Below are 56,901 nucleotides of genomic sequence, written 5' to 3' on the forward strand. Positions count from 1 at the left end.
TTAACGTGGCTAATGACGTGCCTTCCTTGGCACCACGCAAAGCCTGATCTCCTGATGTGTTGTGTTGCTGTTCGCAAACTACAACGTAACCTCTTGAGATCAGGCTGTTTAGATCAACTTAATTACCGGATGGCCTCTACACGCAAACCGTGGCACCCGATTCGGTAAACACAAGCTATTGTCCCTGCTGTTGAATTTGCTGAATGTTAGCAGGCTGATCCAATTGTGCCATGAATTGTTGAGCCTGGGTATTGGTGGGATTCTGCTGCAGGGCGAAACCGGCGTACTGCCTGGAGCGTTCTGAATCGCCAACGTGTTTGGCCATTTGTGCCATCTGCAATGCAGCCTCGCTGGGGTTCATGATCTTGCTGAAATACTGATACCCTTCTTCGTACCGACCTGCTCGAGCGAGCGTGAAGCCATAGTTCATGGCATAGGTTCGATTATTGGGATCGAGTTCCGCTGCACGTTTCATGGCATTCAGACTCAAATCAAATTGTTTGACGCGAGCAAAGAACAAACCAGCTTCATGGCAGGCGGCGGCATCAGTGCTGTCTTTGCCGGTAACATTCTGCATAGCCTGGCTGAAGTGCTGAGACGCACTTTGAGCATTACCTTCGAATTCTTCAACGCGGGCCAGTCCTGCAATCGCTGCTGGCCAGCCTGGCTTCAATCGCAGTGCCTGGGTATAGGCCTGCTTGGCACGCCAGCTCTTATCTCGCTGTTCGGTGACATCGGTGGCTGATTTCGCCAGTGTTTCATACATTTTGCCGGCTTCGAGGCAGGTTTCCGGTTTCGGTTGCTTGACCGTCACCGGTTCATCTTTCTTGAATTGTTCAGCATTGGGGCCGGAATACTTCAGCATCTCTTCGGATGTCATGGGTTCGGTAACCATGCAGCCGGACAGTGTACTGGCCAGAACGGCCAAGCAAATGAAGTGCGTGCGCATCCCTGCTTCCCCCAGAGCCACGTGAAACGGTTCATCATGAACCTGTCAGGAGGATCCCCATCCTGCCTGATTTCTGCCACGGTTGATTAGAACTCAGCAATGAATGTCGTTGCTGCTTCCGAAATCAACTGAGTGGTCAGTTTCACGGGTTGTCGTTTAAATCGGCAAATGGACTGCACAATCTCCAACAAATCTCGACAATCGCTCGCACGAGGATTACGGCCTCGATTGTAATAGCGTTCATATAGGTAATCGATCGCTTCAGGGCAGGTGTTCATACCCAGACGCTTGCAGTTGGCTACAAAGATTTTTTCGTAGGTTTCCCGCGTTGGTGCATTGATGCCTACCTTGTGACGAATACGTCGCAGGAACGCATCATCGACCAGGTCTTTCGGATCGAGATTGGTCGAGAAAATGATCAACTGTTCAAATGGAATTTCAATCTTCTTGCCTGATGCCAGGGTCAGATAATCATGGCGGTTTTCCAGGGGAACAATCCAGCGATTGAGTAGTTCACGGGGGCTAACGAGTTGTCGCCCGAAATCGTCAATCAGGAATACGCCACCGTTTGACTTCAGATGCAACGGTGCCTGGTAGAAATTGGCCTCGGCAGAATAACGCAAATCCAGCATGCTCAAGTTCAATTCACCACCGGTTACAATAACTGGACGGCGGACACGCACCCATCGGGAATCAACAGCATTGGTATTCAGCAGGCGGCGAATAGTGGCTTCGTTGTCGTCCAAACGTTCATCACCACGGTCTTCCACCACCTGATGTACGGTTGGATCAAATACGGTAACGACATGCCCTTCGCTCTGGAAAGCATAAGGCACATAGATTTCACCACCGCAGCGATTCATGAAGTCGCCAATGCTGTTGGCAACCGCTGTTTTTCCATTGCCTGGAGGGCCATAGATAAAAATGGATCGACCGCTGACTACAGCAGGGCCAATAGCCAGGAATAACTCATCAGGAATGACCAGGTGTGAAAAACACGACTTCAGTGTATCGGGAATACAGTGAATGCCCGTAACCGCCTGTCGATAAGTCTGCTCAACATAATCTTCAAGAGGCACCGGGCAGGGACCAACGTAGGCACAAGTTCGGAATGCAGCCTTGGCACGATCACGCCCCTGATCGGTGAGGTTAAAGCGGTAAGAAACCTGCCCGATCAGATCACCGCCAGCCACTTCGATGCAATGCTGTTGCTTCAGGAAATTGATTGATTCTTCCAGCACTTTGAAGGGGAGGCACAATGAACGAGCCAAGTCCAGTCCCAGCATGGTGCCTCGAGTGAGCAGCATTCGGAGAATCATGTCATTAAGCAAGGCAGCATTCAGTCCAGCTTCCTTCAAGTTTTCAGGCGAAGAAGGAGCTTCCGGCATGTTGGAAATATCCCAGTCCAGCATGCCACTGGTGCGGGATGCCAGAGCAGAAAGTGAACTGCGACTGAGACTGGGTGAAGAAGGTGTTGATTTCATTACGCGCGTCCTGGGGAAGATCGTGTTTCGATGTTTACGCGGTTATCCGCGGGGTTTAATGCGGACAATGATGTATAAGCCAACCAGCATGAAGAAAAGCCAGAGTTGAACCAGTCGTCCGCGATCCCAGCCTATGCTGCGAATCCACGAAACGGTTTCTTCCCACCATCGTGGGGCGGCAAATAGTGGAAAAGGTGGTTCTTGACAGAAAACACATTCATCTGCTGGAGATAATGTCGAAGAGGATGAATCAGCGAAGACTGGGAATATGCAGCCTAATGTCAGCAGCAGTGAGAAACAACATCTATAAGCAATTAGATTCATCATTAATAATCCCTCACAGCCAAACCGAGCGGCTGTGAGGGAGGTTGAATTCACGCAACGATTAGTTGCCACCACCACCACCACCACCGGTATCCTGGAAGCCAGGAATCATGAAGTAGCCGCGGGAAGTGCCTCGGATATTGCGGATAGAAGCATTACCTTCGGCTCCGCTGATACCAAGCTTGGCCGGATTGCTGACCACAACATTGAATGCAACGTCAGGTCGTTCCATCTTGAGGAACTTTTCAATCTCCAGCTTACGTTTGGTATTGAGATCGTCGCGCTTGCTCGCATACTCCTCAGGCTTCTTGTAATCCAGATCGTACGAGTTCTGTGCGGTCTGGAGATAGATCACCGTCTCCGGTGCCGGGCGACGGTTGGCTAATCGTTGCAGGTGAGCAATGCCACCTGGGTTCAGTGTTTCTGATGCTGGATTGAAGTGATGAACATACAGAGTTTGTTCATAGATCAATCCGTTTTGTATCTGCGCCTGGCGAATGTCGTTTATCGCTTCACGCGCCTTGCAATTATATCGTTCCGGATAGCATGGATCCACGATTTCGTGGAAGGTTCCATAACATCCTGTCAGGGAGAGCACGCCCACAAGAGCACCTGCCCAACCCGCCCTGGTTAATACGCTTCGTCGCATGGTGGTCATTCCCTCCTTGACCTGTTCCAAGCCTCAAGCGGATGTCCTTTTCCGCTCCATGGAGGTTGGTATGGTGTTCCCCGATCTCTCCACCACCACCGCTAGTATCGTCCCCCGTGAAGGTCTCGCTAGAGATTCTTCTGGACTTGTATAGCTGCAGGCCCTGCCAATACCACGAAGATACCCGGGAAGATGAACAGGACCAGCGGGAAGATCAACTTCACCGCAGTCTTGGCCGCTTTCTCTTCTGCGATCTGGCGCCTTCGTACCCGCATGGAATCTGATTGTACTCGCAAAGCCTGCCCCACGCTGGAGCCAAACCGGTCGGCTTGCACCAGAATCGCAGCCAGGCTTTTCATATCATCCACGCCGGTACGGACCCCCAGGTCGTGCAACACGTCCCGGCGGGTACGGCCCATCTGCAGTTGGAAGTTCGCGATGTTGAACTCCTCTACAATAATCGGCGCATGCTCCCTCATTTCTTCGCAAACTTTCCGCATTGCCGCATCTAATCCTAGTCCCGATTCGACGCAAACTACCATCAGATCAAGTACATCCGGCAAAGTAAGAAAAATACTCTCTTGCCTTTTACTTCGAAGATACATCAGTACGAAAGAGGGACCAAACAACCCAATCAGCAAAGTCAGCAGGATGGAAACCGGTGCATTCTGGATTGCTGCATAAAAATTTAATATATCTCCGTCCGGCGCATTCATGGGAAGTATGATGAACAACAAGACGATGGCAGCAATCGAGATTGAAAGCGTTCGGATTCCCATAAACACTTTCGGAGCATTTTCTGATCGGAAACCAGCCATCGCTAGTTCCTGTCTCAGTTTCGATTGTTCCATCTCGGTACGAGGCATCATGGGTTTGGCAAAGGCCATCGCCTTGTCAATGATGCTCTGCATCTTTCGGTCGACGGAACCAGTACTGCCTTTGGCTGCCAGGTCGAGGTCCATCATGGACTGAGTCCTGCCCAGCTTGGCCAGACGGTCTTCCGCCTTGGTATTTCGGGAGGATAGCACTGTCAGCAACAGCCAGATTCCGGCGAACATGGCACCGAAGGCCAGGAATGGCAGGATATCCTTGATTTCAATAATGGCGAACACTTCAAAGCTCCACGTTAGACCCTGGGGACAGTCAAACGGCCATTAGACCTTAATGTTGACAATTTTGCGAATGACAATCGCTCCCAATACCTGCATGATTAATGCATACAGGCTCCATTTTCTGCCTGTCTCATCAGTCCAGAGCACGGCAGCATAATCGTAATTCAGATGGATGATCATCAGCAACATGACGAAGGGTAATGCCATCAGCACAGTACCCGAAAGTCGGCCTTCACCTGTCAGGGCCTGTACCTGGCCCCAGATTCGGAACCGTTCGCGTATGACATAGCTGATCTTGTCGAGGATTTCAGCCAGGTCGCCACCGGTCTGCCTTTGAATGATGACGCTGGTGACAAAGAAATTAAGGTCTAGACTGGGAACTCGTTCGGCCATGGCTTTGAGGGCGTCATCGACAGTCACACCCAGGTTTTGTTCTTCATAAACTCGGCCAAACTCCGTCGAAATTGGGGGAGGCATTTCTTCGGCAATGATCTGCAGGCCTGAAATTAAACTCTGTCCTGCCCGTAAAGCTCTGGCCAGCAGTTCCAGAGCATCTGGCATCTGAGCAGTAAATTTCTTCAGGCGTTTTTTCCGCTTCTGCATCACCACGTACCAGGGAATTGCTCCCATGATTAAGCCGGGAATCACAAACAGAGGGAAAGGTACCTGCATGGCAAAACTGGCACCAGAACCCAGCAGAATGAGCAATAGCGACAGCGACATAAATGCGCTGGGGCGTATATTCATTTCCGCCTGCTGGAAGTACTTTTCAATCGAGGGTATCTTCGGGAGCAACTGCTCCATCAACGATTCTTTATCACTGGCAAGGGCCGCATCCTTCCAGATTTCAACGGAAGCTTGCATGCTCCGGCTCATGCCAGGCTGGCTTCCACCATCGCGGGTGAACAGTTCCAATCGCTGTTCCTGCATGGAACGACGGCTGGACATCAGGCTGCCAATGCCGAGAAACAGCCCTCCCACACCAAGAAATGCCAGGACAGGCACAATGATCAACCAGAGATTTTCCATTTTTCGGGCTTCCAAACACCTTCAGCAGCATGATTGGTGAGAAACACCACGGGCAATTCAACTGCTGACGGTTAACCATAGCTTGCCAAATGCCTGCGAGCAAACTCAGGCACTAATCCCTCAGCAATACACGTTCTTGGAACAGGTTCGATGGCAGCTTGATGCCTGCTGCTTCCAGTTTGGGTACGAATGTCGGCCTCACGCCGGAACATTCAAATTGACCAAAGGCTCGACCATTCTGATCGATGCCAAGTTGTCTGAATCGGAAAACTTCCTGCATCACAATAATGTCTTGTTCCATACCCACTATTTCCGTGATACTGGTAACTTTACGGGGGCCACCCTGAAGACGGTTAGCCTGGATAATAATATCCACTGAGGAAGCAATCTGCTGCCGCATGGCTTTGATTGGAAGTTCAAATCCTGACATCATTACCATGGTTTCCAGACGTGCCAGGCCGTCACGAGGTGTATTGGCATGCAACGTAGTCATGGATCCATTGTGACCGGTGTTCATGGCCTGAAGCATATCGAGAGCCTCGCCACCACGACATTCACCGATGATAATACGCTCCGGTCGCATACGCAATGCATTACGCACCAAATCCCGGGCATTGATCTGCCCTTTTCCTTCAATGTTTGGCGGCCTGGTTTCCAGTCGCACCACGTGATCCTGCTGTAATTGTAATTCAGCTGCATCTTCAATGGTAATGACACGTTCGTGGCCGGGAATGAAACTCGATAACGTATTGAGCAGCGTAGTTTTACCGCAACCAGTACCTCCGGAAATCACGACATTCAACCGTGCCTTGATGGCAGCTTCCATTAAGATCGCCATTTCCTTGGTAAACGCATTGAAATTCAGAAGATCATCCAGTTTCAGAGGATTGGAACCGAATCGGCGAATGGAAACCGTTGGACCATCGAGTGCCAGCGGTGGAATAATCACATTCACACGGGACCCATCAGGCAGACGTGCATCGCAAAGCGGTGAAGTCTCATCAACACGACGGCCTACTTTGGAAACAATACGATCGATAATCTGCATCAGGTGAGGATTATCGCGGAAACGCACATCGGTTTTTTCCATTTTGCCGCGGCGCTCAACATAAATCTTCTGTGGACCGTTGATCATAATATCCGAGATCGTCGGGTCTTTGAGCAGAATTTCAAGCGGACCGAAGCCAAAGGTTTCATCGAGAACCTCATCCACCAGCCGCTCACGTTCCATGCGGTTGAGTAATGGGTTTTCCGTATCGCACAGACGCTCAACCACCAGACGGATTTCACGGCGCAGGACATCATCCTTCAGTTCGCTGACACGAGACAGATCAAGCTTTTCCACCAGCTTGGAATGGATGACGCGTTTGAGTTCATCGAAGCTTTTGCCCGACCTGCCATCCGCGCCAACTTGCGAAGCAGGCATGGCGGAATTAGGTGGAGGGAGGGAAGGAATTCCGGAGAAGGTGGGACGTTGCAGCGAAGGAAGTCCTGCTCCGGAATTACCCATTCCCGGTATGGACGGACGAACCAGTCCGGGAAGCGAGGGAGCGCCACCAGCGGGATTCAGGCCAGGTAGTCCACGAGGGGGTGGTACGCGAGACATAGTTGGGCGATCTCCTGCATGCGTTCCGATAACGCGAACTTACTTTTTGGCACCAAAGAAGCTGAACGCTGATTTCTTCTTGGGTTCCGGCACCGGTTCAGAACCTACGCCGGTAGTCAGCACGCGCGCTAATTCCATTAAATCCATGCATGGTTTTGATTTGGGGGCAAACTGGATCAATGGTTTGCCTTCATTTCGTGCACCCATCAATGCTTTGCTGTCATTGGCCACTTGCCAGAAAATGCTAGAGCCCATGAATTCTTCAGCTTTATGCTTGCTGATCATCTGGTCTTCAGCACCAACACGATTGATGATAATACGGATTTTCTCATACAACCCTTCCACTGCCTTAAAAGTAGGCAGCAGGCGAGTGATATTGTGAATGCTCGAAAGCTCCAATTGCCCGGTCATCAGGATGATGTCAGCGATACGCATTGCTGCAACATCGGTCGGCCTGAAACTCTTCGACAAATCAACAATGACGTGTGAGAAAGTAGAACGCATCAGGCTGAGCAGTCGCAATACATGCTCTTCATGAATCAGTCCCAGGTCATCCAGGTTTTCCGGGTGAGGCAGCACCATCAGTCCGCTGGAATGCTGGAACAGCACACCTTTCAGAAACTTCTGATCAACTTCGTTAATATTGGTGGCAAGATCGGACAAAGTGTAAGTTGGTCTGAAATCAAGCAGGATACTTGTATCACCCAGGGCCAGATCAAGATCTACCAGAACCACTTTGTTTTCGGGAAGTGAAGCGAGGCAACAGCCGAGATTGACTGCTAACGAAGTAGTGCCGATGCCGCCACGCGAGCCTGCGACAGCAATGATCACACCACCAGCACCGGTTGCGCCAGCCGATTGATTCTCACCACCAGGACCAGTTGCAGGCCCCTTGATGCGGTCAAGAACAGTCAGAAGGTCTTCTAGTTGCAGGGGCAGCGCAAGAAATTCCTTCGCACCTGAACGCAAAGTCTGCAGAATGAAAGGGCCATCTGTACGGCTACTAACCGCCAGGATGTTGGTTTGCGGAAATTCCATCGAGAGTTGCTGGATCAGATGCAGCGCACGACTCGGGTCACTGTCCAGCGTAATGATCGCCAAGTCAGGACGATACTGGTCGATCACATCGCGAAAGAATTCATATCGATTCGATTCTGCCTCCAGGTAAATGGATTCAACACCCAGCAGCAAATTGCGCAGTGGTTCGCGCGTTGCATTATTAGGGTCGCAGATCGCAAGTCGCCGAGTTTCCATCATATCGAGCTAATCCGCCGAGTCTTCTTCGTCTTGGGCAGGGACGCTTCCGTACGGCATCCAACAAACCTGATTTTACAGGCTTGCAAACCACTCTAGCATGTAAATTCTGCACTTTGCCAGACTTTTCAAGAATCCTGCACAAACATTTCCAGATTCATTGACAAAATAATCGGGCTTCGAAATTGAGAATTGGATGCGATTTTTATGCTTCAACATGAAGTTTTGAAAGGAATTTATCCAACTAAAAGCACTTACGATGGCAGATTCAGTTCGATCAGTTGCCAAAGGCTTGGATCTTCTGCGTACGGAAATTCAGGACCTAAACTCAACGTCTGTTCCCCCAGTTCGCTATCCCGCACAGCATAGAAGAAACCAAATTCCCTGTTAAGCTCAGGATCAAATCCATTCAATGCTTCACGTGGGACATAACACTCAAGCCGGTAACCATCCTTAAAGTGATGTTTGCGAACCTGCAGCACTTCAGGAGAACTAAGTGGTGCATCAGCCAGGGCACGATGAATTTTCGTCTGGCCAGCGCTCGGCAATTCACCCTCTCCGCCAGGCAGAAAATAAAAATGATGACAATGCCTGCTCGCACGATGGCTCTCGCGGGTACTGCGTGTATCAATCCACAGTGAAATACCATCACTGGTTCGATATTTACCTGGATCGACTCGGACAGGACGGTCTTTGCCTTTGACACGTAGTTCAAAACCCATTCCATTTTCATTCCAGCCTATACGGATTTCGGCGAACCCTGGCTTTTCCGTCAATCGCAATGAATCCGGAATGGTGCAGGTCTTGCTTAATCCTAGGAGGTCTTCACCTTTTTTGATTGGCATCTCTTTGACATACAGACAAGGGTAGCAGAAGCGAAAGAGAAAACTTGGCGGAATATGTGACATGGAGAATACTCGAATTTCTTCCTTGTCTAAAGCAGAGTTCTACTGTTTTATGAACTGCTGTGAAACTAATCAGGTGAACACATGCAAACCTGGCAACTGCCCGAACGACAGATTGAGTTTGGCCCTGTGCCGCTGATCATGGGAATCGTTAACGCTACTCCCGACAGTTTCTCCGATGGTGGAAAGTACAACCCGGTTGAACATGCGTTGCAACTGGTTGCCGATGGCGCTGACATTCTTGACATTGGTGGTGAATCAACCAGGCCTGGTGCCTCTCCAGTCAGCGAGGCGGATGAACTCCAACGAGTCATTCACGTCATAGAAAAACTGGCTACACAGGTAAAGGTGCCACTTTCAATTGATACTACCAAGGCTGTGGTAGCACGCGAAGCCCTGGCAGCCGGAGCCAGCATCATCAATGATATCTCTGCTCTGGAAGCTGATCCGGCAATGGTGCAAATCGCTGTTGATTCTCGTGCTGCGATTATTGCGATGCATCGAAAGGGCACACCACAAACGATGCAGGTTGATCCTCACTATAACGATGTTGTCGCAGAGGTCAGGCAGTACCTGAAATTGAGGTTGTTAGACTTGGCATCTAGTGGTATAGCCCAAAACAGGATAGTTCTCGATCCAGGCATTGGCTTTGGCAAACGCACGCAGCATAACCTGCAGTTGCTTGGTCATCTGGATGAGTTGCTGTCGCTGGGCAGCCCCATTTGCCTGGGAGTTTCCCGCAAAGGGTTCATCAATCGAATCCTCGAACGGGAAGGCCATGCTGAGGTGGGAGACTTTGGTACCGTTGGTGTCATGCTCCACGCCTATGCTCACGGCTGGATGCAGATTGCACGCGTGCATCAGGTTCGCGGATTGAAAGATGCTTTCACACTGTTTGCAGCACTCGACGAGGCTGGAAAAAGTTGAGTCTCCAGACAGTGGCACAACAGTTCTTACCACGGATGGTTCGAACGTGAAACCAGGATCAACGGAATGATCGAGCGGTTCTTTCAGATATATCAGGCACTCGGCATTCGCGATCTGGTCGAAATCAGTCTGCTGGCGCTCTTCATCTATATGCTGTTGCGATTTATCGGTGCCACACGTGGTACAGGTATGGTACGTGGCCTGGGCATTGTGGTAGCCATTGGCGTGTTTGGTGTTCAGGTCATCATTGCTAGCTTCGATTTGACTGAACTCAACAAGATTCTTGATTATATTCTGGCATCAGCCTTCATTGGCATCATCGTCATCTTTCAGCCCGAACTGCGCAGTGGATTATTTACCCTGGGCCGCTATCGGCTGTTCAGATGGTTCAATTCCGCGGAAGAGAGCCGGGAACCGTTTGTTGACAAGTTGGCGAATGCTGCGGTTGAGCTCTCCAAGGAATGCATCGGCGCGCTGGTAGTTCTTCAGCGTGAAGCGAGCTTGCAGCCTTACATACAAACGGGCGAGGAACTCGACTGCCAGGTGAGTGAAGGCCTGCTGATTTCGTTATTTCAGAAAAACAGCCCACTCCACGATGGTGCAGTAATCCTCGCACATAACCGTCTGGCTGCTGCTGCCTGTCAGTTGCCACTGGCTGAGGCGCCGCAGGGGGCCAGTGCGTATGGCATGAGGCATCGAGCAGCGTTGGGTATCACTGAAGAAACTGATGCTGTTGTCGTTATTGTCAGTGAGGAAACAGGCCGGATTTCCCTTGCTTATGGCGGGCAACTGGAAACAGTTTCCCGCGACATGCTTGCCAGGCGACTGGTGGCTGCCTTACAGGGGCAGGTGAAACTAAGGGCTGCGGCTTGAGAAAGCGCTAATCATGTTCGATCGATTTATCATGACTCCGATTATCGCCCTGGGCCTGGCATTCCTGGTCTGGGTCTACATTCGCAGTCGAGATCAGGAAGTGCAGTCGTACCAGATTCCCGTGGAAGTCTCACTCGATCCGCAGCATCAGGATCGGTACAGCTTTGTGAGCAAACTCGACAACCTGACGGTTCGCGTGAAGTTTTTCGGCTTACCCAGCCGTTTGCGTGAAGTGAAGGAACTCGCGGAGGCTCGGTCGCTGGTGCTTCGTCGCATTGTCCGCGTTCCAACCGAAATTGATCAACGGCAAGACGATGAGTACACGGAGACGTTTCAGTTGGATGCCGCATCCTTATCCCTTCCACTGGGTGTGCATGCGGATATCAATCCTGTGGAAGGACGATTACAGGTCAAACTGCAACGCATGATGGAACGCACCGTGGGATTGCTTCCCATGGTGACAACTGGCAGTGAACAATATGTTGTCGAAAACATTCGTCTGGAACCAGCTACCGTTAAGGTATTTGGCCCTAAGAGTGTGGTTGATCAACTGACGCAGTTGTCTTTGGAAACCTGGCAACCACGATTACCAGGTGGTTTGACCATGACGGAAGAAGATGTTGCTGGCACCATTCGGCTGCCTACCAGGATCAAGCAGGATCTCGTTCGCATCACGCCTGATAAAGTTGAAATCAAAGCCAGGCTGAAGCCGGCGCTGCGTGTTTATGAACTCACCGATGTACCTATCTCGTTCCTGTGCCCGGCAAACTTTCCCTATCGACCTTTGTTCACTGCTGATCGGCAGGGGACCATTCCAGTGTTGAAAATCCGCGGGCCTCTTAATCGCAGTCCGGAAGTAAGAGCCTACATCGATCTCTCCACGCGGCCTAACTTGAAGCCGGGACAATATCCAGACGAAGTCATTCTGATCGACTTGCCCAATGGGTACTATCTCGCCCAGGATCCACCCAGGCTTTCAGCATTCAAGCTGGAACTGCTCGAATCCTCAAGGGGCATAGGGCCCTGATCATAACTGTTGTCTCAGCACTTGCAGCGAATGCTGCAACTCAGCCTTCCATGCCCTGAGCAGTTGTTGCTGTTGTTGCTGGAGTTTACTCTTTGGCAACGGTGTTGCTTTCAGCAGTGGGCTACCTGGTTCCTGAATCAGAGCGATGGCACCCTGGCTCACAACAGGCTTGGCCACACTTGGCTTTTGTGCAGTCTGACGAACTTTCTGCAACAATCCCTGTACCAGATCCGTTGAGTTTGTTCGAGTGGGTGAATTCAGGCTGCTCGAACCAGCGTTGCCTGAAAACGTAATTGACCAGTTATGTAACGTGCCTGAATCGCCTTTGACTTTATCTTCGATGATCAGATACCAGGTGCCCAGTGTGGTTTGTCCTTGCAAAGCCGTGAGCGATTGCTCAGGACGGAATGAACCTGCAAACAACCCAGTACCCTGCAGAATCGACTTGGTTGCTGATGAATCAAAGATCGTGTTGTTGTAACCTTTGCCACCGCCACCTCGACGGTTAGCCAGCAGGATTTCAGTACCCTGTGGCGAACACAGCTTGATCACCAGGTCTGACATCCAGCCGTGCGAGACATTGATCTGTACCTGCACTGCACCAACCAGTGAAGCATCAGGCACTGTTAGCGGATACTGATTATTGCTGTAATCAATAATGGAGCCAGGCATGTTAGCGCCTGAGTATTGATTCGTGGCAGTGTAATTGACCGAACCACCATAGTAATCGCCTGGCACTTCGCCATTGCTGCCGTTGTTGTTCTGGTTCAGTGTATTACCAGCCTGATCCAGAATGCCAATACCTAGGGTGATGGCATAGTTGCCCGTCTGCGATTGTGGTGCAAAGAGTACATCGAATTGCGTCGTGCTGCCATTCACTGCCTGGATACCGGTTGGTGTGATGCTTCCACCAGGGCCGTTCAGTTGAACAATATCAGTCAAATCAAAAGTATTCGCAGCTATCGGCTCACTGAAACTGACACGGATTCCATTCAGGCGATTATTGCCGGTGATCGCTGCAATGCCCGTCACTCGTGCCCCTTGAGTATCTGCAGGTGGTGGTGGGCCAGGGTCAGGCGGAGTGGTGGGTGTAAGAGCCTTGCCCAGGTTCAATCTTCCACCGGGTATCTTGGTGATGGTCGAAAGTTTATCTGCAGTGCTGACAACCTGTTGAATCACCTGGTTGGCTGACCAGTTCGGGTTCATATCGCGAACCAATGCGATGGCACCGGTTACAAACGGCGTCGCCATCGAGGTGCCACTGAGATAACCATAGCGATTCCCAGGCAACGTGCTGTAAATGCTGGCTCCTGGAGCTGCGATATCCACCGTCGTGCCAAAATTCGACCAACTGGCTAAACGATTCGTGCTGTCGAGACCTGCCACTGCAACCACATTGTCGAGATTGTAACTGGCGGGATAAACCTTGCTGGTATCAATGTTCTTGCCTGAATTTCCCGCTGCTGCGACATAGATATGTCCAGCAAGTCCGGCATTACGAATGCCCGCTTCTAACATCGAATCATAGACGGATGAAGTCCACGAATTATTGGAAATCGTTGCACCCATCTGCACGGCATAATTCAAAGCACGCAGTGCATTGCTCGTCGAACCACGTCCTGAATTATCCAGGAACCGCAGTGCCATGATTTGTACATTCCAGTTCACGCCCACCACGCCGGTGCCATTGTTACCAGCGGCTCCAATGATGCCAGCGACATGGGTGCCATGTCCATGTCCATCCATCGGGTTGCCATTGTTGCTGACGAAGTTGTATCCAAAGACATCGTCGACGAAACCATTGCCATCATCATCGACGCCGTTGCCAGCTATTTCATTGGTGTTTCGCCACATGTTGCCTGCAAGATCGGGATGATTGTAATCCACTCCCGTATCAATCACTGCAACGATGGTATGGCCCGAACCGGTGCTGATATCCCATGCTGCGGGACCATTGATGGAAGCAGTCGAGCTAACATACGCCCATTGGTTGTTGTAAAGCGAATCATTGGGCAGGGCATCAGCCTGGAAGATGTAATCAGGCTGAACTGCTTGAACTAGCGCACTGGCACTGTAGGCATCGAGAGCATCACTCAGGGTATACCCAGCGTTCACTTCAACTTCATACAGCCCAGGCACCAGGCTCAGTGAACTGGCCAGAGTAGTGCCGGGCAATGCCTGAGGTAACGCATCAGGTTTGAACTGCACCAGCAGATGATCGGGCCGATAATCGCTGGCCGCCAGGTTGGCCAGCAGGCTCGCATCAGGTTGCAATCGGTCTTCCAGAACCTCGACATAGAGCCGCTGTGAAAGCGAAACTTGACGTGGCGTTCGCATGCCCGTCTCCCTGATTCATCAAGATGGTTGAACAGGGGAGCATTGCACGCATGTGTAATCATGGCCAACGACTAAGCCGCAAATAACACCCTTTCGGCTTATGCCGAAGTTGCATCCTAGGGAACATGACAGTATGAAGCGTCACGCAAGGCCTGCGGATTGAGTTTGTGCTGTGGAGAATGTGGAATAGGCTGAGCGGTCCACAAAAGAAATGACGGGAAGCGGGAATTTGGGTTCAAGTCTTCATGGTACTTTGCAGCATCTCACCTTTCATCCCATATCTATCTGCTGTACGATAGCAGGGCTTTACTGCCCGCCACGGATGGAGTTGATCATGATTCGGAAGAATTCACGCCTTGCTACGCTTCAGCTTTTCATCTGCGTTTCAAGTCTGACGGCCCAATCAGAACCTACTGTCACAGTATTTCCAACGCTGGCACCCAATGTCTTTGGCTCGCCTTCCTTTTCGCCATGGGAAAGTAATTCTCTCAGTGCTTTACAGAGTGGGGCCACCACCGCGGGTGATCCATCGATACCCAGCTATTACGAACAGATTGCCAACGGTGCAGTAATCCCGGCGTGGCTGGCGTCCGATTTTCCAAGCTGGAAGCTACAGGCGAATCCCGGTGCAGTCTTCGGACCTGCCTTTGCCAGTGAGTTGGGAAACCGTCTTTATTTCAACCTGCACATTGTGGGCAACGGTACCGAATTCAGCTTGTCGCAGGTCAGTTTCCAGGCAACCAGTTCCGATCCAGGCAACTTCCTGGGGTTCAGCGTTGCCGCTGGCACTTACAACTACAGTAATGCCTTTGTGGGGCTGAACTATGGCCCTGATAATACCAAAGGTACTGGTGATGATTTCTTCGTTACCAGCGGACTGAACACACAATTGGTAGATGAACTGTTTGCCCGAGGTTCAGGCAATGCTCCAACCGTGCTGTCCAGCGATCCGGGCGTAACCGATGATGAAAGAATCAGCAATGCGCTTGCTGGCCTGCCCAGCTCATTTATCTTCCAAGGCGACTATCTGCTCAGTACCAGTGGTGGCGATGTCAATGGGAGCGCGTTTGTGGTGGTCAGTGTGCCAGAACCATCAACGGTAATCATGGCATGCGTAGGAGGTGCCGGGCTGGTATTAGTAGGCATGAAGCTAAAGAAACGACGACGACGGAAGATGAGAGCTGCAAAGACCAGTCAGGCATAGTCATGAAAACAAGCCGGGCTGCATCGGCAGACCGGCTTGGGGCGAATTTCAAATTGTAAGCAGTCGATTACTGCAAACCGCCGTGAATACGTTCTGGAGTCAAGTGGCTTGGCTGGTCGATCATCCAGAAGCGACGCCACTCCAGACGAGCCTGGCGTAAGTCTTCTGACTGATTCAACAGCTCCTGCATGCGGAGATTGGGATCTGATGAATACATGTTCAGAGGGACACAGCCTGTGCCACTGGCTACTACACACCCGAGCATGGCTGCGATAATGAGCCGACGCATGTCCTGAATCCCCCTCGACGTAGGTCAATAATGAAGCAATTGCTCCATCATGTACTGGAGTGAGTATCGGATGTAGTGGTTACGGGACTTGAGTCGTACTGTAACGATCAGCAAAAGAATAGCGATTTGGCGGATAGTAACAATTACAATGCCGGGGTTTTGGCTGTTTCAATGCTGGTTGAAGCTTCAGGGGCTTCGTCCTCATCATCGGTGTCGCCAGGCCGCAAGGGCGGTGCATCAGTGATTTTGTGAACCAGTTCTTCCATTCGCTTGCCGGGCTTAAAGGTCACAACATTCTTTGGTGGTACATCAACACGTTCACCAGTACGCGGGTTCCTGGCTTTGCGGGCTGCCCGCTGTTTTACTTCAAAAACACCAAAATTTCGCAGTTCTATTCGGTGGTCTTCACTGGAAATGAGAGTATCGATGATGGCATCAAATGTCAGTTGGACAATTTCCTTGGTCTTGAGTTGTGTCAGACCGAGCAGATCAGCAATATCCTTGACGATCTCTTTTTTGGTCACGTGCTGCTCCTTGTCGCTGAACACAACCTTGGAAACACCAAGCAGTGTGAATTGATGAAAGTCTAGTAACATCAATAACTAATGTCAATCATTGTTCTGAGGCAGAGTGGTACTTACGGCGATTAATCATCTTTGAAGATGACATAAAAATCATCAAATGCACGATATTTCTGCCATTGCAGCAGCGAGTTTGGCCTATAACAGTGGTATATGTCAGCCCTGTTGCTTCTCTTCATTGTCTACAGCATCAAGTCATGAAAAACGTCGTTATTACCGGGGGTTGCGGGTTTATCGGTTCCAACCTGATTCGCTGGCTGCTCGAACACCGTAAAGATTGGAACATCATCAACTTAGATAAACTCACGTATGCAGGTAATCTGGAGAATCTTGCGGGGATCAGCTCCACTCGCTACCAGTTTGTGCATGGCGACATTACTGATAAGGCCTGTGTGCAACGGGTGATTCAGCCTGGAACGCACTATATCATGCATCTGGCGGCAGAGAGCCACGTAGACCGTAGCATCATGGATGCCGGGCCGTTCATCAATACGAACGTCGTGGGTACCCAGGTGCTGCTCGATGTTAGCCGGGCTGCAGGTGTGCAGCGATACGTTCAGGTTTCAACCGATGAAGTGTATGGCAGCCTTGGTGCCACGGGCCTGTTTACGGAAGAAACGCCGCTCAGCCCCAATAGTCCCTACTCAGCAAGCAAGGCATCTGCAGACCTGCTGGTTCGCAGCTACCACCATACCTATGACATGGATGCAGTTACCACCCGATGTTCCAACAACTATGGCCCATATCAGTTTCCTGAGAAATTGATTCCGCTGTTTGTTTCCAATTTGATGAACGACCAGCAGGTGCCTGTTTATGGGGATGGTCAGCAGGTACGCGACTGGATTCACGTGGAAGATCATTGCCGGGGCATTGTTGCAGCGTGTGAAAAAGGTAAAGCTGGCGAAGTGTATAACTTTGGCGGCGAAGCGGAACGTACCAACATGCAACTGACACGTCGGCTGCTGGAGATTTTGAAGAAGCCCGATTCGCTGATCAAGTATGTTGCAGATCGCCCTGGGCATGATCGCCGTTATGCGATTGATTGCACCAAGGCCAAGAAAGAACTAGGCTGGAAACCTGAAGTTACATTTGAAGATGGCCTGGCGCGCACGGTTGAGTGGTATCAGCAAAATGCCTCGTGGGTGGAACGCATTCGCAGCGGTGCGTACCGGGAGTATTATCTGAAGCAATATGGCGGAAGATAGGGGCAGGGGACATCAATGAGGCAGGAGCAAATCTACTTCTTGATATGGGTTGGTTTATTGCGCAAACTGATATAGTAAGTCAGCGACAGAGTCAGAAAGCCCGCGACGCCAAGCCAACGCATCGGCCCTATGGCAAAGATCACCGCAGCGTTAAACCACATGAACAAGAAGAAAAGATGCAGTGACAAAGTAATCCATTGGCTGCGATGCAGATAACTTTGCGGCCTGATCGACCACCAAATGGCATCCAGCAGCCAGAGTGCCAGCAACAGATAGTTCAGATAGATACCTTTGCCCACGCCGCCTTGTTTTTTGGTAGCCTGCCAGGCAGCATCATGCGACCAGCGATGCACCAGATGAAATGCCAATGTAACATGGATGGCAAAGACTAAGGCGGCAAAGTTCCATAGCAAGCGTGCCCATGGCCAAGCTTTGCCATACAGTTGCATCAATATCGAAGAACAGTAGAACACGAAACTGAGCCAGGCTGTCCCACGTACCAGTAATTCGTCCATTAATCGGTTTCCAACCAGTTCGGGCCGATACTGGCATCCACCTCGACTGGCACATCCAACGGCATGGCGTGAATCATCTCATGTACGACCAGTTCTTTGACATGGTCGAGCACTCCATTTTCGGCTTCCAGCACCAGTTCATCGTGAATCTGGAGCAAGATGTATGCAGGCAATGCTTCCTTCTTCAATCGGCTATGGATGTTCAGCATGGCAAATTTCATCAGATCAGCTGCTGAACCTTGGATGACAGTGTTGATGGCTTCCCGTTCGGGCTGGTTACGGTTCTTGTAACTTGAGTTGGCACGGATGCCGGTGATCTCGCGGCGTCGCCCAGCCAGCGTGGTGACAAAACCATTCTGCCTGGCATCGGTGAGTACCTTATCCTGAAAACTGACGACGCCGGGGTACTTGGCAAAGTAGCTGTCAATGAAATCGGTTGCCTCTTCGCGTGAGATGCCCAAGGTGTTGGAAAGACCGTATGGACTCAGCCCGTAGAGTACGCCGAAGTTCACCACCTTGGCGACACGACGTTGTTCAGAAGTAACCTGTTCTTCTGGAACGCCAAACACCTGTCCCGCTACGAAAGAGTGAATATCCTTGCGGTCCTGAAAGGCCTGTTTCAGGGCAAAATCCTGCGATAGATGTGCAAAGACCCGCAGTTCAATCTGTGAGTAATCGGCCGTGATCAGTTGGCACCCGGGACTGGAGATGAAAGCCTTGCGAATCTGCCTGCCCTGGTCTGTTCGCATCGGAATGTTCTGCAGATTGGGATTGCTGCTGCTGAGCCTTCCGGTAGCAGCCACTGTTTGATTAAACAGGCAATGCAGCCGCTGGGTATTGCTGTCGACCTGAGCAGGTAAGGCATCAAGATAAGTTCCCTTGAGCTTGGTAAGTTGCCGATAGGCAATCATGCAGCGAGGCAATTCATGCCCCTGGGCAGCGAGTTCTTCCAGCACCTCCTGACTGGTGGAAGCCTCACCCGTTTGGGCAGTTTTCTTTCCCTGAGGCAGCTTGAGTTCGCTGAACATTACTTCGCGCAGCTGCAGAGGCGAATCGATATTGAACTTTCTGCCTGCCAATTGATAAATCTGTTCCTGCAGTTGCTGAATTTGCTGACTGAATTCCTGCGAAAGATTCTTGAGCAATTGGACATCGAGGCATACGCCCCGCTCTTCCATGTCCATAAGGACAGATACCAGCGGAATTTCCAGATCGCGATACACCGGCATCAACTGTTTCTGCTCCATCTCTTTTTCGAGCAGTTCACACAGGCGTAAGGCAATATCTACTTCTTCCGCTGCATAGGGTATGACATCGGCAGTGCTGATGCTGCTGAGTGGTTTCTGTTGTTTGCCTTCACCGAGAATGTTTGACCACGGAGCAGGATCGTGATCGAGATGTCGACGTGAAAGATCAGCCAGGTGGTGAGTGCGCTCACCAGCCGAAAGCAGATAGCTGGCGAGCATGGGATCGCCTGCAACGCCCTGTACTTGTATGCCACGAGCGAGCAGTACTGCCAGGTCAAACTTGATGTTATAATTCAGCTTCTGTACTTCGGAATTTTCCAGAATCGGCTTCAGCTTCTTGAGCACATCTGGCTCATCAAGATGTTTCTGCTTTTCGGGCGATATCAGCGGCAGGTAAGCTGCTTCGCCTGCTTTCCAGGTAATGGAGATGCCGACTATTTCGGTCTGCCTGGGGTTGCTGCTGGTGGTAAGTAAATCGATAGCTACCCTGTTTTGCTGCCTCAGTTCAGTCATGAAGCTGGTGAGCCTGGGCGGCGTGTCGATCAGTTGATAATTACTCTCCCAGGATTTCTCCTCCAGGAACAGGCCTTGCGGATCGATGTTGACTACCTGATCATCGTCATCGCCCATGTCGAAGAGCATGCGTTGCTTTTTAACTTTCGCCATCTTCTTCGCGACTTCGGCACGAAGCTCGACGGCATGCCTGTTGAAACCCTGCTCCGCATAAAACGCCAAAAGTGCCTTGGCGTCAGGTTCCTGCAGTTTCCAATGATCCCATTCGATCTGCAGATTGACATGAGTATCGAGTTTTACCAGTTTTCGGGAAAGTTCCAGAACATTCTTATGTTGCTCCAGGTTCTCTTTTATTTTGCTTTTCTTCATGGCAGGCAGAGCAGCGAAAATGCCCTGCACGGTCTGATGCTCCTGCAATAGCTTGGCTGCCGTTTTCACGCCAATGCCCGGTATGCCCGGCACATTATCGACGCTGTCACCGGTCAGGGAGAGAAGATCAATAACCTGTTCCGGTGTGATGCCCCAGTCATCCATCAGTTCCTTTTTGCCAAACATCATATCCTTGCGGGCGTTGTAAAGAAAAACCTTGTCGGTAATCAATTGCCTGCAATCCTTGTCACTGGTGCAGATAGCGACTTCGAAGCCTTTTTCAGCAAATGCTACCGCCAGAGTTGCCAACACATCATCTGCTTCAAAACCACTGACTTCGACTGCTGGAATACGCATGGCTTTGAGCAGCTGCTTGATACCCTGCAGTTGGCCATAAAGGTCCTGAGGCATGGGAGTGCGATGAGCTTTGTATTCATCATAAAGATGATCGCGAAAAGTGGGGCCGGGCGGATCGAACACGCAGATGAGGTAGTCCGGGTTCCGCTTCCGCAACCGGTTCAAATCGTTAGCAAAGCCATAAATGGCATTGGTGGGTTGACCAGCCGGGCCAGTCATCATCGGCACCGCATGAAAGACCTGATAGATCAGGGAATGAGAATCAATGAGGTAGACCAAGTGCTATCCTTGCTGGCAAAGCAGTCAGATTTGTTATCAGAAACCCTTCATCATCAGATTTTATATGGGAGATTCTCTCGACATAGAGTCAGAAGCTGGTCAGAATAAAACCATCTTTGGAGTTAAATTGATGAAACGCCTGCAACCGCGTGCCGCATTTACTCTCATCGAACTGCTCGTAGTCATTGCGATTATCAGCCTGCTGATGGCCCTGCTGTTACCCGCCATTCAAAAGGTACGTGCCGCTGCTGACAAGATGCTATGTGCCAGCAACATGAGACAACAGGGGATTGCTCTGCATCATTTCCATAACGACTATAACGTATTTCCTGCATCGGGATGGACCAAGGCGGGTCCGGGCAATCCTGCTGGCAAATATGTTGGCTGGCGGGCTGTGCTCACTCCATACATCGAACAGGATAATATCCGCAAACAGTACGATCTCAATGTACATTGGTGGCAAAACCCCAACCTGACGCTGGCGGCTACTCCCATCAAAATTTATCTGTGCCCCTCAACTCCTGTCCGTGCCGTAGTCACGAGCGCGGTAGCTAAATCACCACGACCTGCCCTTACCTTTACGTTACCACCAGAACCAACCGATTATGAAGCCATCATGGGCGTGCAGGCCAGCATCAACCCCGCCTTGTATGGCACCGCGAGTGCCAATCGCTCGGTGATGTTCCGCGATTCAGCAATCCCACTGCCTCGCATTTACGATGGCAGCCACACGACAATCATCGTAGTGGAATGTGCAGCCCGCCCATTAACTTACCGAGGCAGAGTTCAACGAGCTGACATTCCCAATGATCAAGGAATTTGCTGGGCAGACAGCGAAGGTGCATTCAGCCTGGATGGCGCCAACGAAGATGGTTCATTGACCGGTCAAGGCCCCGTGCTTACTCCGAAAGCCATCAATGCCACCAACTACAACGAGCCCTACAGCTTCCATACACAGGGTGCCAACTTTCTATTCGCTGATGGTCACGTTCAGTTTCTGAATGAACGAATCAACCTGGAAGTGTTTGCTGCCCTTTGCACCCGGCAGGCTGGGGAAGTCTCGGTGCTCGATTAATTCGTCTCTTCCCAGACGTCCTCGCTGGCAAAGTACCTCGCTCGCGCTTCCACCTGGCCATTACGCAGTGCTTCCAGAAGATCAGTCTGGTCGCGGATGGCATGGGGAAAGACCGAATAACAATTCGCCACTTTTTCAATGACATGGGCATCACTATTGCCCAGCGCTGCCCACGGAGCAGGATGATCGCTCCAGCAAGCCCTGGCTTTCGTTCGGCAATGATCATCCATGTTGGATGACATCACCTCCAGGCCGTCAAGCAATGGTTCCTGGTTCATGATGGAATCGAAATCCTGCCCCCAGCGATAAGGGTGGGCAGCAAACACCGCACCACCCTGGGCATGTACTTCCCGACAAAGATCTTTCAATGGAATGCCTTTCGGCAATCTCATTGGATCGTACACGCCGTAACAGAGAAAGTGTCCTTCCGCAGCAGAAACTTCAATGCCTGCATAGACTTGAACCAGCGGTGTGGCAGCACGAAGTTCATCAAGTTCAGCTTCTGTCCACAGCCAGTCATGTTCGGTAATGACAACGCCGGTGAGTCCCAGTTCGCCTGCACGACGTACCAGCGCAAAGGGATTGATGACACTGTCGGGTGAGTGCCGACTGGTGTGCACATGCATATCAAAAGCAACAAGCGGCTTGCTCAAGGAGTGGAGCCCGGAAAGGGACTTGTTATCAGTTTCGCAACTACTTCATTATTATGAATTCGCAATGGGCTGACGTACCAGAAGTGGTGGCATTACTTTTTCCACATCACTGACAGATTTATGCTGGCAGTAGTAACGTCGGGCCTCCTGCAAAAACCGGAGTACCTGGGGCAGTTGCCAATCGGCATATGTCCACGGACGTGGTTCAAACTGGCGATCATGGTAACGCAGCGTTACTTCAGCAAAGATGCCGCCATGCAGATAGATGCGATGGGCCTGATCCTTGGTGGTAGCCAGCATGAACTTGCCGAGCGTGAGAAATCCGGGATCGAGGTTGAGAGGCCGTTCGATGTCGAATTGCCTGGATTGCTGAATCTCGCGTTCCATCTCGATGGTTTTACGCTTGATGGCAGCAAGCTGGTCAGGTTCATGCAACGAATGAAACGCCCAGTATCGCTTGAGTAAATCAGTACCCATCGTTGGGGCGTAATAGTCCGTTTGTCGAAATTCTATGGTAGGACCACTCACCGCAACTGTGCCGAATGCCTGGATCAGCCTGGGCTCAATGGCATCCAGCAATTCGCGGTGCTTGCTGAATCCCGCAATTACCAGCATGACAGGTTCTATACGACCGAGGGTTTGCATAATTCAATAGTGGTTAAGTAGCTAAGCAAAGAGAAAAGAAACAGAATTCTCTATATTCTAGCTACTTGCTACTAGCTACTTGCTTCCATCAGTATCATACGAGAGCAACTTGAGAATCAATGTGGGAAAGTGGTAGAACGCTACATGAATGAATCAGCGCAGAATCCGCACGCTCAACAGCTTCAAACCAGAATTGATAGCCGCCAGGCTCTGGTTGGTATCATCGGGCTCGGTTACGTGGGACTGCCTTTAGCCCAGGCATTTACCACGGGAGGATACCGCGTACTGGGCTTCGATATTGATACTCGCAAAGTGGAGAAGATCGCCCGGGGTGAAAGCTACATCGGCCACATCAATAATGACACCATCGCTGACATGGTGAAGAAAGGATTCTCCGCAACTACTGATTTCTCCCGCCTCCAAGAAGCAGACGCGGTGCTCATCTGTGTTCCCACGCCGTTAACCGCTGCCCGCGAGCCCGATTTGACTTACGTGGAAAACTCGGCAATAGCCATTGCAGATACGTTACGCCCCGGCCAACTGATTGTACTGGAAAGTACCACCTACCCCGGCACCACCCGCCGGGTGGTTTGCCCCATCCTTGAACAAGCTGGACTCAAATGCGGAAAGGATTTCTTCCTTGCTTTCAGCCCGGAACGCGAAGACCCAGGCAACAAGAGTTTCTCGGCTCCCACCATCCCCAAGGTGGTCGGTGGCATTGATGCCATCAGTGGCCAACTCGCCAACCTGCTCTATTCGCATGCCGTCAAGAAAACGGTACCCGTCAGCAGTGCGGAAATTGCTGAAGCGAGCAAGATTCTGGAGAACACCTACCGTGCTGTGAACATTGCTTTGGTAAATGAACTGAAAATGCTCTACGACCGCATGGGCATTGATGTGTGGGAGGTGATTGAAGCAGCCAAAACCAAACCATTTGGCTACCAGGCGTTTTACCCCGGTCCTGGTCTGGGTGGACACTGTATCCCTATCGATCCGTTCTACCTGACCTGGGTAGCCCGCGAGTATGGCTTATCCACCAGGTTCATCGAACTGGCTGGCGAAATCAACACCAGCATGCCTCACTATGTCATCGAGCGGCTAGGCAACGCACTGAACGACCGCACCAAGCCCATCCGCAGCAGCAGGATTCTGATGCTCGGCATGGCTTACAAGAAAGACATCGACGATCCGCGTGAATCGCCTGGCTTCGAGATTATGGAACTGCTGCTCCAGAAAGGCGCACAGGTCAGTTACAACGATCCGCATATTCCCGACCTGCCATCCATGCGGCACTATCCGGGCTTGAAGATGAAGAGTACTCCTTTGTCTGCAGAGATGTTGCGTAGTCAGGATGCCGTCTTGATTGTCACCGATCATAGTGCATACGACTGGAACATGATTGTCGAACATGCCTCACTGGTCATTGATACCCGCAATGCGTGCAAGGATGTGAAGAGCCGCGAGAATATCATCAAGGCTTAGGTGCCTCCATGATCCGGTTCTTCATCCGCGCCGACTGCACCGAAAGCAGCTTGTATGAATCTACCGTAAACTGTTTGCTTTTTTCGTGCTCCGTTTTGAGCGAATCCTTTTCCTGATAACTGGTAATGGTATAGTTCAGGAACTCGCCCTGTCGCTCGTAAGTGACATGGAGAAGTGATTGTCCGGTTTTGAACAGGCAGAACAGTTTGTTGTCGATCAATGTCATTTTCATCCGTATGCCCGACTTTTCATCGAGTTCGAACTGTCCATCAGGCATGGAGACCATTTCATAAGGTCGAACGCTTTTCTTGTCTCCGTCACCATAAGTAATGTGCCAGGTGAAACGAGTAGCATCGGGCAATGGCTTGATCGAAATGGAAATGGGCACTTCGTTTTTCGGTTTGCTTGGCGATTGGATTATCAGAGTGCCTTGCCAGTAACCATGCCATTTTGAAAGAAGTGATTCCGGTGCTGTGGGGAGCAGTAAGCCGACAGCAATGAGCAGTGATGCAGACATGGCAACCTCGATCATGAATTTGAAATGAAACAACTGACAGGACAGTTGCACAATTCCTATGCTTTATAAGTACCAACGCATTGTAAGTCTTGCCGGTCGGGTGCCACGGTTTGCGTGTACTCACGCTAACCATGCCCATTCACGGCATAGTTACGTTGCGGGTTTTCTTGACAAGCAAAGGAACCCTGCATGCGAATAGCCTCGATTACTGCCGGTGCGGGTGGCATGTATTGCGGTTCGTGCATGAAGGACAATGCATTGGCGATTGCTCTCAATGCCCTGGGTCATGATTGCCTGCTGATTCCATGCTACACACCCATTCGGTTGGATGAGCCGACCGCGAGTAATTCGCCAGTTTTCCTCAGCGGATTGACCATGTTTCTGCAACAGCAGTACGGCTGGGTACGAAACATCCCCCGCTTTGTTGCCCGCTGGCTGTCGTCTCCCTGGCTGCTTCACAAGGTCAGTGGCAGTGCCGTAAAAATCAATGCCAGTGACCTGGCACCCATGACACTGTCAGTGCTCAGAGGCATGGAAGGCAATCAGCGTTCCGAAGTAGCGCGTCTGTGCGACTGGCTGGAACGGGAAGTAAAGCCTGAAGTCATCCTCATGTCAAATGTATTATTATCCGGCATCATGCCTGAATTAAAACGCAGGCTGAATGTACCCATCGTAACGACACTGCAGGGTGACGATATTTTTCTGGAAGAGTTGCCAGTAGAATCCAGGCAGGAAGCGATTGAATTGATTCGTAGCAACTGTGCGTTGGCATCGGGTCATATTGCCACCAGTCGATATTATGCTGACTTCATGGCGGGCTACCTGGGTCTGCCTCGTGAACTGATTCATGTGGTTTACCCAGGCATCGAGATACAGCACTTCCATGCACCAGACGAGCCACGCAAGACGGAGAACAGTGTACTCACCATCGGCTACCTGGCCCGCATTGCTCCGGAGAAGGGGTTTCACGTACTGATCGATGCCTTGTGCAAATTACAGGCAATGCCCCATGTCCCTGCCTGGCGCTTCCAAGCGGCTGGCTATTGCGCCGGGTATCGCAAGGATTATCTCGAAGAGAACCGAAAGAAAGCAGAACAAGCAGGATGGGGCAACCGATTTGACTACATTGGCGAACCGGATCGAATGGATAAAGTCCGCTTTCTCAATCAACTGGATGTCTTCTCGGTGCCAACGACGTATCAGGAACCCAAGGGGCTATATCTGCTCGAGGCCTGGGCGTGCGGCGTGCCGGTGGTGCAACCAGCTCATGGTTCATTTCCCGAATTGATCCAGGCAACTTCAGGCGGAGTGCTGGTGCCTCAGGGCGATACCACGGCGCTGGCTGAGCAGATCGCGTTGCTACTTCGCAATACCGCAGAGCGGCATCGCATGGGGCAAGCGGCCAGACAGGTGGTAAGAAAACAGTTTTCATCCCAGGCGATGGCACAGGCAACTGTTGAGGTGTTGAACCGGGTGGTGGTTCGGGAGAATAGATAAGTTCAGGTCTGATTCGCCCCACGAGTCCACCTTGCGTCATTTTTCCATTCCGTATATGAATTGACGCAGGATTATGGCTTGCCGGTGTCCTCACTCTCATCTTGCCTACTCAAACTGCCTGGTCAGCGTATAATCTCCTAGTGTTATTGAGTTGCATCACAAGCAACTCTGCGTTTGCAAGGGGATCTATAAACCATGTACGAGCGTTTTACCGACCGTGCTCGAAAAGTAATGCAGCTTGCCAATCAGGAAGCCCAGCGCTTCAATCATGAATACATCGGCACCGAACACATCCTGCTCGGACTCGTCAAGGAAGGCTCAGGCGTCGCTGCCAATGTCCTCAAGAACCTCGACGTTGATCTTCGCAAGATTCGCCTGGAAGTCGAAAAGCTAGTCCAGTCCGGCCCCGATATGGTGACGATGGGCAAGCTGCCTCAGACACCACGGGCCAAGAAGGTTATCGAATATGCCATCGAAGAGGCTCGCAACCTCAGCCATAATTATGTAGGCACCGAACACCTGCTGCTCGGCCTGCTTCGTGAAGACGAAGGCGTCGCTGCCCAGGTGCTTCGCAACCTTGGCCTCAAGCTTGAAGACGTCCGTGAAGAAGTGCTTAATCTGCTTGGCCACAACCTCGAAGGCAACGGCGAATCGGGTGAGACCGCTGGCGCCGGCGTTGGCTCAGGCAGTGGTTCGGGAGGCGGATCAGGCAAAGGCAAACAAAGCCGCTCCAAGACCCCGGCACTCGATAGTTTTGGCCGCGACCTGACCGAACTAGCCCGTCAAACCAAACTCGATCCCGTGATCGGTCGCTCAAACGAAATCGAACGTGTTATCCAGGTGCTCAGCCGACGTACCAAGAACAATCCCGTTCTCCTCGGTGAAGCAGGTGTTGGCAAAACGGCCATCGTCGAAGGCCTGGCCCAGATGATCATCGAAGGCAACGTGCCCGAACTGCTGCGTGACCGCCGTATTGTCGTCCTTGACTTGGCCATGATGGTAGCAGGCACCAAGTATCGTGGCCAGTTCGAAGAACGTATCAAAGCCGTCATGAACGAAGTGCGACGTGCCAAGAACACGATTCTCTTTATTGATGAGCTTCACACCCTGGTTGGTGCTGGCGGCGCTGAAGGCGCCATCGATGCCAGCAACGTGCTGAAGCCTGCTTTGGCTCGTGGCGAAATCCAGTGCATCGGCGCTACCACGCTCGATGAGTTCCGCAAATACATCGAAAAGGACGGCGCTCTGGAACGCCGCTTCCAGCAGATCATCGTCAATCCGCCGAGCAAGAAGGAAGCGGTTGAGATTCTGAAAGGTCTCCGCGACCGCTATGAATCACATCACCGCGTGCAGATCACTGACAAGGCTCTGGAAGCTGCAGTTGAACTATCTGATCGGTATATCACAGGCCGCTGCCTGCCCGATAAGGCCATCGATGTGATTGACGAAGCGGGTGCCCGTATTCGCCTGAAGGCGACTACTCGTCCGCCAGATTTGAAGGACATTGATTCCGATATCGAACGGCTCAATGCCGAGAAGGAAGCCGCCGTTGCTGAGCAGGACTTCGAGAAAGCCGCTCAATTGCGCGATCAAGCAGACAAGATCAAGAAGAAGAAGGAACAGATCACCAAGGAATGGCGAGAGAAAGCCAAGGAAGTGGATGGCGTGGTAGATGAGGAAGTCATTGCCGAGGTCGTCAGCAAGATGACCGGCGTGCCTCTCAAACGTCTCAGCGACGAAGAGACCAGCCGTCTCCTCAAGATGGAAGACGAGATCAAAAAGCGAGTTATTTCGCAGAGCGAAGCCATCGAGCGTATCAGTCGCGCGATTCGCCGCAGCCGGTCCGGCATCAAGGATCCTAAGCGTCCCATCGGCACCTTCATCTTCGCTGGCCCTACCGGTGTGGGTAAAACGCTGCTCGCCAAGCGTATCGCCGAGTTCATGTTTGGCAACGAGGAAGCCCTCGTTACCATCGACATGTCCGAATACATGGAAAAGCACAACGTCAGCCGTCTGATCGGCGCTCCGCCAGGCTTCGTCGGTTACGAAGAAGGCGGCCAGCTTACCGAGAAGATTCGCCGACGCCCTTACAGTGTGGTGCTGCTTGATGAAATTGAAAAGGCCCACCCCGATGTCTGGAACATGCTGCTCCAGATCATGGAAGAAGGCCGCCTGACTGACAGCTTTGGCCGAGTCGTTGATTTCAGAAACACCATTCTGATCATGACGACCAATGCCGGTGCTGAGGAAGTCACCAACAAGGCTGTATTCGGTCTGCATAAGAAGGACGAGAACTCTAACTACGAGAAGATGAAGGAAACGCTGAAGTCGGCTCTCGACCGCTACTTCCGCCCTGAGTTCCTGAATCGTCTTGACGATATCATCGTCTTCCGCCAGCTAACCAGGGAAGATCTGCAGAAGATCGTCGATATCGAACTGGAGAAGGTCTATAAGAGGCTGCTGGAAAAGGGCCTGACGCTGACCCTAAGCCCAGAAGCACGCGAGTACCTCATCGAGAAGGGCTTCAACGTCGAGTTCGGTGCCCGGCCTTTGCGTCGTGCCATCGAACATCTTCTTGAAGACCCGCTTTCGGAAGATATCCTCCGCGGAACCTTCCATGGCTACGATATCATTCGTGCCGAACTGGTCTCCGGCGAAGGCGCTTCAACCGAGAAGAAGATTACCTTCGTGCCCAGCAAGAAGGAACCGGTGGAAGTGGAGCCAGCCAGAGAAGAAGTCAAGGAAGACAAGCTGACCGGCGCAAGCAGCGGTTCCAATTAATCTTGAAGCCTGATGCAGGAACAAATAAAAGAGCATGGAGATTATCCTCCATGCTCTTTTTCCCTTTTGCGGAGTGCCACCCACGAATCCGTTCATCTCCATCAACAACCTGACCAAGCGGTTCGATGGTAAAACCATCCTGAACGATGTTTCACTCCGGGTGAAGAAAGGGCAGACCGTTTGCCTGCTGGGCCCTTCAGGCGGGGGTAAGTCGACGCTGCTCCGCTGTGTTAACGGTCTGAATACCTTCGATACTGGCAACATCACTATTGGTACACACCAACTGCAAGCTAATCAGTCGGGTGCACTCGATGCGGTTCGCCGTACAGTCGGCATGGTCTTTCAGGACTTCCGCCTGTTCCCTCATATGACAGCTTTGGAAAATGTGATGGAAGCGCCGTGTCGCGTGCTGAATACTCATGCGAAAGAAGCCCGGCAACGTGCCGAACAACTGCTCAGCGATGTCGGCCTGGCCGATCGCATGCAGCATTGGCCACATCAGCTTTCCGGCGGACAGCAGCAGCGGGTCGCCATCGCCCGGGCTTTGGCCATGAACCCCGAAGCGCTTCTTTGTGATGAAATCACCAGCGCACTCGATCCGGAACGCAAGCACGATGTGCTCGATGTCCTGGAAAAATTACAACACCGTGGACTGACTATTCTGATGGTTACTCACGAAATGGGCTTCGCTCGCAAAGCGGCTGATCATGTAGTCATCCTTGCTGATGGCAAGAACATAGAAGAAGGCTCGCCTGCCGAGGTCATCGACCGCCCGCAACACGAACGGACTAAACAATTCTTCGCTAAAGTGCTAGGGTAACGCAGAAGCCCACGAACTGCAGTTCGTGGGCTTGTTAAAGATAAAAAATGATCAGTTACGATTTTGCCTGTGCTTTCAATAAATCACGAATCTCCGTCAGCAATTCCTGATCCTTAGTCGGCGGCGGCGGTGCAGCAGCCTCTGCTTTCTTGGTTTTCATCACCCAGCCCAGGAATTTCACCACAAACAGGAACAGTGCCAAGGCTACAATCAGGAAACTGATCACGTCACCTATGAACAATCCATACGGGATGGTCTTTTCGCCGATGGTCAAGTCCCACTTTTCATAACTCTTGTCGCCCGGCATCACCAAGCTGATGAGAGGCATCAGCAGGTTTTTGACAAGCGAATCGATGATCTTGCCGAACGCTGCTCCGATCACCACGCCCACAGCCAGGTCGATGACGTTGCCTTTGAACGCAAATGCTTTGAATTCATCAAAGAGAGAAAAGGCTTTGCCGGCTCCACCGGTACCCAGCGATTTGATCTTATCCATCATGGCGTCAACTCCTCATGTGAAATGATGTGGGAGTATAGCCTTGTTGACACGATCAGGTCAATCGCATCACGGATAGAACGGAGCAGGGAAGTGATGGCCCAGTTCCACCACCTGGCGGTGAATATCTTTGCGGATCTTTTCATCATCGGGTGCAGACAGCACAGCCGATATCCAGTCAGCAATGCGTTCCATCTCATGCTGCTGCATGCCCCGTGTCGTGAGGGCAGGGGTGCCAATGCGAATACCTGATGGATCGAGCGGCGGGCGTGGATCATATGGAATCAGGTTCTTATTTACCGTGATGCCTGCATGATCGAGCGACTGCTCAGCAATCTTGCCCGTTACGCCGCCATACGTGGTGACATCGACCAGCATGAGATGGTTGTCGGTGCCGTCAGAAATAATTTTGAAGCCATGCTTCTTCAGCCGTTCACACATGGCCTGGGCATTGGCAATCACCTGCTTGGCATAAGCTGTGAAATCCAGTTGTAGAGCTTCGCCGAACGATACACTCTTGGCAGCAATCACGTGCATCAACGGTCCACCCTGTACACCCGGGAACACCGCGGAGTTGATTTTCTTTTCCCATTCGGGGGTGGTCAGAATCATGCCGCCTCGTGGGCCTCGCAAGGTCTTGTGCGTAGTGGTAGTGACGAAATCAGCGTAAGGCACCGGATCAGGATGCACTTTGGCTGCCACCAGCCCCGCGATGTGGGCCATGTCAACCATCATCAATGCGCCTGCTTCCTTGGCAATGCTCTGAAACTTGGGGAAATCAAAATGCCGTGAATAGGCGCTGGCACCAGCGATGATCAATTTCGGCTGATGTTCCTTTGCCAGCCGGGCCACCTGATCCATATCGATGCGATGCGTCGTCTGATCAACACCATAATGAACCACTTTGAAATATTTGCCGGAGAAGTTGAGCTTCATGCCGTGTGTCAGGTGTCCGCCATGGGCCAAATCGAGCCCCATGATGGTATCGCCAGGCTTCAGTGCTGCCAGGAATACCGCCATGTTTGCCTGAGCACCCGAGTGAGGCTGCACATTCACACACTGGGCACCAAACAGATTCTTCGCACGATCAATCGCGAGTTGTTCTACCTTGTCAACATGCTCGCAGCCGCCGTAGTAACGTTTACCTGGGTAGCCTTCCGCATATTTGTTGGTAAGCACGGTGCCCTGAGCCGCCATCACTGCCGAGGAGGTGTAGTTCTCCGAAGCGATCAGTTCCAGCCCTTCTTGTTGCCGACGCTGCTCGCCTGCAATCGCCTGCCAGACTTCGGGATCGTGCTGCGTGATGGGGTTCATGATACTGTCCTGCTCAAGTGGAGATATCGCGGTGTTACAGAGTGCTCTATCGCATACAATACGAGAGCAAGAAGCGAAGAACAGGAGAAACCGATGAACTGGCAAGGCAGAGTGGTAGCGATCCATATTGGCGAGAAAAGTCAGCCGCTAAAGGCTGTTAATCAGGTGGAAGCCCAGGCAGGTACCGGTTTGGTGGGCGACCGGTACGGTACCGGGGCAGGGACCTTCTCCACCAAAAAAGGCCCTGACCGCGAAATCACACTGATCGAAGAGGAAGCCCTGAAAGCTGTCGGACAAGAATATCAGGTCGAGATAACCTCAGCCGATGCTCGTCGTAATGTCACCACGCAAGGCGTACCGCTCAATCATCTCGTAGGCAAAACCTTCAAGATGGGCAACGTTGTCCTGAAAGGCATCCGCCTGTGCGAACCCTGCGGCCACCTCGAAAAATTGCTGAACAAAGGCGATATCAAAGACATGCTCCGCCATCGCGGCGGCCTCCGTGCCCAAATCCTCGAAAGCGGCACCATCCACCAGGGCGATACTGTCGAACCCCTCTCCTGATTTATCTACTTGCCACTTCTAAGCTGGCTTATGAAGATGAGTGAGAGCAATACATTTAGCCCCCGGCTCTTCAAGCCGGGGGCGTGTTCACGCGAAATCAAAAATCAGGACTCTGAATCATGGCATCAGCAGCAGACGTTAAGCAAATCCTCGAAGCCGGCGAAGGCATTGTCCGCCTCGCTCCCACCTGGGTGCCCCGCTCGTTCCTCACCCCTGGCCGCCGTTTGAAGCTGCATCCCGCTGACATCTACGCCCTCGGCGCCCACCGCGGCGGCATCGACGAACGCTGGTTCTCCAGCACCACTCCCGCCGCCAACGAAGGCGCTCCACCCGACGAAGGCTTGTCCTACATCGTTCAAGATGGCAAACGCCTCTTCACCCTGAAGGAGGCCATCGCCCTCGAAGGCAAACGCTTCATCGGCGAAGCGATGTGGAACAAGTACCAGCGCTGGCCCGTCTACAGCAAGTTCTTCGACAATATGGGCCCGATCCCTCACCACATGCACCAGAACGACGAGCAAGCAGCCCTCGTCGGTCAGCAAGGCAAGCCCGAATCGTACTACTTCCCCCCGCAGATGAACTCCATCGGCAACAACTTCCCCTACACCTTCATGGGCCTGGAGCCAGGCACCACCAAAGAAGACATCCGCCGCTGCCTGGAGAACTGGAACCAGGGCGACAATGGCATCCTCAACTTCAGCAAAGCCTACCGCCTGCAGCCCGGCACCGGCTGGCTCATCCCCCCCTGCGTCCTCCACGCCCCCGGCTCGCTCGTCACCTACGAACCCCAATGGGGCTCCGACGTCTTCGGCATGTACCAAAGCATGGTCGAAGGAAGAGTGGTGCCTTGGAGCCTGTTGGTGAAGGATGTGCCGCCCGCCAAACATAAAGACCTCGACTACCTCGTCGAACAACTCGACTGGGAGAAGAACGTCGATCCCAACTTCAAGAAGAACAACTACCTCGAACCCATCCCCGACGGCGACACAGCTTCAAGTGGCTACGTCGACAAATGGATCGTCTATGGCAAAGTGAACGGCAAAGAACTCTTCAGCGCGAAAGAACTTACCATCAACCCCGGCGTAAGAGTGACTATCAAAGACAATGGCTGCTACGGCCTGGTAGCAGTGCAGGGCAGCGGCCTGATTGGTTCGTTGTCGTTACAAACCCCCGCCATGATCCGCTTCGGCGAACTCACCGAAGACGAAGTCTTCGTCACCGCTGATAGAGCGAAAGCCGGCGTCACCTACTTCAACAACGGCAGCGAACCACTGGTGACGCTACGTTACTATGGGCCGGATGTGAACCCTAACATGCCACGGGGGTAATTAGGGGGATGCATGAACTATCAAGGAAATGCCAACCTTCTCTTTCGTTGGGGAGATACTTTAGAAAGAGCAATCCTGGCTGAAGCAGACTCCGATCCTCAACTCAAGTCTAGTCTGCTTCAAGTAGTTGATGTCTATGCGGATTTATGGGCAAGGCACATATTGCCTAGAAGAAACCCTATAGATCTTACTCGACTAGATAACTTGCATAGTGATTGGACGAGCTTTGCTGCAAGTCACTACACGGCATTTATCAAGTTTCATCTGACATGTTGCAAGGTCCGGACGATTTCTCAATGCGGCACGGATGCTCAACAGGGTTCCATCAATGCGGAATTGTTGCTCGATTTGCATGATGCAATTGCAAGCTTCTGGCAACACTGCGGCGCAGTCATCGACAACCTTGCTCAGTGCTTCGACAATTGTCCTGTCTTCAATTACAAGCCCGGCCAAGGAATGCAAGCAATACGAAGTGATTATCCGCTGTTGGACTTTGCTTATAATCGACGGACGCAGAGCATACACTTTTCAATAGTGCCAATCGGTTTTGATGACGGCATGCTCATCTTCAACAAGAATGACTACGCAACATGTGAAACTTCCTGGATCAGCAAGCCTGCTAACTCGGAGTTGGTTGACAACTACATAGAATCAAAATGGAGCGACATCGTATTTCAACTATTTAGCGTTTGGAAGAGGTTGCAATCGCAACTTCACGATCGTGATAGCAATCCTCCGAAAGCTCCTGAAGAACTATATGATGAAAAGTATAGAATGAACGATTCTTGTATGTTTGTTGGCTCTGGATCAGGCTGGAATATTGTTCAGTCTAACTCAACAAGGCACTCAGGTAATACCAGCGCACCATATTGGGTAAGTGGTACACAAGCCAACCAACCCCATTTTGCAACTTACCACCAATACTATGGTAGTGGAATGCGATAACCTGCACGCCTGGGTGCCATGCCCATCCTCCAGATGGGCATGGGAACTGAGAGCTCAACTCTGACAACGCTCATCCTTCGTAGACCTCATGCCCACCTTTGGGTGGGCATGGCTGGGTGGCACTGCTTTGAACTTCAATTGTCTGCTGTGGCACTGTTTTGTGTACTCACAAAGCAGTGCGAGACCACGCGAAGCCACCGCGTGACTTGCACTGCACTGGGAGTACCCAGTACAGTGCCACGAATCCATTGACGAATTCACTTGCTCTAGCAAATCACTTTGCTACCCTCGTGCCATGTTACCCCGACCACTTCAAAACCATGAAGCACTTCGAGATCGAGGGGCACGCCCACTTCCTCACCTTCTCGAACTATCGTCGCATCCCCATGCTCAGCAAAGAACGAACCTGCCACTGGTTCGTGGATGCCGTCGCCAAAGCTCGTGTCGAACAGGAGTTCGATGTATGGGCATGGGTTATCATGCCAGATCATGCCCATATGCTTATTTGGCCTCGTCGCCCCAAGTACAAAATGGGCCCTATCCTGCAAGCCATCAAGCAACCCATTGCCATTCGCGCGATCGGCCACCTGCGTCGTCATGCACCGAAGTTCCTGAACAAGCTGCGTGTCGTCAACAAGAATCGCACCTACCACCGCTTCTGGCAACCGGGCGGCGGCTTCGATGGCAATCAAGTAGAACCCGCAGCCATCCACGAGATCATCGAGTACATCCACAACAATCCCGTACGTGCCGGGTTGGTAGAAAAAGCGATCGACTGGAAGTACTCCAGCGCCCGTGATTGGGCCGGGTTCCCGAACGTGATTCTGCCCGTGGATCGCACCGTGCCCACCTGGCTCAACGGGAGATAATGATGTGGCACTGTTTTGTGTACTCACAAAGCAGTGTAAGACCACGCGATACCTTCGCGCGATCTTCACTGCACTCGGAGTACCGAGTACAGTGCCACGAACTGTGGCCGTGTTGCGTGTATCCGCAGAACAATCCTTTACTATTTTACCAACCGCCTTGCTCGAAAATCCTTAGCAGCTACCTCAGTGGCGCCCGCTATCCCATTGGCTCGGGTTTGTGTTTTCCCTGAAGTCCTAGTTGATCCGGGGGATGAAGAACTGAGCGACCAGTTCGTGGATCGACTTGGCATGCCACGGAGGTGCCCCACTTCGTGGGTAGCCGTATCGCCCATATTCTTTGATCGCGGAGGAGCTTTACGGTCATCAGCAGCCAGGCAACTGACAGAGAAAACGCAAACAGACAGGGTGAAAATGAACTGACGCATGGGATCTACTCGCTTTCATTGGGTATGAACTTGATTGAACCGTTGTGGTTCTTTCGAGAGCAGGTATCCACGCAAATGAATAGTCTTTCAAAGAAATTGATGTATGTGATCTGACGCTGCCAGGGGATAGCACTACTGGCTACTGTCCAAGATCGCTCCGGACTTTACTTTCGTTCCACATTTCCTGAAAGATCGTCTCGCACAGCGGATACCTGATGTAGAAGGAACTGATGTATCGGTTCCTCAGAACACCAATACGGGAGATACCCATGAACCTGCTCAAGTCGATCCTTACTGGTTTCGTACTCATGTCGCTAACCTCACTGGCTGTAGCCGATGGCCACCGGAAACATCTGACCAGCCGCAAGCCCACCATCCAGCGGCCAGCCGCGGGCCGCACCGAATCGGTGGATAAGAATGAAAGCTTGATGCTCAGAAAACGTCAGGACAAGGCCACGCCACTCAAACAGACAGGACAGCAGGCCAAGACGTCTCCCACCAGTCTGAAACCTCCCTCCAGCACCAAGCCAGCTTCAGGTATTATTGCGATACTCATCGGCCTATAAATAACCTCTTATTGCTTAACAAAACTGTAAACTGTGAAATCATCTGAAACAAGAATCACTTCAACCTTGAATAAATATGTAACGTGCCAGGGAGGTGAATGTCACTCATTCACCTCCGTACGGGGTCTACAACGGTCGCAAGTACTCCACGGAAAAGTCGACTACGAAAATTCCGTGGCACAACAATATTACTGATATTGTTGGTTCTTGTTGAATCTCGTCACAAACCGCATCTCCATCGGTATGGGGTTTGCCCGAACTGAAACGAGGTGCTCTATGCATACCACAACTGAACCGTTACTGGTGAACTCTATGACCCCGAGTCTGAGGTTTTATCAGAATATTTTGATGTGTATCTTTCTGTTTCTTTCGCTGATCTGTTTCGCGGGCTGGCTCTTCTGGTGCACTACGACAGATGACATCGAGTTCTCCCGGTTCATGGCATGGTTCTTCCTTGGAATGACCCTTGTTCAATTCTTGATGAGGCTGAGTTACAACGTCTCTTTCCTGATTGATGGCCACGGGCAGCGGGTAACACGCATCCGCCGACTCATGGGTTGGAAATGGACACGCGAGTTTCCGGCAGCCAACTACACCGCGGTGCAAATCTATTACGTTGAAGGCAGCGATCTCGATGGGTACTGTCTTCAACTCATCGGGAAAGAGCGACTACGACTGGTCTATACTCCCACCGAAGATGGATTGGTAGAACTGGCAGAGAAAATTGCAGCCATGTTGAAGTTGCCGTATCAACAGGACCATGGAGAACAGAATCAACTCTCAACCCGTTGTCAGGGAGATTCATGAGAATTCCGTGCTAAGTGTAATCGTCGCGAGTCTTCGTGGGATAATAGGAGTACGCCTTCGCCAGGGCATAACTACTGCAGTAAGTGGTCATGGTTATTTGCCTCTAACATCAATCAAGAATTCCTGAAAGATTCCAACTTCAATCTCCATTTCTTACTGTAGATGCAGTGCTGGGCCAACGCCAGCTGTGCCTAAATGTATCAGCAAGCTATCGAGAGGTTTTCATGAGTAATGCAACTGTTGTGCCCTCGAAGACGATACAACAGATCGCACATTTTCTGCAGACCGGGCCCATCCTGCAGAACTTCAACTTTCCCCGGTTGTGCTGGCCCAATGTTGCAGGCTATAAGCCGCGTGATTATGCGGAGATTGGCTCACTGATTGCCCAGGGGAAGATCCCCGTTGTGTTGAATGAAGGTGCAATTGACGGGGCCGCTGCGTTTTACCAACTGAAGGCCAACTGTCTGAACCTGACTGCAGCCACAGCTCCGTTGAACACGCCGCAACACTGGTCCACCATCGTGCATGAAGCAACTCATGCGATCCAGGATATGAAAAAATGGAAGTTAACCTTAGCAGAAATGGAAGCTGACGCCCATTTCGCCCAGGCTCTGTTTCTGCACTACAAGGGCAGCCAACTGAGTAGCGGGTACATGCAGAGCTTCGCTCTAGCCGCGAAGGATTTCGCCAAGGGAGATATAAGGGAATTCAAGAAGCGTACCAGCGCGATGATTGCCGATGTTGGTACTAAGTACAATGGAAAAGCCGGGTATGATAAACTCTTCATCAAGAGCCGCAACGATGGTATTTAACACCTGTTGCTGGGTAACTGTGGGTTACTGAACTATCTACTGTAGAGATGATGTCTTCCGCGTATCAATGGTGGATTGCGGGGAAAGAATATGAGTAGTGTACCTTGCAGAAATTGAACTAATTACAGACGGAGAAACTTCCCTACAGTCTCTTAAGCCTATTACAATCTCAGCCTTGCATACAATAAGAATATCTTTTAGGCTAAAGACATGAGTACATCACCCACAGCCGGAAATCGGCTCGCCGTTTCTGCTGCGCCTCCCAAATTTCCCAAAGACAGCGATTTTCAATCGGTACTCGTTCGCAGAGTACAGGATTACTTTTCCAGCACGGGCAGGTATCAGCGTGACTGCCCGCGAATGTATCTCAAGACAGCAATCATCCTGGCGACGTTTTTCAGTTCGTATATACTACTCGTCTTTTTTGCTACCAGTTGGTATTTCGTGTTGCCTTTGGCGATTATTCTGAGCCTGGCTGTTGCTGCCATCGGCTTCAACATTCAGCATGATGCTGGCCATCATGCCTATTCCAATTACGCGTGGATTAACAAAATCATGTCATGGACCATGGATATGGTGGGCGGCAGTTCTTACATGTGGCATTGGAAACACGGGGTGTTCCACCACACCTACACCAATATCTCCGGTCATGATACCGATATCGAACTTGGGTTTCTCGGCAGGCTGTCTCCTCATCAGAAACGTTACAGCTTTCATCGCTGGCAGCAGTACTACCTCTGGCCTCTTTACGGATTTGTCGTATTCAAGTGGCATCTTTTCGACGATTTTCAGTCTTATATCACTGGTAAGATTGGCGAGAATCGTATTCCACGACCAAAGGGCGGGGATCTGCTCGTTTTTATTATCGGCAAGTTGGTCTTCTTCTCGCTCGCCTTCATTATCCCCATGTTCTTCTGCACATGGTGGATGGTTCTTCTCTTTTACGGACTGGTGATCGGCATTACAGGGATAATTCTGAGCGTGGTATTCCAGTTAGCTCATTGCGATGAGAAAGCGGAATTTCCATTGCCTGCAGGCGATACCGGTCGGATGGAAAATGCATGGGCAGTGCATCAGGTCTCTACCACTGTTGATTTCGCCCAGCGAAGCCGGGTCCTGACCTGGCTGCTTGGCGGACTGAATTATCAGATTGAACATCATCTTTTTCCGAGAATCTGTCACACCAATTACCCGGCAATCTCCCGGATTGTGCAACAAGTCTGCCAGGAGTTTGGTTTGCGTTATAACGTGCATACTACCTTCTGGGGCGCCATGGTCGCGCATTACCACTGGCTCCGACAAATGGGCCGTCCGCAGTTGGCTTTGGCTTCGTAATTACATGGGGGTTGGAAAAACTGCATTCAATTCTCTACAGGTACCTTGGTCAAGTATCATGGTCCTGCGGCTGTTCGCTATTAGCGAACCGATTCATCCTTCTCAATTCACCACGTTGGTCGCCATCAGGTAGTAGTTGCCACTGGAAGAAGCATCGTGGCTTCCTCCACTGGGGCATTTACCTTTAGCTGGATTGCCCGCCCAGAACATGCCTTCGCACCGCTTGCACCAGCGCCAGTTGCCTTCGCCCGCTCCGGTATCCTGTGCCATGAAGTAAATGTTTTTGTCGTGAAAGTCGTGCCCGGCAGGACTACCCGGACACTTGCCCAGAGACATGCCGCCGCCAAACCATAATCCCTGGCAGGTTTTGCACCACTTCCAATTGCGCTGCCCACTTCCTGCATTGATAGCCAGGATGTAGTTTCGTACACCGCCAGCGGTGTGTCCGCCTCCGGCTGGGCATTTGCCTTTGTTACCATCGCCATTCCAGAATAATCCTTCACAGCGATTGCACCATCTCCAATTCACTTCGCCACATAAAGCTGGTGGAACCTTGCGCGTATACCCTGTATCGATGAAGAAACCATACCAGTATTCGTGAGAAATAGAATGTTTCCAACGCTGAAAAGTTGAGGAAACCTGCATCAGTTTCAATTTCGAAATTTCATCTGGGAAATTCGGATCATACATCCAGATTTCAGGCGACGGGCCATCAGGCAGACAGGCGATGGCAATCACATGGTGCCCCTTGGCGATGCCAGTCAGGCAGATGATCGTCGGCCCCTGCATCGTCATCAGGTTATCTAGTTCTTTGATTCGCGGAATGCTCTCCTTTACCAAGGTGGGAAAGGGCGTCGTGTAGGCTCCCGCAAACTTGTAGAGGGTATTGGCATGGGCGGTCATCTGCCTGTCATAGATGTAACTATGCAGATTGGTTTCTTCAGCCGGTGGAATGGTATCAACAGGAATCGACATGCCGTAATGAAAGTAATCCATCACGGCATAGGACATACCGCCACACAGCGCTTTGCTGGAAATCGGGCCGAACGACCAGGTGATATCGTTATTGGAAAAGTGAAAACCATGCTTTTCGGGATAAAGTTGTGTCAGGATCATGACGGACTTTCCATCAATGGATTAATGTCAGGGAATCAGCTTTCAGAAAGCTGTTACCCGCCTAGCACGATCCATTCACAAAAAGGCCGGGAAATTGGATATTATCTATGACGCTGTGAATAAGCCAAAATGGTACACTGGATTACAGCCATAGGTGTGTATCATGCAGCCAGCAAAGCCGATTTATGTTCTTGAAGATCTCGGTCAGCAGTTGCTGTGTCGTATTGACTTGGCCAACTTGATCATGCAGGATTTTTGTGCCAGACATGTCGATCTGTTACTGAACCAAAAACCGAATCGATATCTTGTGAATTGTCACGAGATTGATAACTTGATGAGCGCTCAGCTTGGCCGATTGATCTGGGTCAACAAGATGGTCAAGGTAGTTGGTGGACAGTTGGAATTGTTTAGAGTAAACGAGGACCTAATGCAATTGCTCATGACGACGGGATTGCAACGACAATTACTCATCCATCTCGAAGGAGATGATGATGATTCCACTGGCCTCAATGGTTCATCAGTGCCGAGAGGTCCTCGCAATGGGCCGAGATATCTCAGTGAGAAACGCCGATTATTCTCAAAAGTTGACGATGAGCAAGAGTATTATTCGTCTAGTCAGAATAAAGATAGAAGTGAATAGGAGTTCGATCTGTACTATTTGCATTTTGCAGTCTTTTAAGCTAATAATGCTTTGAGGATAATGATGTACCCTGCAATGCTAGTTGGATTGATGTTGTTGCTGCCCTTGTCGATTCAAGCTCAGGATCGTGATGGCAAGGATGACATAGTAGGCACCATATGGAGCTATACTATCACTCATGGCAGCAAAAAAGATACGGGCCAGTTTCGTGTCTATCTTAAGGAGATATTCAAGGGCAAAGATAAGGTAGGTTATGTTCAACCCAAGGATAATGATGAAACCACTCTTCATTTCACCGATTACAAGGAATTTAAGGGAACAGCTGTCCTTCGCAAAACGAAACGTTCGCCCTCGACTTGGCAGGGTACTCTCAGTAAGCAGAATGGCACCAAGTGGGAAATGACAGTGATAGTGAAGGATAAATAGCCTTCGTCGCTAACGACACCTCAGCAATGCTTTCTGCACTAGTTCAGATATGCATTTACCTGCTCCAACGTAGTTCGATCATCATCGAAGACGGCTTCGAACACCATCTTGCCAAAATAGTACTGTAACACCCCGTAACGCACCCATTGCTCGTCATCATAACTATCGCCAAACCGGGCAATCATTTCGTCACTTGTGCTGGCTGGTGTGATGACCGTCCCATTGGTTAATCGAAGTTCCGTCGTGGAAGTTCGGTCCGGATACGGTTTAAAATAGATGTTGACGAAGACAAACTCGCCATCCTCGAACTCCAACTTAAACCCCGGATAAGTAAGATCGACGGTTCGTGGATGAATGACGGCTTTGTTGGGCCGACCCAGAAATTCTGCAGATTCCAGCCGGTCGCCAAAGATCAGCGAACCAAACGCCGGGCGGGAAAGATCCAGCACCGGCGTAGTGGTCATTGGCACTTTGGGCCATGATCGCGTTGGATCAGCAGGGCCAAACAGTTTTTTCAAAAACAACATGTTCGACTCGGGAATGAGAAAAATTGGTCTTTATGGCATCTTGCCCGTGAACTTCAGATCGACTTCCCAGTTTTTGCCAAAGGCTTTCTGTTCGCCATTGGTTGTCAGTTTGCCGCTGATCTTGCCATCGGCAATCTTAAAGTCTTTGCATTCAATTTCACCAATGGATTGAAACCCGCCGTCGCCATGAGCTGTATGTGCCACCAGGCAGCCCGTGATTTTACCATCTTCTTTCATGGTAATGACCAGTGCATCGCCCAGTCTGCCGAACATGGCAGCCACGTCAGTATCGGATGCCTTGGGTGTCTTCTCGGAAAACATGAGAATGAGCCGGCCTTTGCGGTCGTTATCCCCTTTTTTGACGACCAGTGAATTCAGCTTGGCGGCTTTGCCGTTGCCAGTAAACTTGCCATCGATTTTGAAATCATCACCAGCCAGTGTTATGCCGGGCAGGCAGAGAAACAGACTGCAAAGCATGAAACGGTACATAGGGATTCCTCGCTTAAGTGAACTATCAATCAACATGGTTATGATTATAAGCGAAGTTTGGCCGACATTACCCCGTTGAAAATTCGGTTATTTCCAGAACAGAACTTACTTTCCCTCATCCTTTAATGCTATACGTACCGCTTCCAGACAATTCTGGTAATCTGCCTGGTTAAGCTTGATTTCATACTGCTTCCAATGAAACTGTGCAGGCAATTGTTCAGCATCGGTGCCAGTCAATTTCGCAGCGATCACGTACCCAGCCAGGAATGTTCCCAGCGGGGTAGGGTGCAGTCCATCGGTGAAGAGTGCCAGTTTAGGTGCATTCTTTTGCACCTCTTTCAGTGCAATACCTGCAGGGAGAAACAGACCGTTCACTGACTTGGCTGCACTGGCATAGGCTTGCCGCACCTGAGGAAAATACTGCTTGCGGTTCGACTCAGGCCAAACCATGAAGAGGCAAACTTTGGCCTTGGTCTGTTTGAAAAACTGTTTCCCTGTCTCCATGTCTTTCATGAATTCCTTCTGGCTGGCCGCCAGTGAGGAGGGGCCTTGCTGCAGGATGATGTAATCCCACTTACCTTCTACGATGCGTTTGCCAGTTCGAGGCAACTGCCAGTGATCGCCCAGTGAAGCACCTGGTTCAGTAAAGGCTTCTACAAATGGCTTAGGCTGCTTGAGCGATACGAAAAACTGCTGTACCAGCACAGGCAACTCATTCGTGTAAGTCAGGCTGTTACCAATGAACAGAATACGCTTGGGCTGCGATGCTCCCTGCTCGAAGTTTGGGCTAAACAAAAGACACAGCATCAGGATAGAGTAAGACATGGTTGAAAGGCACCTGATAGATGATTAAGTATTCATTTTAACTGAATCTGCAAAAGTAACTATGCTGTGTACCGGCATACATGAATAAATTAATACCGAACTCAATCCCGAAGCGGCTGTAGAGGAGAAAATGTGAAGTTGCATACCACTCGCAAACCGATTCTATTGGTGTGTCAGGAAGTTCTCCCCGGTTCTGCAGATGAAATAGTCAACCAGATACTTGATCTTCAGAACTGGAGCAGTTTCCAGGGTTATGGTCCGCTCCCAGGAATAAAATCCGCTGAGTTCGAAGTGAGAAATCCTGAAATACTGGGCACAAGAATTCGAGTCGTTAACCGCGATGGTTCTTCTCATGTCGAAACCATCACCGCTTGGCGGCCTGGCAAGCAACTCCAGATGACCATGAACGAGTTCACGCCTCCATTATCCAAAATGGCGACACATTTTCTGGAGATTTGGGACTTTCAGCCTGTGGAACAAGGTACCCAGGTTACCAGACGTTTTGAACTCTACCCCAAAACAACTCTCTCAAGTTGGTCGTTGTGGATGATTTCGTTTCTCCTCAAGCAGGCAGTCAAACGGCACCTTCAGCAACTCAAATCCGGGAAGTGAACTATGTCAAAACAACTCATATCCTGCATTGCAATTCTCGCCTGGTGTGCAATGGTTTCTGCCCAGGATAGACAGCCCAAAAAGCCAACTCATCCGGAATTGCAGCAGGAACTCAAGCAACGGGTAAAGCTGGATCAAGACGCCCGCTTTGCGATGATTGAACTATCCAAAAAGCCTCAAAGCGAAAAAACAGATCAGATGAAGTTGATTGAAAAAGTAAGCAAGATTGATTCTGAAAACACAGCGTGGCTGAAGGGTATCGTCGATAAGCAAGGCTGGCCTACCATCAGCATGGTAGGTAGCGATGGTGCACAGGCTGCGTGGCTGCTTGTGCAGCATGCGGATGCCAAGCCAGCTTTCCAGAGGCAATGTCTCGATCTGATGGACAAGCTTCCCAAAACGGAAGTGCATGGCAAAAACCTGGCTTACCTGACTGATCGTGTGCTGATTGCTGAAGGCAAAAAACAACGATACGGTACCCAGTTCTCGCAAGTTAACGGTGAATGGAAACCTCGTCCGATGGAAAATGAAGCTGAGGTGGATAAGAGACGTGCTGAGATAGGCTTATCGACAATGGCAGAATACGTGAAGCAACTGGAGAAAACGTACGGCTCCAAGAAATAAAGTTACAGGCTGACCTGCACAGGCTGGCGTTCCAGCGCAGATTCTACTTCAAAGAATGCAGATTCGGAAAAGCCAAACCATCGTGCCAGCAGATTGCTGGGGAACTGCCGTACCAGGGAATTGGAATCCTTGATGTTGCCGTTGTAGAAACGGCGAGCAGCCTGGATGCGGTTCTCGGTGTTAGTCAATTCCTTCTGCAGTGCCAGGAACAGTGTACTGGCTTTCAGATCGGGGTAACTTTCTGCAACGGCCAGCACACCCCGCATTGCCTGGGCCAATTGATTTTCATCACGAGCCTGCTCCGCACGATCGCCATGTGATTGCATCGCCTGCATACGAGCCTGAGTAACCTTTTCGAAAACTTCCTTTTCGTGAGCAGCATATCCTTTTACTGTGGAGACAAGATTCGGTATCAGGTCATAGCGACGCTTCAGTTCCGTCTCGATGTTGCTCCAGGCATTTTCGATGAGGGTGCGAAGATTGACCAGTCGATTGTAGGTGGCGATGACATAGACCACGAGGAGTACAACAATAATGCCTGCAACCAGTGCCAGTTGTTCCAAGAGAGTACTCCTTTTATTCCATCATGTACGCAGGTAGTCTCTTTACGAATCCTAAGGCAGCCTGCCTGATGCTTTCCGCTTCGTGCCTGTCAAATCTCCTGCGTGACGAACGATAGAAGAGAATGTGGTTATTGCTCCACTGCAGGGCCAGTGTGCGATCCTGCATGAGAAATTCCATCATGTCGGAATGAATGACATCGTAGGCGAATTTCTTGTCATCACATCTTACCTGAAACGCCCGATTGAATTCCTCGTACTCGAAGTTGATATCCTCGAACCCAAGAAAGCCCATGATGCGGTCGAGGAAATTCTCTGCATGGATGACCAGTTGGTGACCGGTAACAGGCGCTTCAAGCATTAACATCGAAAGATGGTGTGTCGACTGGTTCTTCCCGGAACCTGTTTTATAGGTGTAATCAAAGAGCAACATCTGACGGCTGTCCACCTTGCCTTCAATCAGATTCACGACGCGTCGGCTATGCCCTTGCCGAGTGAAGGGAAACTCCTGACGTTCAGCGATGAGGTATGGATCACCCGCACGGTAACGAAACCCCCATTCGTCAGCCAGCCCCATCCAGAACTGCATCCGCTTGCGTTCCTGATAGATCGAAGCTCCAATGATCAGTAAACCGATCATGATGAATGCTATGATGATGACGAAGGGTACCACGAATAATCATTCCCTGGCCGCAAGACGATACGCGAAAGATCATCCTTTGTATGAAGCTGTTTGTCCAGCGAATTAATTCGAGGTAATAAAGTGTAGACATGCACTGTTGAAGTAATCAAGAACAGAAATCACATGACATCTCTCCTCATGGATCATACCCGGCAACTCCAGAAGCGCTGGCTGCTTCAGAATTCTCCTGCAATTCCACTTGGTATTCTCTATGCAGTTACATTGCTTTATTGTCCGAATGTAACCACGAAACTTGTCATTGGCGTGCTGATTGTCCTGAGCCTGTACGTCGTAATCCGTGGTGCGTTCTTTCGCAGATTCCTGATGGATGATAACGATCAACTGGTGATTTGCGAGTACAGCGTTCTGGGCATAGTAAACGTTCATCGAAAACAAGCACCCATCAAGGATGCCGTTGCGGTTACCTACTCAGTCTGGCATACTCCCTATGGCCACAACGGCATGTCATACCATGCTGCCATCTACCTTCGTTTCAAAGCTGGTAAACCCTGGCGATTCTGTGATCATGCCAACTATTCTTTAGATCTGGAATGTGATGAAGTGATGGCGGAGCAGCTTGCCGGTATACTGGGTTTACCTCTCCTGAAAGATAATCACGATCCAGCAAGTAATAAGATAAATGGCTGAAATTGCAGCAAAAAGGCAGGCATCATATGGAACAATTCATCTCGCATCTGCTGCAGTTTCCCCGGCGAGTTTTGCTTTTCTACTGGCTCTGCTTCATCTTCCCGTTTCCATTTGATCTCGTCGGACTGCCTGTTCAATTGATTGAACCAAATTCACAGCCTGAATGGATGAAGGCATATGCAGAGTACTATGGCAAAGCCTATTCCTGGATCTATCAAACCAAGAATGAGATTTGCCAGTGGGTAGGGCCAAAAGTATTCGATAAGCCTGTCGTCATTCAGATGACAGGCAGTGGCGATACGATGCGCAATTATGTTGGCTGTTTCTGTGCAGCAGTCATCGCAGTCGCCTTGGCTGTCATCTGGTCGATAGTGCTGCTGGTGTTACACTTCTTCAACATCAACTGGAATGGCGATCGCTGGCTGCATGGAGTGGTTCGCGTTTTCGTCAGGTTTTTCCTGATACAGATGTTATTTGGATACGGCTTTGCCAAAGTTTTTCCTTTGCAGTTCCCCCCACCGACCTCGTTCAGATTGAACCAGGCCTTAGGTGATATGTCCCCCATGGGGTTGCTTTGGACTTTTATGGGGTTCTCCACGCCTTATCAGATGTTTACTGGTGCAGTGGAAGTGCTGGCTGGTTTGTGTTTAGTGACTCGACGAACCACTACACTTGGTGCTCTGCTAACCATTGCCGCTATGACCCAGATTTTTGCTTTGAACATGTGCTTTGATGTACCAGTCAAACTTTATTCACTCCATTATCTGATGATGGGTGTTTTCCTGTTGATTCCCGATATGCCTCGGCTCTTCAAATTACTGGTACTTGGTCGTTCTGTTGAAACAACGCAATTTCAACTATTTTGTAATAACAAATGGTGCTCACGCCTGACGCTGATCTTTCGTACCCTGCTCGTCGCAGCGATGCTGTTTGGTCAGATTCAGGTTGGGTATAAGCGGTGGAACGACACCTACGGCGGTGAACCGCCACCGGTGAAAGGGCGTTGGCAATCGGTGTCGGTGCAACTCGATGGAAAACCTGCCGCTACTGATGACATGTTAAATATTTCATTTCTCGATTTTGCTGGGAACAATCTCGTCAGAATTACCACAGCCAAGCCACCCATCCTTGCATACCGGATAACCTGGCATCAAGATGAAAAGAAACTGGTGTTAGGCAAATTCAGTACTCCTACATGGTCTGCCAGTTTTCAGTATCAAATGCCAACTCCAGAACAACTGCAACTGACTGGATCAATGGACGGCAGAAGAATCGATGCATCGTTCAAATATGTTCCTGAAAAGCCATCACAGTTAATGAATCGAAGCTTTAACTGGATCCAGGAGATGCCATACAACCGCTAGAGGGTAGCTATAAACTATGCATGGATCAATGATCTGTTTCGTATGGTCTGCGATTTGCACGAGGGTAAATTGTGCCTCTAAAGGGATGAATCTGTTGCAAACCGAGACATGATTTATTTCCGAGTTGTGCTATTCTGCCAATTGGGGAGCAAAGAGAAGATGTATCCGCCTCCAACCGAACTCCGTGCACGAACGAAAGCCGCTTCATTACATGCTATAAAGCTGTATCGCAGTTTGCCTGACCGCGATGAAGCGATGATAGTAGGCAAACGCATGTTCAGAACGGTGACGCGGGCAGGTGCTTATTATCGAGCAGCAGTGCGATGCCGCAAATTGCGTTCGTATCTCAATCGGTTGGATGGCGCGCTGTATGAATTGGAATTAGCAGCATACTGGCTTGAATTGTTACTCGATGGAGACCTCGGCCCCCGAACTCCGACCAGTTCACTTCTTACCGAAGTGCATGAACTGATGGCTATTATGGTCAGTTGTAGAAAATCCGCTCGGAAACTGGGTAACAGACGAGCCAGCATGTCTAGTTCATGACTGTATTTCTTTTAATATGACGACCATATCCATGATTCAGAGAACTCGCTCTGAACCTATTGCCAAAAAACGGTGTCTTGGATAAAACCATCTATCGCGACGGCCCCATCGTCTAGAGGCCTAGGACACAGGATTTTCACTCCTGCAACCGGGGTTCGAATCCCCGTGGGGTCACCTTGTCATCTAGCATTGTCCTGCTTGATGACGTAAGTTCTGGAAACGCCTCACCTTCCACAGGTGAGGCGTTTTTTTTACATTGAGATGAACCCATCATGCTCTCTGGTAGATGGTTTTCTCTGTAATGATCTTGCTCATAAAGACATCGTGGGGAGCGACAGGAATTTCGGGAAACAACTGGCATTCAAATGCCAATGCCACCAGTGGAGTTTCTGGGCGTACATTTTCCAGCAGTTTGTCATAGTAGCCTTTACCATGCCCCATGCGGGCGCAGCGGCGATCAAATGCAACGCCGGGCACCATGATCAGATCAATAGATTTCGGATCCACCTGCTTTTCAGGTAGCAGACGCAGTTGTTCTTTGGGCTCCAGAATCTTGTACATGCCTACCGAGAGTTCATCCATGTTTTCGAGCTTGAACAGTGCCAGTTCCACGGTTTCCGTACACCATGGTATAGCAATCGTTTTGCCTGACTTCAGTGCTTCCGGCAACGACTGTCTCGTTCGCACTTCACTGCGAACATCAATGTAAAAGAGAACAGTGTTTGCCTTCTGATATTCAGGCAGGTTCATGAAGCTCTGAATGATCTGCTGGCTGAGTTCATCCTTGTTTTCCTGTGCATTTCGTCGGGCATGTGCTTCTTCGCGAAGCTTTTTCTTCAGTTCTGCGATGTCAGTACTTGCGTTCGTAGTGCTCATCATGTTGAACTCTGCGGGTCAGGTAAACTGTTCGGCTCATTGTATGGAGCGTTCGAAGGAATCGATGCGGAATCAAAGGTGCTGTTTTTCCTGATATCTACGTGTTGGTTTCAGAGAGATTGGCAGTGAGGCCGCAAAGTTTAGCCTGATGCTACAGGTGGAAGGAAATCTGAAGGTTTAAATCGTGTTGTCTGAGAGTGCAATTGCAATGCAGTTGGCGGAAATCTACTCTTGATACAGAAGCCATTATTCTACTTCCAGATGCTCCAGAAGATGCATCTCGATGAGTTCAAAGGGGGACTCATCACACCAAGTAAATGATGAGACTTAACTCAAGAGGTTACCATGAAACGCACCATCTTTATGCTGACACTTTCAGCAGTGATACTCTCGCTGACGGGTTGTCAGGCCTGCAAGAACTTGTTTGGCATGGATCGCCGTTGCGATTCTCCGCCGCCACAGTACTATCAGCCACAACCAGTGATGAACTATGCCCCGGCGCCGGGTACCTGCAATTCTCCGAAATAAGCAATCAAGAAATACTAACATCGCTCTGAAAGTCAGAGCGATGTGGTGATTTGGTTTCTTAAATTGACTAGATCAGGGCTGGCATCCAGAGAATCGTGTCGAGATTCTGTGCACTCACATCATGAGTCAGTATGCCACTGTTCGCGCCACTGCCGCCATCCACATCTACATCGGCCAGTAACTGGAATACTACATCACTGACTTGGAAAGTCAGCATGTCGTCTCCTGCATTACCCTGCTGGACGACACTTATTTGCCCTGTGCTTTCTGCCGTTGCAGTTGCCGTAAAGGTTAATTCATCGGCACCGTTATTACCCCACGCACGGGCGTTGACTCGACCATTTACAGCACCAAAGACCCCCTGATTCAACACATCGTTGCCGTTACCGCCACGGAATATCAGATCAACCAGAGCGCGATCAGCGATATCACCATGGATGCTGACATCGATGAAATCATCGCCTTGATGACCGCTAACATTGACGTAGACGCTGGCGCGTTCATCAATTAGATATTGGTTCGTCAGGGTGAAACTATCGTTGCCATCACCCAAATTAGTTGTGACATGTACCGTATTTGAGGCAGACACTTCACCGAGTACAAAATCTACGCGATCATCGCCTGCACCGCCTTCGATGGTGATATGCAGCTTGTCTTCAATTCGTGAATGAACAGGCATAGGATCGATAGCTATTCCACCATCATTATTCAGAAGTTCCGGATGTGCGAGGTAGAAAAGATAACGATCCCGTTTGTTGGTGAATTCAGGGATTTCAACGCCCCCGGCAAAACCAGGGTTTGCGGTATCAATTCGAATGGTATCATTGCCACCATTTCCATTGACAAATATCTTCTTGCCGTAGATCAGGTTAGTACCTTCAGCAAGGGTATAGGAAAATTTGTCGTCTCCCTGTCCGAGGTCCACCACTATCTTCTTGATGGAAGAAGAAGTGAAAGATCGTGATGCCAGGTTGGAAACAGCAGCGCCTTCCACTTTGGAGAGTACTGCCGTGGAGATTTCAAGCGTGTTGGCATCATCATTCTGAACGATGTCAATTGTGTCCCAGTTTTTGGAACCGGTAATTTTGAGAGTCTGGCCGCCATCAATCAAGCTGTAGGTGACGGTTGGTACATCGCGAGCTTCAAGCGTTTCAATGCCAGGACGAAATGAACGACGCAGCATAGTTGACCTTCCTTGGTTCCCCGATAATGCGAGCATCCTGCTCACAAACTTTAGGGCGATGCGTAGTCTTTAGATCGGCAAAAGAACACCACAACCTTTAACGTATTTCTTCGATTTTGAGGTTCTGTCATCAGTGAAATTCCACATGTTGATTACAGGTAGCCTTGCATCAGCGATAACTTGACAGAATGAACTGATCACGATAAATGGCTGTTTTTGGATTGAGGCACACCATGAAAAACTGGTTCATTATTCTGATTATATTTTTCGCTGCCGATAACTGCTTTTCACAGCAAGTACTTCTTCAAACTCCTGAAAAAGTACAGACAGGTGCTGGTACTTCACTCGATGTTCCACAGGAATCTTTTCTTAAGCCTGTATTTAACAGTACACAACAGCAGACGATTCCTACTGCACCAGGAACAGTGACTGAAGAAACTACCACCATTGATCGTTTCTATCAGGATGATTTGCTGCACTATTCCTGGATTGATTTTGGTGATTTGCCAGGGTTGAGGATTCATCGCCTGGAAATGACCAATGCCTGGGCTGATTTCCGTTCGACTCACTTTTTTCAGCGACCCATCTGTGATAATTGTCATCGGTTCAATTCGGGGATCAGTTTTGCGGTGCAATGGTGGCATGAAAACTATCAACCGGAAACTGCACCGGCAGATACATCTTTGCCGCCGGTGCTCTACGATTTGTATCTCGACTTTGGCTGGCGTCCTGCGATTACTCCCGTCTGGGCGTTAGACCTGGCTGTCTCGCCGGGGTTGTCTACCGATTTCCGTATTACTCCTCCAGATGGCTTTCGACTCAAAGGACACGCTATCTCGCTACATGACATGTTGCCTACATTGCGGGCTGTGGCAGGTGTCTGGTATTTGAATCGTAACACAACCAAACTGCTTCCAGTAGTTGGTTTTGCCTGGCAGGCAACGTGTGCAACTCGTATGGAAGCCATTTTTCCGCAGCCCCGGATTATACATACACTGGGCTGCTGGCGGGGCACGACATGGGAAGTGACTCTCGGCGCAGAATTCGGCGGCAACGGCTGGGCATTCAAGAATGAAGATAATCAACGTGAAACGATTGATTATCGCGATTACCGAGCCTTGGTTGGTCTGGCATGGAATGGTAAGCGAGGCCAGGGAGTGCTTCAAGCAGGATATGTATTTGAGCGTGAATTACGGTATGGAGTGCATAACACTGACAATTTTGACCCAGGCAATGCCTGGATGATCCGTGTGGGTTGGGACTATTGATTTTTGCGAAATCATCGGTGGCTGGTTCACCAGAAGGACCAGTGGTAAATCATGCTTGCCATTATCATTCTCCAGCGTACTTAGCAGTGGATGCAATTCTCCTTCCGGCAGCATGGTCAGGCATTCTTTGGCATATCGTTCAGGCATGACCACATAAATTGGTGGCTTTCTGGTTGCCCACCAGCCGAGATTCTCCCATTCCCAAATGCGTTCAGCAGGTTTTCCCAATTCCCACGCCAGATAATGTGAATCGATTCGAAATAGTATGACCTGACCAGGTGATGGAACATGGTTTCTTACTTTCCTGGCAAATTCACTGAGGCTTCTTTCTGGCTCCCAGGATGGGATGATCCATTGGACATAGGTGAACCATCCGGTGACCGTCATCGCAATCAGAATCGTACCAGTCCAGATGGCTGCATGTTGTCGTGCAGGATTCCATTGACGTAACCATTGATCGATGCAGACACCAATGAGGATAGCGAGCCCTGGATAAGCGGGCAGAAGATAATCAGCTCGCTTATATTGCATGCAACTGAGAAAAATCAGAATGGAGAGAAACCATGCCAGTCCGGTAATTGCCCAGCGGGAAGTGAGCTTGCGTTGGATCAATGCAGTGACACAAACGGGCAACAATAATCCCCACGGAGCAGTATCCAGCCAGATGCGTAGGAGGTAATACCACCAGGGATGCAGGTGGCCATCAAGTTGTTCATCACCACCAAGTCCTCGTTGTACGTTGTGTTTGATAACAAACTCTTCGAGAAATTTACCAGCAGTTTCCTGATTGACCCACCAGGCCCAGGGGAGTACCAGAATAACGATCAGTGGGATTCCCCAAAAAACGGAGAAGACCAGCGAACGAAAGTTAATGCCCGTATGTGTCGAAGGATATGCAATTCGATTTGCCAGCGTCTGCGCAACAAAACAGCTAACAATAACCAGGCCAACCAGTACTAGAGCAATTGGTCCTTTCAGCATGATTCCTGCTGTCAGTGAAAGGTATCCTAGTGCATACCAATAGTTCCTGCTGTATCCAATTGATTGCATGCCACAATAGAAACTGACCAGACACCAGGTGATGGCAGCAGTCAGAGGCATGTCAATCCGACCAACCCGGCTCATCCACGTGAAGTGAACCATGGTCCACAGGCAGATCATGCTGAGCCAGGCAGCTCGCTCCATGCCGGATTTCTTCAGCAACAAATATACAGCCAGACCTGTCAATACTGAGCCAAGTGCTGCAGGCAACCTGACTGCCCAAGCATCCACACCGTGTTGCATCCAGCCAAAACATGCTGTGAGCCAGTAATATAGAGGTGGCTTCTGCAGTTCCGGCCTGCCATCGAACAAACGTGGAAGCCGCCAATCACAACCATCGAGAATGCTTTGCGCATCCTGTGCTGCACGAGCTTCGTGACTACTCCACAACTCCCGGTCGCCGAGTTTGTAGAACGTCAGCAGGAAGACCAGAGCCAACGTGCCGATGAAAAGACCAGTTTTGTTTCTTAAGCTGCCCACCGTGTTCCCAATGCATCATGCAGGCGTTGATACGCTTCGGATGTTCGGAGCAAAGCTTCATGCGTGCCTGTAGCTTCTATGCAACCGTCGTGCATCACAATGATGCGATCAGCAATTTTAAGCGAACTGGCACGATGCGTTATCAGGAAGGTTGTGCGACCTTTGGTGAAGTGCTCCAGAGCATCGTGGATAACCTGTTCGCTTTCCGCATCGGCAGCACTGGTAGCTTCGTCCAGAATCAGAATGGCTGGATCACGCAGAATGGCCCGTGCCAGTGCAATACGCTGTCGCTGTCCTCCTGATAGGTTGTTCCCCATTTCGCCCACACGTGTTTCATAACCCTTGGATAGTCTGGAAATGAACTCGTGAGCGTGGGCCTTACGTGCAGCTACTTCAATCTCTTCATCAGTTACGCCGAAGGTGCCGTAGGCAATATTGGCTTTGATAGTGTCATCAAAGAGTACAGTATGCTGTGTGACATAGCCCAGCTGCTTGCGCAGGCTTTTCAGTCGCACATTTCGGATGTTCATGCCATCAATGTGAATGGTGCCATAATCAGGGTCATAAAACCTGCTGAGCAGACTCATCAGAGTGCTCTTTCCACAGCCATTTCTGCCAACGATGGCAACTGTTTCACCATGCTGAATGCTCAAATTGACATGATTAAGCACAGGTCGATCGGGTGAATAGCCAAAACAGACATCGTGGAAATCAATACTCTGCTGATGACGTGGTAGCCGTAACCCCTTCAGATTAGGATCAACCTGAGGCTGGCGATCCATGATTTCGTAAATGCGATCTGCCGCTGCACAAGCAGCCTGCACTTTACTGAATACGCTCGATAATTTTCTCAGCGGATCAGCGGTGGCAACCAGCATCAGATAGAGTGACAATAGGCTGGATGCTTCCAATTGATTGTTCATCACCTGCTGATTAAAAATACGCTCCTGGCCGCTCAGCACCAGATAGGTACCCATGGTCAAAGCGCCGCAAACGGCAATGACAGCAAGAAATTCCATGATCGGGTCAGTAGCTGATTCAAACCTGACGACTTTCATGGCCTTCTTCATGAAGTCTTTTCCGCCGCGGTGTAACCGTCGCCTTTCGTGTTGTTCAGCGGTGAAAGCTTTGACGACCTGAATGCCTTGAATGCCTTCCTGAATGATTTTGACAATACTGGCCATGCTGGCAAAGACTTTCTTGCTAGCAAGGCGCAGAGTTTTTCCCACCCAACTCATGAAGAAAACAGCAATAGGCACCAGGATGAGGAAAATGAGCGTCAGCCGCCAACTGATAGTGCATGCCAGGATGATGCAGACCAGGGCTTTGAGTGGCTCCACAATCATCTTGCCACCCAGCGTTCTGATGCCACTGCCCAGTGTTTCAGAGTCAGTGGTGAAACGGGACATGATGTTCGCAGCACCTTCCTGATTGAACTGGCGAACATCCTGCCTGAGTACCTGGCGATAGAGTCTGTTCCGTACATCAAACACAGTTTGATAAACAAAGTTGGCTACCAATGTCTCTTGAAGAAAATCAAACACACCTTTGAGTGCGACAGCAACAAGGACAATGCCAAAGATCCACAACATGACTTCAAAGGGATCGGCGGGACAGTAGCGGTCAACATACCGCTTGATCACGAAGTTCCAGTAGTTCGATTTTTCTGTGGCAGCCAGCTTGTCCTGAGCTCGAGCGATTTCACGCGTAACAGTTGCCAGTTTCTTGTCACGCTCGCCATTTTGTGGTTGGTTAAGAAGTTTATTTTGCTCATTCTGGTTTCCAGCCAGGATTTTTTTGGTCTCTTCAATGTCTTTGTCATTTTGATCAATCTGTTCGGCAATCCATTGTTGCGGTGTTTTTTTCTCGGTAAGGATTTTCAGGAACGGATAAATGGCAGTGAAATTGGCGCCCCATAAGAGGGCTACCATGACTGCACAAAAGAGCGATGCAGCAAACTGCCAGCGATAGGGCCAGGCGAAACGTAAAGCGCGAAAGAAGTTATGCATGCGGCCTTCCCTGGCAAAAATGCATGGATGAGTCTAAAGATGTAACAAAATGTGAGAAATGGGGCAAGCTGAGCCATTGTGTTCACGCCAAAAATAGGCAAGGTGGGCTAAGTTTGTGGGTCATATTATCCCCTGCCAAATATGTCCATATTTCAGTACATTTGATGCTTGAAGTCTATTTCATGAGAGATATACTAAAAGCCGTCTGGTAACCAATTTCTCACTCCTCTCTGTCAGAATCGCAGGTGAGTTATGGGTTTGACAGCCATGTTGGAATTGGATCTGATCGAAGAGTTGAAGTTACGCCGTTGGGCCAGGGAACATTATGTCCCCCGCGGCCAGCGAGAACGTAACTGGCATCCAGTTGTGCTGGATGAAATGGAAAAGAAGGATCGTGATTTGTCGCAGGGCATCATCAGCTATGCTTCGCTGGCATAAGCGATCAAGATGATCTACCAGCTTACTACGCCTGGATAATTCCAGGCGTTGTT

At 50.5% G+C, this 56,901-nt stretch carries 57 protein-coding genes and 1 tRNA gene; 29 read left to right on the forward strand and 29 right to left on the reverse strand.

Going from position 1 to position 56,901, the window contains the following annotated elements:
- Window positions 1-175: 175 nt before the first annotated feature.
- From JNJ77_12280 to JNJ77_12315, 8 genes are all read right to left on the reverse strand, one after another.
- Complete coding sequence (locus JNJ77_12280) at window positions 176-949, reverse strand: hypothetical protein (GenBank protein ID MBL8823360.1); 774 nt, start codon at window positions 947-949, stop codon at window positions 176-178.
- Between the two features lie 86 nt (window positions 950-1,035).
- Window positions 1,036-2,361: an ATPase gene (locus JNJ77_12285; GenBank protein ID MBL8823361.1), complete on the reverse strand. Its 1,326-nt coding sequence runs from the start codon at window positions 2,359-2,361 to the stop codon at window positions 1,036-1,038.
- Window positions 2,362-2,818: 457 nt separating this feature from the next.
- Window positions 2,819-3,406 (reverse strand): hypothetical protein, encoded by a 588-nt coding sequence (locus JNJ77_12290; GenBank protein ID MBL8823362.1) that lies wholly within the window; start codon window positions 3,404-3,406, stop codon window positions 2,819-2,821.
- 128 nt (window positions 3,407-3,534) lie between these two features.
- Window positions 3,535-4,464, reverse strand: coding sequence for a type II secretion system F family protein (locus tag JNJ77_12295; GenBank protein MBL8823363.1), 930 nt, complete (start codon window positions 4,462-4,464; stop codon window positions 3,535-3,537).
- Between the two features lie 96 nt (window positions 4,465-4,560).
- Window positions 4,561-5,547, reverse strand: coding sequence for a type II secretion system F family protein (locus JNJ77_12300; GenBank protein ID MBL8823364.1), 987 nt, complete (start codon window positions 5,545-5,547; stop codon window positions 4,561-4,563).
- A 112-nt stretch (window positions 5,548-5,659) separates the two neighbouring features.
- Window positions 5,660-7,153, reverse strand: a complete 1,494-nt coding sequence (locus tag JNJ77_12305; GenBank protein MBL8823365.1) for a CpaF family protein — start codon at window positions 7,151-7,153, stop codon at window positions 5,660-5,662.
- A gap of 39 nt (window positions 7,154-7,192) precedes the next feature.
- On the reverse strand, window positions 7,193-8,410 hold the full coding sequence (locus tag JNJ77_12310; protein MBL8823366.1) for an AAA family ATPase: 1,218 nt from the start codon (window positions 8,408-8,410) through the stop codon (window positions 7,193-7,195).
- A 251-nt stretch (window positions 8,411-8,661) separates the two neighbouring features.
- The gene (locus JNJ77_12315) at window positions 8,662-9,315 is read right to left on the reverse strand and encodes a hypothetical protein (GenBank protein ID MBL8823367.1); all 654 of its coding nucleotides are present in this window, start codon (window positions 9,313-9,315) and stop codon (window positions 8,662-8,664) included.
- Window positions 9,316-9,453: 138 nt separating this feature from the next.
- Here JNJ77_12315 and folP point away from each other — a divergent pair, with 138 nt between their 5' ends.
- From folP to JNJ77_12330, 3 genes are all read left to right on the forward strand, one after another.
- On the forward strand, window positions 9,454-10,239 hold the full coding sequence (gene folP / locus JNJ77_12320) for a dihydropteroate synthase (GenBank protein ID MBL8823368.1): 786 nt from the start codon (window positions 9,454-9,456) through the stop codon (window positions 10,237-10,239).
- 66 nt (window positions 10,240-10,305) lie between these two features.
- Entirely contained in the window at window positions 10,306-11,112 is an 807-nt protein-coding gene (locus JNJ77_12325; protein MBL8823369.1) for a TIGR00159 family protein, read from the forward strand.
- Window positions 11,113-11,125: 13 nt separating this feature from the next.
- On the forward strand, window positions 11,126-12,139 hold the full coding sequence (locus JNJ77_12330) for a YbbR-like domain-containing protein (protein MBL8823370.1): 1,014 nt from the start codon (window positions 11,126-11,128) through the stop codon (window positions 12,137-12,139).
- Here the strand turns inward: JNJ77_12330 and JNJ77_12335 are convergent, their stop codons facing one another.
- Entirely contained in the window at window positions 12,140-14,476 is a 2,337-nt protein-coding gene (locus JNJ77_12335; protein ID MBL8823371.1) for a S8 family serine peptidase, read from the reverse strand. It abuts the gene before it with no gap.
- Between the two features lie 334 nt (window positions 14,477-14,810).
- On the opposite strand from JNJ77_12335, the gene JNJ77_12340 reads away from it, so the two are divergent.
- Complete coding sequence (locus tag JNJ77_12340) at window positions 14,811-15,680, forward strand: PEP-CTERM sorting domain-containing protein (GenBank protein ID MBL8823372.1); 870 nt, start codon at window positions 14,811-14,813, stop codon at window positions 15,678-15,680.
- Window positions 15,681-15,747: 67 nt separating this feature from the next.
- On the opposite strand, the gene JNJ77_12345 is transcribed toward JNJ77_12340, so the two are convergent.
- Window positions 15,748-15,969, reverse strand: coding sequence for a hypothetical protein (locus JNJ77_12345; GenBank protein ID MBL8823373.1), 222 nt, complete (start codon window positions 15,967-15,969; stop codon window positions 15,748-15,750).
- Between the two features lie 143 nt (window positions 15,970-16,112).
- Entirely contained in the window at window positions 16,113-16,493 is a 381-nt protein-coding gene (locus JNJ77_12350) for an integration host factor subunit beta (protein ID MBL8823374.1), read from the reverse strand.
- Window positions 16,494-16,747: 254 nt separating this feature from the next.
- On the opposite strand from JNJ77_12350, the gene rfbB reads away from it, so the two are divergent.
- The gene (gene rfbB, locus JNJ77_12355; protein ID MBL8823375.1) at window positions 16,748-17,755 is read left to right on the forward strand and encodes a dTDP-glucose 4,6-dehydratase; all 1,008 of its coding nucleotides are present in this window, start codon (window positions 16,748-16,750) and stop codon (window positions 17,753-17,755) included.
- Between the two features lie 32 nt (window positions 17,756-17,787).
- Here rfbB and JNJ77_12360 read toward each other — a convergent pair whose 3' ends face one another.
- Together JNJ77_12360 and polA are read right to left on the reverse strand one after the other, a co-directional pair.
- A complete protein-coding gene (locus tag JNJ77_12360) occupies window positions 17,788-18,270 on the reverse strand; it encodes a hypothetical protein (protein ID MBL8823376.1) in 483 nt (160 codons plus the stop codon).
- Window positions 18,270-21,035: a DNA polymerase I gene (gene polA / locus JNJ77_12365; protein MBL8823377.1), complete on the reverse strand. Its 2,766-nt coding sequence runs from the start codon at window positions 21,033-21,035 to the stop codon at window positions 18,270-18,272. Before polA ends, JNJ77_12360 begins: the two co-directional genes overlap by 1 nt.
- Before the next feature lie 130 nt (window positions 21,036-21,165).
- Between polA and JNJ77_12370 the strand changes: the two genes are divergently transcribed.
- Window positions 21,166-22,110 (forward strand): DUF1559 domain-containing protein, encoded by a 945-nt coding sequence (locus JNJ77_12370; GenBank protein ID MBL8823378.1) that lies wholly within the window; start codon window positions 21,166-21,168, stop codon window positions 22,108-22,110.
- Here the strand turns inward: JNJ77_12370 and JNJ77_12375 are convergent.
- Together JNJ77_12375 and JNJ77_12380 are read right to left on the reverse strand one after the other, a co-directional pair.
- The gene (locus tag JNJ77_12375) at window positions 22,107-22,736 is read right to left on the reverse strand and encodes a PHP domain-containing protein (GenBank protein MBL8823379.1); all 630 of its coding nucleotides are present in this window, start codon (window positions 22,734-22,736) and stop codon (window positions 22,107-22,109) included. The two genes, JNJ77_12370 and JNJ77_12375, sit on opposite strands and share 4 nt — an antisense overlap.
- Window positions 22,737-22,814: 78 nt before the next feature.
- The gene (locus tag JNJ77_12380) at window positions 22,815-23,378 is read right to left on the reverse strand and encodes a DUF4416 family protein (protein ID MBL8823380.1); all 564 of its coding nucleotides are present in this window, start codon (window positions 23,376-23,378) and stop codon (window positions 22,815-22,817) included.
- A gap of 174 nt (window positions 23,379-23,552) precedes the next feature.
- On the opposite strand from JNJ77_12380, the gene JNJ77_12385 reads away from it, so the two are divergent.
- Complete coding sequence (locus JNJ77_12385; GenBank protein MBL8823381.1) at window positions 23,553-24,890, forward strand: nucleotide sugar dehydrogenase; 1,338 nt, start codon at window positions 23,553-23,555, stop codon at window positions 24,888-24,890.
- Here the strand turns inward: JNJ77_12385 and JNJ77_12390 are convergent.
- Entirely contained in the window at window positions 24,880-25,407 is a 528-nt protein-coding gene (locus JNJ77_12390) for a hypothetical protein (protein MBL8823382.1), read from the reverse strand. The two genes, JNJ77_12385 and JNJ77_12390, sit on opposite strands and share 11 nt — an antisense overlap.
- A 189-nt stretch (window positions 25,408-25,596) precedes the next feature.
- On the opposite strand from JNJ77_12390, the gene JNJ77_12395 reads away from it, so the two are divergent.
- The 3 genes from JNJ77_12395 (at window position 25,597) to JNJ77_12405 (ending at window position 30,505) form a co-directional block, all read left to right on the forward strand.
- Window positions 25,597-26,904 carry a glycosyltransferase family 4 protein gene (locus JNJ77_12395; protein MBL8823383.1) on the forward strand — a complete coding sequence of 436 codons (1,308 nt, stop codon included), beginning with the start codon at window positions 25,597-25,599 and terminating at the stop codon, window positions 26,902-26,904.
- Between the two features lie 195 nt (window positions 26,905-27,099).
- Window positions 27,100-29,685 carry an ATP-dependent Clp protease ATP-binding subunit gene (locus tag JNJ77_12400; GenBank protein ID MBL8823384.1) on the forward strand — a complete coding sequence of 862 codons (2,586 nt, stop codon included), beginning with the start codon at window positions 27,100-27,102 and terminating at the stop codon, window positions 29,683-29,685.
- A gap of 34 nt (window positions 29,686-29,719) precedes the next feature.
- Complete coding sequence (locus JNJ77_12405) at window positions 29,720-30,505, forward strand: amino acid ABC transporter ATP-binding protein (GenBank protein MBL8823385.1); 786 nt, start codon at window positions 29,720-29,722, stop codon at window positions 30,503-30,505.
- Window positions 30,506-30,560: 55 nt separating this feature from the next.
- Here JNJ77_12405 and mscL read toward each other — a convergent pair whose 3' ends face one another.
- Window positions 30,561-31,001: a large conductance mechanosensitive channel protein MscL gene (gene mscL, locus JNJ77_12410; GenBank protein ID MBL8823386.1), complete on the reverse strand. Its 441-nt coding sequence runs from the start codon at window positions 30,999-31,001 to the stop codon at window positions 30,561-30,563.
- Between the two features lie 69 nt (window positions 31,002-31,070).
- Entirely contained in the window at window positions 31,071-32,315 is a 1,245-nt protein-coding gene (locus tag JNJ77_12415; protein ID MBL8823387.1) for a serine hydroxymethyltransferase, read from the reverse strand.
- A gap of 93 nt (window positions 32,316-32,408) precedes the next feature.
- Here JNJ77_12415 and JNJ77_12420 point away from each other — a divergent pair, with 93 nt between their 5' ends.
- From JNJ77_12420 to JNJ77_12435, 4 genes are all read left to right on the forward strand, one after another.
- Entirely contained in the window at window positions 32,409-32,879 is a 471-nt protein-coding gene (locus JNJ77_12420) for an MOSC domain-containing protein (GenBank protein MBL8823388.1), read from the forward strand.
- A gap of 119 nt (window positions 32,880-32,998) precedes the next feature.
- Window positions 32,999-34,207, forward strand: coding sequence for a hypothetical protein (locus JNJ77_12425; GenBank protein ID MBL8823389.1), 1,209 nt, complete (start codon window positions 32,999-33,001; stop codon window positions 34,205-34,207).
- Between the two features lie 12 nt (window positions 34,208-34,219).
- On the forward strand, window positions 34,220-35,152 hold the full coding sequence (locus JNJ77_12430) for a hypothetical protein (GenBank protein MBL8823390.1): 933 nt from the start codon (window positions 34,220-34,222) through the stop codon (window positions 35,150-35,152).
- A gap of 320 nt (window positions 35,153-35,472) precedes the next feature.
- Entirely contained in the window at window positions 35,473-36,021 is a 549-nt protein-coding gene (locus tag JNJ77_12435) for a transposase (GenBank protein ID MBL8823391.1), read from the forward strand.
- 140 nt (window positions 36,022-36,161) lie between these two features.
- Here the strand turns inward: JNJ77_12435 and JNJ77_12440 are convergent, their stop codons facing one another.
- Window positions 36,162-36,446, reverse strand: coding sequence for a hypothetical protein (locus tag JNJ77_12440; GenBank protein ID MBL8823392.1), 285 nt, complete (start codon window positions 36,444-36,446; stop codon window positions 36,162-36,164).
- Window positions 36,447-36,715: 269 nt separating this feature from the next.
- Between JNJ77_12440 and JNJ77_12445 the strand changes: the two genes are divergently transcribed.
- From JNJ77_12445 to JNJ77_12460, 4 genes are all read left to right on the forward strand, one after another.
- A complete protein-coding gene (locus tag JNJ77_12445) occupies window positions 36,716-37,012 on the forward strand; it encodes a hypothetical protein (GenBank protein MBL8823393.1) in 297 nt (98 codons plus the stop codon).
- Window positions 37,013-37,360: 348 nt separating this feature from the next.
- Window positions 37,361-37,819, forward strand: coding sequence for a hypothetical protein (locus tag JNJ77_12450; protein MBL8823394.1), 459 nt, complete (start codon window positions 37,361-37,363; stop codon window positions 37,817-37,819).
- 224 nt (window positions 37,820-38,043) lie between these two features.
- Window positions 38,044-38,631, forward strand: coding sequence for a hypothetical protein (locus JNJ77_12455; GenBank protein ID MBL8823395.1), 588 nt, complete (start codon window positions 38,044-38,046; stop codon window positions 38,629-38,631).
- Window positions 38,632-38,841: 210 nt separating this feature from the next.
- Window positions 38,842-39,966 carry an acyl-CoA desaturase gene (locus JNJ77_12460; protein ID MBL8823396.1) on the forward strand — a complete coding sequence of 375 codons (1,125 nt, stop codon included), beginning with the start codon at window positions 38,842-38,844 and terminating at the stop codon, window positions 39,964-39,966.
- 102 nt (window positions 39,967-40,068) lie between these two features.
- Here JNJ77_12460 and JNJ77_12465 read toward each other — a convergent pair whose 3' ends face one another.
- Window positions 40,069-41,082 (reverse strand): hypothetical protein, encoded by a 1,014-nt coding sequence (locus JNJ77_12465; GenBank protein MBL8823397.1) that lies wholly within the window; start codon window positions 41,080-41,082, stop codon window positions 40,069-40,071.
- A 163-nt stretch (window positions 41,083-41,245) separates the two neighbouring features.
- On the opposite strand from JNJ77_12465, the gene JNJ77_12470 reads away from it, so the two are divergent.
- Complete coding sequence (locus JNJ77_12470; protein ID MBL8823398.1) at window positions 41,246-41,722, forward strand: hypothetical protein; 477 nt, start codon at window positions 41,246-41,248, stop codon at window positions 41,720-41,722.
- 90 nt (window positions 41,723-41,812) lie between these two features.
- Window positions 41,813-42,148 carry a hypothetical protein gene (locus JNJ77_12475; protein MBL8823399.1) on the forward strand — a complete coding sequence of 112 codons (336 nt, stop codon included), beginning with the start codon at window positions 41,813-41,815 and terminating at the stop codon, window positions 42,146-42,148.
- A gap of 38 nt (window positions 42,149-42,186) precedes the next feature.
- Here the strand turns inward: JNJ77_12475 and JNJ77_12480 are convergent, their stop codons facing one another.
- The 3 genes from JNJ77_12480 to JNJ77_12490 all read right to left on the reverse strand — a co-directional run bounded on the left by JNJ77_12480 (window position 42,187) and on the right by JNJ77_12490 (window position 43,989).
- Window positions 42,187-42,675 (reverse strand): hypothetical protein, encoded by a 489-nt coding sequence (locus JNJ77_12480; GenBank protein MBL8823400.1) that lies wholly within the window; start codon window positions 42,673-42,675, stop codon window positions 42,187-42,189.
- 30 nt (window positions 42,676-42,705) lie between these two features.
- On the reverse strand, window positions 42,706-43,164 hold the full coding sequence (locus tag JNJ77_12485; protein MBL8823401.1) for a hypothetical protein: 459 nt from the start codon (window positions 43,162-43,164) through the stop codon (window positions 42,706-42,708).
- A 105-nt stretch (window positions 43,165-43,269) separates the two neighbouring features.
- A complete protein-coding gene (locus JNJ77_12490) occupies window positions 43,270-43,989 on the reverse strand; it encodes an SGNH/GDSL hydrolase family protein (GenBank protein ID MBL8823402.1) in 720 nt (239 codons plus the stop codon).
- Between the two features lie 132 nt (window positions 43,990-44,121).
- On the opposite strand from JNJ77_12490, the gene JNJ77_12495 reads away from it, so the two are divergent.
- Together JNJ77_12495 and JNJ77_12500 are read left to right on the forward strand one after the other, a co-directional pair.
- Window positions 44,122-44,601, forward strand: coding sequence for an SRPBCC family protein (locus JNJ77_12495; protein MBL8823403.1), 480 nt, complete (start codon window positions 44,122-44,124; stop codon window positions 44,599-44,601).
- A gap of 3 nt (window positions 44,602-44,604) precedes the next feature.
- Window positions 44,605-45,225 (forward strand): hypothetical protein, encoded by a 621-nt coding sequence (locus JNJ77_12500; protein MBL8823404.1) that lies wholly within the window; start codon window positions 44,605-44,607, stop codon window positions 45,223-45,225.
- Between the two features lie 2 nt (window positions 45,226-45,227).
- Here the strand turns inward: JNJ77_12500 and JNJ77_12505 are convergent, their stop codons facing one another.
- On the reverse strand, window positions 45,228-45,788 hold the full coding sequence (locus JNJ77_12505; GenBank protein MBL8823405.1) for a LemA family protein: 561 nt from the start codon (window positions 45,786-45,788) through the stop codon (window positions 45,228-45,230).
- 13 nt (window positions 45,789-45,801) lie between these two features.
- Window positions 45,802-46,425, reverse strand: coding sequence for a hypothetical protein (locus tag JNJ77_12510; GenBank protein MBL8823406.1), 624 nt, complete (start codon window positions 46,423-46,425; stop codon window positions 45,802-45,804).
- A 165-nt stretch (window positions 46,426-46,590) separates the two neighbouring features.
- Between JNJ77_12510 and JNJ77_12515 the strand changes: the two genes are divergently transcribed.
- From JNJ77_12515 to JNJ77_12530, 4 genes are all read left to right on the forward strand, one after another.
- Entirely contained in the window at window positions 46,591-47,115 is a 525-nt protein-coding gene (locus JNJ77_12515) for a hypothetical protein (protein MBL8823407.1), read from the forward strand.
- A gap of 26 nt (window positions 47,116-47,141) precedes the next feature.
- Window positions 47,142-48,479 (forward strand): hypothetical protein, encoded by a 1,338-nt coding sequence (locus JNJ77_12520; GenBank protein ID MBL8823408.1) that lies wholly within the window; start codon window positions 47,142-47,144, stop codon window positions 48,477-48,479.
- 108 nt (window positions 48,480-48,587) lie between these two features.
- Window positions 48,588-49,025, forward strand: coding sequence for a four helix bundle protein (locus tag JNJ77_12525; GenBank protein MBL8823409.1), 438 nt, complete (start codon window positions 48,588-48,590; stop codon window positions 49,023-49,025).
- A 101-nt stretch (window positions 49,026-49,126) separates the two neighbouring features.
- A tRNA-Glu gene (locus JNJ77_12530) sits at window positions 49,127-49,199 on the forward strand.
- Window positions 49,200-49,295: 96 nt separating this feature from the next.
- Here the strand turns inward: JNJ77_12530 and JNJ77_12535 are convergent.
- Entirely contained in the window at window positions 49,296-49,904 is a 609-nt protein-coding gene (locus JNJ77_12535; protein ID MBL8823410.1) for a 5-formyltetrahydrofolate cyclo-ligase, read from the reverse strand.
- A 342-nt stretch (window positions 49,905-50,246) separates the two neighbouring features.
- On the opposite strand from JNJ77_12535, the gene JNJ77_12540 reads away from it, so the two are divergent.
- On the forward strand, window positions 50,247-50,429 hold the full coding sequence (locus JNJ77_12540) for a hypothetical protein (GenBank protein MBL8823411.1): 183 nt from the start codon (window positions 50,247-50,249) through the stop codon (window positions 50,427-50,429).
- A gap of 67 nt (window positions 50,430-50,496) precedes the next feature.
- On the opposite strand, the gene JNJ77_12545 is transcribed toward JNJ77_12540, so the two are convergent.
- Window positions 50,497-51,612 carry a hypothetical protein gene (locus tag JNJ77_12545; protein ID MBL8823412.1) on the reverse strand — a complete coding sequence of 372 codons (1,116 nt, stop codon included), beginning with the start codon at window positions 51,610-51,612 and terminating at the stop codon, window positions 50,497-50,499.
- A 233-nt stretch (window positions 51,613-51,845) separates the two neighbouring features.
- On the opposite strand from JNJ77_12545, the gene JNJ77_12550 reads away from it, so the two are divergent.
- Window positions 51,846-52,880, forward strand: coding sequence for a hypothetical protein (locus JNJ77_12550; GenBank protein MBL8823413.1), 1,035 nt, complete (start codon window positions 51,846-51,848; stop codon window positions 52,878-52,880).
- On the opposite strand, the gene JNJ77_12555 is transcribed toward JNJ77_12550, so the two are convergent.
- Both JNJ77_12555 and JNJ77_12560 read right to left on the reverse strand, forming a co-directional pair.
- On the reverse strand, window positions 52,803-54,401 hold the full coding sequence (locus tag JNJ77_12555) for a glycosyltransferase family 39 protein (GenBank protein ID MBL8823414.1): 1,599 nt from the start codon (window positions 54,399-54,401) through the stop codon (window positions 52,803-52,805). The genes JNJ77_12550 and JNJ77_12555 overlap by 78 nt on opposite strands.
- Window positions 54,389-56,410 carry an ABC transporter ATP-binding protein gene (locus tag JNJ77_12560; protein MBL8823415.1) on the reverse strand — a complete coding sequence of 674 codons (2,022 nt, stop codon included), beginning with the start codon at window positions 56,408-56,410 and terminating at the stop codon, window positions 54,389-54,391. The genes JNJ77_12555 and JNJ77_12560 overlap by 13 nt, the downstream gene beginning before the upstream one ends.
- 252 nt (window positions 56,411-56,662) lie before the next feature.
- Here JNJ77_12560 and JNJ77_12565 point away from each other — a divergent pair, with 252 nt between their 5' ends.
- Complete coding sequence (locus JNJ77_12565; protein MBL8823416.1) at window positions 56,663-56,848, forward strand: hypothetical protein; 186 nt, start codon at window positions 56,663-56,665, stop codon at window positions 56,846-56,848.
- Window positions 56,849-56,901 lie beyond the last annotated feature (53 nt).

It is taken from the genome of Planctomycetia bacterium, from assembly GCA_016795155.1.
GTDB lineage: Bacteria > Planctomycetota > Planctomycetia > Gemmatales > HRBIN36 > JAEUIE01.

Excerpts from the sequence above, each read along its gene's own strand:
- JNJ77_12280 (MBL8823360.1), bottom strand. The coding sequence starts at position 949 with ATGCGCACGCACTTCATTTGCTTGGCCGTTCTGGCCAGTACACTGTCC.
- JNJ77_12285 (MBL8823361.1), bottom strand. The coding sequence starts at position 2,361 with ATGCTGGACTGGGATATTTCCAACATGCCGGAAGCTCCTTCTTCGCCT.
- JNJ77_12290 (MBL8823362.1), bottom strand. The coding sequence starts at position 3,406 with ATGCGACGAAGCGTATTAACCAGGGCGGGTTGGGCAGGTGCTCTTGTG.
- JNJ77_12295 (MBL8823363.1), bottom strand. The coding sequence starts at position 4,464 with ATGTTCGCCGGAATCTGGCTGTTGCTGACAGTGCTATCCTCCCGAAAT.
- JNJ77_12300 (MBL8823364.1), bottom strand. The coding sequence starts at position 5,547 with ATGGAAAATCTCTGGTTGATCATTGTGCCTGTCCTGGCATTTCTTGGT.
- JNJ77_12305 (MBL8823365.1), bottom strand. The coding sequence starts at position 7,153 with ATGTCTCGCGTACCACCCCCTCGTGGACTACCTGGCCTGAATCCCGCT.
- JNJ77_12310 (MBL8823366.1), bottom strand. The coding sequence starts at position 8,410 with ATGATGGAAACTCGGCGACTTGCGATCTGCGACCCTAATAATGCAACG.
- JNJ77_12315 (MBL8823367.1), bottom strand. The coding sequence starts at position 9,315 with ATGTCACATATTCCGCCAAGTTTTCTCTTTCGCTTCTGCTACCCTTGT.
- folP (MBL8823368.1), top strand. The coding sequence starts at position 9,454 with ATGGGAATCGTTAACGCTACTCCCGACAGTTTCTCCGATGGTGGAAAG.
- JNJ77_12325 (MBL8823369.1), top strand. The coding sequence starts at position 10,306 with ATGATCGAGCGGTTCTTTCAGATATATCAGGCACTCGGCATTCGCGAT.
- JNJ77_12330 (MBL8823370.1), top strand. The coding sequence starts at position 11,126 with ATGTTCGATCGATTTATCATGACTCCGATTATCGCCCTGGGCCTGGCA.
- JNJ77_12335 (MBL8823371.1), bottom strand. The coding sequence starts at position 14,476 with ATGCGAACGCCACGTCAAGTTTCGCTTTCACAGCGGCTCTATGTCGAG.
- JNJ77_12340 (MBL8823372.1), top strand. The coding sequence starts at position 14,811 with ATGATTCGGAAGAATTCACGCCTTGCTACGCTTCAGCTTTTCATCTGC.
- JNJ77_12345 (MBL8823373.1), bottom strand. The coding sequence starts at position 15,969 with ATGCGTCGGCTCATTATCGCAGCCATGCTCGGGTGTGTAGTAGCCAGT.
- rfbB (MBL8823375.1), top strand. The coding sequence starts at position 16,748 with ATGAAAAACGTCGTTATTACCGGGGGTTGCGGGTTTATCGGTTCCAAC.
- JNJ77_12360 (MBL8823376.1), bottom strand. The coding sequence starts at position 18,270 with ATGGACGAATTACTGGTACGTGGGACAGCCTGGCTCAGTTTCGTGTTC.
- JNJ77_12370 (MBL8823378.1), top strand. The coding sequence starts at position 21,166 with ATGAAACGCCTGCAACCGCGTGCCGCATTTACTCTCATCGAACTGCTC.
- JNJ77_12375 (MBL8823379.1), bottom strand. The coding sequence starts at position 22,736 with ATGCATGTGCACACCAGTCGGCACTCACCCGACAGTGTCATCAATCCC.
- JNJ77_12380 (MBL8823380.1), bottom strand. The coding sequence starts at position 23,378 with ATGCTGGTAATTGCGGGATTCAGCAAGCACCGCGAATTGCTGGATGCC.
- JNJ77_12385 (MBL8823381.1), top strand. The coding sequence starts at position 23,553 with ATGAATGAATCAGCGCAGAATCCGCACGCTCAACAGCTTCAAACCAGA.
- JNJ77_12390 (MBL8823382.1), bottom strand. The coding sequence starts at position 25,407 with ATGTCTGCATCACTGCTCATTGCTGTCGGCTTACTGCTCCCCACAGCA.
- JNJ77_12395 (MBL8823383.1), top strand. The coding sequence starts at position 25,597 with ATGCGAATAGCCTCGATTACTGCCGGTGCGGGTGGCATGTATTGCGGT.
- JNJ77_12400 (MBL8823384.1), top strand. The coding sequence starts at position 27,100 with ATGTACGAGCGTTTTACCGACCGTGCTCGAAAAGTAATGCAGCTTGCC.
- JNJ77_12405 (MBL8823385.1), top strand. The coding sequence starts at position 29,720 with ATGGAGATTATCCTCCATGCTCTTTTTCCCTTTTGCGGAGTGCCACCC.
- mscL (MBL8823386.1), bottom strand. The coding sequence starts at position 31,001 with ATGGATAAGATCAAATCGCTGGGTACCGGTGGAGCCGGCAAAGCCTTT.
- JNJ77_12415 (MBL8823387.1), bottom strand. The coding sequence starts at position 32,315 with ATGAACCCCATCACGCAGCACGATCCCGAAGTCTGGCAGGCGATTGCA.
- JNJ77_12420 (MBL8823388.1), top strand. The coding sequence starts at position 32,409 with ATGAACTGGCAAGGCAGAGTGGTAGCGATCCATATTGGCGAGAAAAGT.
- JNJ77_12425 (MBL8823389.1), top strand. The coding sequence starts at position 32,999 with ATGGCATCAGCAGCAGACGTTAAGCAAATCCTCGAAGCCGGCGAAGGC.
- JNJ77_12430 (MBL8823390.1), top strand. The coding sequence starts at position 34,220 with ATGAACTATCAAGGAAATGCCAACCTTCTCTTTCGTTGGGGAGATACT.
- JNJ77_12435 (MBL8823391.1), top strand. The coding sequence starts at position 35,473 with ATGAAGCACTTCGAGATCGAGGGGCACGCCCACTTCCTCACCTTCTCG.
- JNJ77_12440 (MBL8823392.1), bottom strand. The coding sequence starts at position 36,446 with ATGCGTCAGTTCATTTTCACCCTGTCTGTTTGCGTTTTCTCTGTCAGT.
- JNJ77_12445 (MBL8823393.1), top strand. The coding sequence starts at position 36,716 with ATGAACCTGCTCAAGTCGATCCTTACTGGTTTCGTACTCATGTCGCTA.
- JNJ77_12450 (MBL8823394.1), top strand. The coding sequence starts at position 37,361 with ATGTGTATCTTTCTGTTTCTTTCGCTGATCTGTTTCGCGGGCTGGCTC.
- JNJ77_12455 (MBL8823395.1), top strand. The coding sequence starts at position 38,044 with ATGAGTAATGCAACTGTTGTGCCCTCGAAGACGATACAACAGATCGCA.
- JNJ77_12460 (MBL8823396.1), top strand. The coding sequence starts at position 38,842 with ATGAGTACATCACCCACAGCCGGAAATCGGCTCGCCGTTTCTGCTGCG.
- JNJ77_12465 (MBL8823397.1), bottom strand. The coding sequence starts at position 41,082 with ATGATCCTGACACAACTTTATCCCGAAAAGCATGGTTTTCACTTTTCC.
- JNJ77_12470 (MBL8823398.1), top strand. The coding sequence starts at position 41,246 with ATGCAGCCAGCAAAGCCGATTTATGTTCTTGAAGATCTCGGTCAGCAG.
- JNJ77_12475 (MBL8823399.1), top strand. The coding sequence starts at position 41,813 with ATGTTGTTGCTGCCCTTGTCGATTCAAGCTCAGGATCGTGATGGCAAG.
- JNJ77_12480 (MBL8823400.1), bottom strand. The coding sequence starts at position 42,675 with ATGTTGTTTTTGAAAAAACTGTTTGGCCCTGCTGATCCAACGCGATCA.
- JNJ77_12485 (MBL8823401.1), bottom strand. The coding sequence starts at position 43,164 with ATGTACCGTTTCATGCTTTGCAGTCTGTTTCTCTGCCTGCCCGGCATA.
- JNJ77_12490 (MBL8823402.1), bottom strand. The coding sequence starts at position 43,989 with ATGTCTTACTCTATCCTGATGCTGTGTCTTTTGTTTAGCCCAAACTTC.
- JNJ77_12500 (MBL8823404.1), top strand. The coding sequence starts at position 44,605 with ATGTCAAAACAACTCATATCCTGCATTGCAATTCTCGCCTGGTGTGCA.
- JNJ77_12510 (MBL8823406.1), bottom strand. The coding sequence starts at position 46,425 with ATGATCGGTTTACTGATCATTGGAGCTTCGATCTATCAGGAACGCAAG.
- JNJ77_12515 (MBL8823407.1), top strand. The coding sequence starts at position 46,591 with ATGACATCTCTCCTCATGGATCATACCCGGCAACTCCAGAAGCGCTGG.
- JNJ77_12520 (MBL8823408.1), top strand. The coding sequence starts at position 47,142 with ATGGAACAATTCATCTCGCATCTGCTGCAGTTTCCCCGGCGAGTTTTG.
- JNJ77_12525 (MBL8823409.1), top strand. The coding sequence starts at position 48,588 with ATGATTTATTTCCGAGTTGTGCTATTCTGCCAATTGGGGAGCAAAGAG.
- JNJ77_12535 (MBL8823410.1), bottom strand. The coding sequence starts at position 49,904 with ATGATGAGCACTACGAACGCAAGTACTGACATCGCAGAACTGAAGAAA.
- JNJ77_12540 (MBL8823411.1), top strand. The coding sequence starts at position 50,247 with ATGAAACGCACCATCTTTATGCTGACACTTTCAGCAGTGATACTCTCG.
- JNJ77_12545 (MBL8823412.1), bottom strand. The coding sequence starts at position 51,612 with ATGCTGCGTCGTTCATTTCGTCCTGGCATTGAAACGCTTGAAGCTCGC.
- JNJ77_12550 (MBL8823413.1), top strand. The coding sequence starts at position 51,846 with ATGAAAAACTGGTTCATTATTCTGATTATATTTTTCGCTGCCGATAAC.
- JNJ77_12560 (MBL8823415.1), bottom strand. The coding sequence starts at position 56,410 with ATGCATAACTTCTTTCGCGCTTTACGTTTCGCCTGGCCCTATCGCTGG.
- JNJ77_12565 (MBL8823416.1), top strand. The coding sequence starts at position 56,663 with ATGGGTTTGACAGCCATGTTGGAATTGGATCTGATCGAAGAGTTGAAG.